The 57,409-nt window shown below is 57.6% G+C and carries 51 protein-coding genes and 1 tRNA gene (1 of these 52 running past the window's edge); 23 read left to right on the forward strand and 29 right to left on the reverse strand.

Going from position 1 to position 57,409, the window contains the following annotated elements; genetic code table 11:
- A protein-coding gene (locus KHQ23_RS22775) for a SulP family inorganic anion transporter (RefSeq protein ID WP_072277563.1) crosses the window boundary here: on the reverse strand, positions 1-245 show its start. It extends 916 nt beyond the left edge of the window; the window shows 245 of its 1,161 coding nt (coding positions 1-245); it begins with the start codon at positions 243-245; the stop codon falls past the left edge of the window.
- A gap of 359 nt (positions 246-604) precedes the next feature.
- Here KHQ23_RS22775 and mqo point away from each other — a divergent pair, with 359 nt between their 5' ends.
- Positions 605-2,239, forward strand: coding sequence for a malate dehydrogenase (quinone) (mqo, locus tag KHQ23_RS22780; RefSeq protein ID WP_002912994.1), 1,635 nt, complete (start codon positions 605-607; stop codon positions 2,237-2,239).
- A 66-nt stretch (positions 2,240-2,305) separates the two neighbouring features.
- Here the strand turns inward: mqo and eco are convergent, their stop codons facing one another.
- From eco to KHQ23_RS22805, 5 genes are all read right to left on the reverse strand, one after another.
- The gene (gene eco / locus KHQ23_RS22785; protein ID WP_004175048.1) at positions 2,306-2,797 is read right to left on the reverse strand and encodes a serine protease inhibitor ecotin; all 492 of its coding nucleotides are present in this window, start codon (positions 2,795-2,797) and stop codon (positions 2,306-2,308) included.
- Positions 2,798-2,971: 174 nt separating this feature from the next.
- Positions 2,972-4,081 (reverse strand): AI-2E family transporter, encoded by a 1,110-nt coding sequence (locus KHQ23_RS22790; RefSeq protein WP_040211492.1) that lies wholly within the window; start codon positions 4,079-4,081, stop codon positions 2,972-2,974.
- Positions 4,082-4,265: 184 nt separating this feature from the next.
- Positions 4,266-4,342: transfer RNA gene (locus KHQ23_RS22795), tRNA-Pro, on the reverse strand.
- Between the two features lie 76 nt (positions 4,343-4,418).
- Positions 4,419-6,179: an LPS biosynthesis-modulating metalloenzyme YejM gene (gene yejM, locus KHQ23_RS22800; RefSeq protein WP_002912990.1), complete on the reverse strand. Its 1,761-nt coding sequence runs from the start codon at positions 6,177-6,179 to the stop codon at positions 4,419-4,421.
- A gap of 18 nt (positions 6,180-6,197) precedes the next feature.
- Positions 6,198-6,425: a YejL family protein gene (locus tag KHQ23_RS22805; RefSeq protein WP_004195346.1), complete on the reverse strand. Its 228-nt coding sequence runs from the start codon at positions 6,423-6,425 to the stop codon at positions 6,198-6,200.
- A gap of 186 nt (positions 6,426-6,611) precedes the next feature.
- Here KHQ23_RS22805 and yejK point away from each other — a divergent pair, with 186 nt between their 5' ends.
- Positions 6,612-7,619 carry a nucleoid-associated protein YejK gene (gene yejK, locus KHQ23_RS22810; protein WP_004144267.1) on the forward strand — a complete coding sequence of 336 codons (1,008 nt, stop codon included), beginning with the start codon at positions 6,612-6,614 and terminating at the stop codon, positions 7,617-7,619.
- Between the two features lie 19 nt (positions 7,620-7,638).
- On the opposite strand, the gene KHQ23_RS22815 is transcribed toward yejK, so the two are convergent.
- Complete coding sequence (locus tag KHQ23_RS22815; RefSeq protein ID WP_032434875.1) at positions 7,639-8,400, reverse strand: DeoR/GlpR family DNA-binding transcription regulator; 762 nt, start codon at positions 8,398-8,400, stop codon at positions 7,639-7,641.
- Between the two features lie 82 nt (positions 8,401-8,482).
- Between KHQ23_RS22815 and KHQ23_RS22820 the strand changes: the two genes are divergently transcribed.
- The gene (locus KHQ23_RS22820; protein ID WP_004144265.1) at positions 8,483-9,079 is read left to right on the forward strand and encodes an NUDIX domain-containing protein; all 597 of its coding nucleotides are present in this window, start codon (positions 8,483-8,485) and stop codon (positions 9,077-9,079) included.
- A gap of 18 nt (positions 9,080-9,097) precedes the next feature.
- Here the strand turns inward: KHQ23_RS22820 and KHQ23_RS22825 are convergent, their stop codons facing one another.
- Entirely contained in the window at positions 9,098-10,384 is a 1,287-nt protein-coding gene (locus KHQ23_RS22825) for a serine hydrolase (RefSeq protein ID WP_032434873.1), read from the reverse strand.
- 104 nt (positions 10,385-10,488) lie between these two features.
- On the opposite strand from KHQ23_RS22825, the gene KHQ23_RS22830 reads away from it, so the two are divergent.
- Entirely contained in the window at positions 10,489-11,376 is an 888-nt protein-coding gene (locus KHQ23_RS22830) for a LysR family transcriptional regulator (RefSeq protein ID WP_002912983.1), read from the forward strand.
- 58 nt (positions 11,377-11,434) lie between these two features.
- Here KHQ23_RS22830 and rplY read toward each other — a convergent pair whose 3' ends face one another.
- Positions 11,435-11,719, reverse strand: a complete 285-nt coding sequence (gene rplY, locus KHQ23_RS22835; protein ID WP_002912979.1) for a 50S ribosomal protein L25 — start codon at positions 11,717-11,719, stop codon at positions 11,435-11,437.
- Positions 11,720-11,855: 136 nt separating this feature from the next.
- A complete protein-coding gene (locus tag KHQ23_RS22840; protein WP_004144263.1) occupies positions 11,856-13,613 on the reverse strand; it encodes a DEAD/DEAH box helicase in 1,758 nt (585 codons plus the stop codon).
- Between the two features lie 147 nt (positions 13,614-13,760).
- On the opposite strand from KHQ23_RS22840, the gene rsuA reads away from it, so the two are divergent.
- The 3 genes from rsuA (at position 13,761) to KHQ23_RS22855 (ending at position 16,349) form a co-directional block, all read left to right on the forward strand.
- Positions 13,761-14,480 (forward strand): 16S rRNA pseudouridine(516) synthase RsuA, encoded by a 720-nt coding sequence (gene rsuA, locus KHQ23_RS22845; protein WP_009486447.1) that lies wholly within the window; start codon positions 13,761-13,763, stop codon positions 14,478-14,480.
- A complete protein-coding gene (locus KHQ23_RS22850) occupies positions 14,477-15,673 on the forward strand; it encodes a Bcr/CflA family multidrug efflux MFS transporter (RefSeq protein WP_032434871.1) in 1,197 nt (398 codons plus the stop codon). The genes rsuA and KHQ23_RS22850 overlap by 4 nt, the downstream gene beginning before the upstream one ends.
- A gap of 331 nt (positions 15,674-16,004) precedes the next feature.
- Positions 16,005-16,349 carry a YejG family protein gene (locus KHQ23_RS22855; RefSeq protein WP_002912974.1) on the forward strand — a complete coding sequence of 115 codons (345 nt, stop codon included), beginning with the start codon at positions 16,005-16,007 and terminating at the stop codon, positions 16,347-16,349.
- 3 nt (positions 16,350-16,352) lie between these two features.
- Here the strand turns inward: KHQ23_RS22855 and yejF are convergent, their stop codons facing one another.
- From yejF to KHQ23_RS22900, 9 genes are all read right to left on the reverse strand, one after another.
- Entirely contained in the window at positions 16,353-17,942 is a 1,590-nt protein-coding gene (gene yejF, locus KHQ23_RS22860) for a microcin C ABC transporter ATP-binding protein YejF (RefSeq protein ID WP_009486449.1), read from the reverse strand.
- Between the two features lies 1 nt (position 17,943).
- On the reverse strand, positions 17,944-18,969 hold the full coding sequence (locus tag KHQ23_RS22865) for a microcin C ABC transporter permease (RefSeq protein ID WP_002912972.1): 1,026 nt from the start codon (positions 18,967-18,969) through the stop codon (positions 17,944-17,946).
- Positions 18,969-20,063: a microcin C ABC transporter permease YejB gene (locus KHQ23_RS22870; RefSeq protein WP_004200501.1), complete on the reverse strand. Its 1,095-nt coding sequence runs from the start codon at positions 20,061-20,063 to the stop codon at positions 18,969-18,971. Before KHQ23_RS22870 ends, KHQ23_RS22865 begins: the two co-directional genes overlap by 1 nt.
- 9 nt (positions 20,064-20,072) lie before the next feature.
- A complete protein-coding gene (locus tag KHQ23_RS22875) occupies positions 20,073-21,878 on the reverse strand; it encodes an extracellular solute-binding protein (RefSeq protein WP_016946897.1) in 1,806 nt (601 codons plus the stop codon).
- 68 nt (positions 21,879-21,946) lie between these two features.
- The gene (locus KHQ23_RS22880) at positions 21,947-23,509 is read right to left on the reverse strand and encodes a cyclic di-GMP phosphodiesterase (RefSeq protein ID WP_032434869.1); all 1,563 of its coding nucleotides are present in this window, start codon (positions 23,507-23,509) and stop codon (positions 21,947-21,949) included.
- Positions 23,510-23,697: 188 nt separating this feature from the next.
- Positions 23,698-24,267 (reverse strand): bifunctional murein DD-endopeptidase/murein LD-carboxypeptidase, encoded by a 570-nt coding sequence (mepS, locus tag KHQ23_RS22885; protein ID WP_002912967.1) that lies wholly within the window; start codon positions 24,265-24,267, stop codon positions 23,698-23,700.
- Positions 24,268-24,693: 426 nt separating this feature from the next.
- Complete coding sequence (locus KHQ23_RS22890) at positions 24,694-25,407, reverse strand: phosphatase PAP2 family protein (protein WP_002912965.1); 714 nt, start codon at positions 25,405-25,407, stop codon at positions 24,694-24,696.
- Positions 25,408-25,444: 37 nt separating this feature from the next.
- Positions 25,445-26,422, reverse strand: a complete 978-nt coding sequence (locus KHQ23_RS22895; protein ID WP_004151119.1) for a GTP-binding protein — start codon at positions 26,420-26,422, stop codon at positions 25,445-25,447.
- Positions 26,423-26,542: 120 nt separating this feature from the next.
- Complete coding sequence (locus KHQ23_RS22900; protein ID WP_004200498.1) at positions 26,543-28,009, reverse strand: mannitol dehydrogenase family protein; 1,467 nt, start codon at positions 28,007-28,009, stop codon at positions 26,543-26,545.
- Between the two features lie 207 nt (positions 28,010-28,216).
- On the opposite strand from KHQ23_RS22900, the gene uxuA reads away from it, so the two are divergent.
- Positions 28,217-29,407, forward strand: coding sequence for a mannonate dehydratase (gene uxuA, locus KHQ23_RS22905; RefSeq protein WP_211776935.1), 1,191 nt, complete (start codon positions 28,217-28,219; stop codon positions 29,405-29,407).
- 70 nt (positions 29,408-29,477) lie between these two features.
- Here the strand turns inward: uxuA and yeiP are convergent, their stop codons facing one another.
- On the reverse strand, positions 29,478-30,050 hold the full coding sequence (gene yeiP, locus KHQ23_RS22910; protein ID WP_002912951.1) for an elongation factor P-like protein YeiP: 573 nt from the start codon (positions 30,048-30,050) through the stop codon (positions 29,478-29,480).
- A gap of 147 nt (positions 30,051-30,197) precedes the next feature.
- On the opposite strand from yeiP, the gene KHQ23_RS22915 reads away from it, so the two are divergent.
- Positions 30,198-30,452 (forward strand): YkgJ family cysteine cluster protein, encoded by a 255-nt coding sequence (locus KHQ23_RS22915; RefSeq protein WP_004151121.1) that lies wholly within the window; start codon positions 30,198-30,200, stop codon positions 30,450-30,452.
- Positions 30,453-30,560: 108 nt separating this feature from the next.
- On the opposite strand, the gene KHQ23_RS26505 is transcribed toward KHQ23_RS22915, so the two are convergent.
- Entirely contained in the window at positions 30,561-30,695 is a 135-nt protein-coding gene (locus tag KHQ23_RS26505) for a hypothetical protein (RefSeq protein WP_002912949.1), read from the reverse strand.
- A gap of 288 nt (positions 30,696-30,983) precedes the next feature.
- On the opposite strand from KHQ23_RS26505, the gene KHQ23_RS22920 reads away from it, so the two are divergent.
- Positions 30,984-31,670, forward strand: a complete 687-nt coding sequence (locus KHQ23_RS22920; protein WP_014343350.1) for a hypothetical protein — start codon at positions 30,984-30,986, stop codon at positions 31,668-31,670.
- A 359-nt stretch (positions 31,671-32,029) separates the two neighbouring features.
- Here the strand turns inward: KHQ23_RS22920 and setB are convergent, their stop codons facing one another.
- Positions 32,030-33,211: a sugar efflux transporter SetB gene (setB, locus tag KHQ23_RS22925; protein WP_004151122.1), complete on the reverse strand. Its 1,182-nt coding sequence runs from the start codon at positions 33,209-33,211 to the stop codon at positions 32,030-32,032.
- Positions 33,212-33,547: 336 nt separating this feature from the next.
- Here setB and fruB point away from each other — a divergent pair, with 336 nt between their 5' ends.
- Genes fruB through fruA form a run of 3 tightly spaced genes read left to right on the forward strand, consistent with a single transcriptional unit; the run spans position 33,548 to position 37,328 of the window.
- Positions 33,548-34,678, forward strand: coding sequence for a fused PTS fructose transporter subunit IIA/HPr protein (gene fruB / locus KHQ23_RS22930; protein ID WP_040175659.1), 1,131 nt, complete (start codon positions 33,548-33,550; stop codon positions 34,676-34,678).
- Positions 34,679-35,617: a 1-phosphofructokinase gene (fruK, locus tag KHQ23_RS22935; protein ID WP_002912941.1), complete on the forward strand. Its 939-nt coding sequence runs from the start codon at positions 34,679-34,681 to the stop codon at positions 35,615-35,617.
- A 16-nt stretch (positions 35,618-35,633) separates the two neighbouring features.
- Positions 35,634-37,328: a PTS fructose transporter subunit IIBC gene (gene fruA, locus KHQ23_RS22940; RefSeq protein ID WP_002912939.1), complete on the forward strand. Its 1,695-nt coding sequence runs from the start codon at positions 35,634-35,636 to the stop codon at positions 37,326-37,328.
- Positions 37,329-37,379: 51 nt separating this feature from the next.
- Here the strand turns inward: fruA and nfo are convergent, their stop codons facing one another.
- Together nfo and KHQ23_RS22950 are read right to left on the reverse strand one after the other, a co-directional pair.
- A complete protein-coding gene (gene nfo / locus KHQ23_RS22945; RefSeq protein ID WP_002912937.1) occupies positions 37,380-38,234 on the reverse strand; it encodes a deoxyribonuclease IV in 855 nt (284 codons plus the stop codon).
- A 71-nt stretch (positions 38,235-38,305) separates the two neighbouring features.
- Positions 38,306-39,355 (reverse strand): YeiH family protein, encoded by a 1,050-nt coding sequence (locus tag KHQ23_RS22950; protein ID WP_002912935.1) that lies wholly within the window; start codon positions 39,353-39,355, stop codon positions 38,306-38,308.
- Positions 39,356-39,620: 265 nt separating this feature from the next.
- Between KHQ23_RS22950 and yieE the strand changes: the two genes are divergently transcribed.
- The 3 genes from yieE to cirA all read left to right on the forward strand — a co-directional run bounded on the left by yieE (position 39,621) and on the right by cirA (position 44,607).
- Positions 39,621-40,487 (forward strand): DNA-binding transcriptional regulator YeiE, encoded by an 867-nt coding sequence (yieE, locus tag KHQ23_RS22955; protein ID WP_032434866.1) that lies wholly within the window; start codon positions 39,621-39,623, stop codon positions 40,485-40,487.
- Between the two features lie 178 nt (positions 40,488-40,665).
- Entirely contained in the window at positions 40,666-42,135 is a 1,470-nt protein-coding gene (locus KHQ23_RS22960) for an amino acid permease (RefSeq protein ID WP_002912929.1), read from the forward strand.
- Positions 42,136-42,633: 498 nt separating this feature from the next.
- Positions 42,634-44,607 (forward strand): catecholate siderophore receptor CirA, encoded by a 1,974-nt coding sequence (gene cirA / locus KHQ23_RS22965; protein WP_211776936.1) that lies wholly within the window; start codon positions 42,634-42,636, stop codon positions 44,605-44,607.
- A 70-nt stretch (positions 44,608-44,677) separates the two neighbouring features.
- On the opposite strand, the gene fghA is transcribed toward cirA, so the two are convergent.
- Positions 44,678-45,511 (reverse strand): S-formylglutathione hydrolase, encoded by an 834-nt coding sequence (gene fghA / locus KHQ23_RS22970; protein WP_004151123.1) that lies wholly within the window; start codon positions 45,509-45,511, stop codon positions 44,678-44,680.
- Positions 45,512-45,871: 360 nt separating this feature from the next.
- On the opposite strand from fghA, the gene folE reads away from it, so the two are divergent.
- The 6 genes from folE to mglC all read left to right on the forward strand — a co-directional run bounded on the left by folE (position 45,872) and on the right by mglC (position 52,851).
- Positions 45,872-46,540, forward strand: coding sequence for a GTP cyclohydrolase I FolE (folE, locus tag KHQ23_RS22975; protein ID WP_004184878.1), 669 nt, complete (start codon positions 45,872-45,874; stop codon positions 46,538-46,540).
- Between the two features lie 15 nt (positions 46,541-46,555).
- The gene (yeiB, locus tag KHQ23_RS22980) at positions 46,556-47,713 is read left to right on the forward strand and encodes a DUF418 domain-containing protein YeiB (protein WP_002912921.1); all 1,158 of its coding nucleotides are present in this window, start codon (positions 46,556-46,558) and stop codon (positions 47,711-47,713) included.
- Positions 47,714-47,868: 155 nt separating this feature from the next.
- On the forward strand, positions 47,869-48,891 hold the full coding sequence (gene galS, locus KHQ23_RS22985) for an HTH-type transcriptional regulator GalS (protein WP_002912919.1): 1,023 nt from the start codon (positions 47,869-47,871) through the stop codon (positions 48,889-48,891).
- A 296-nt stretch (positions 48,892-49,187) separates the two neighbouring features.
- On the forward strand, positions 49,188-50,186 hold the full coding sequence (gene mglB, locus KHQ23_RS22990) for a galactose/glucose ABC transporter substrate-binding protein MglB (RefSeq protein WP_002912878.1): 999 nt from the start codon (positions 49,188-49,190) through the stop codon (positions 50,184-50,186).
- Between the two features lie 118 nt (positions 50,187-50,304).
- Positions 50,305-51,825 (forward strand): galactose/methyl galactoside ABC transporter ATP-binding protein MglA, encoded by a 1,521-nt coding sequence (gene mglA / locus KHQ23_RS22995; protein ID WP_004175074.1) that lies wholly within the window; start codon positions 50,305-50,307, stop codon positions 51,823-51,825.
- Between the two features lie 15 nt (positions 51,826-51,840).
- Complete coding sequence (gene mglC, locus KHQ23_RS23000) at positions 51,841-52,851, forward strand: galactose/methyl galactoside ABC transporter permease MglC (RefSeq protein WP_002912871.1); 1,011 nt, start codon at positions 51,841-51,843, stop codon at positions 52,849-52,851.
- A gap of 70 nt (positions 52,852-52,921) precedes the next feature.
- Here the strand turns inward: mglC and sanA are convergent, their stop codons facing one another.
- The 4 genes from sanA to KHQ23_RS23020 form a co-directional block, all read right to left on the reverse strand.
- Positions 52,922-53,638, reverse strand: a complete 717-nt coding sequence (gene sanA, locus KHQ23_RS23005; protein ID WP_004211527.1) for an outer membrane permeability protein SanA — start codon at positions 53,636-53,638, stop codon at positions 52,922-52,924.
- A 275-nt stretch (positions 53,639-53,913) separates the two neighbouring features.
- The gene (gene cdd / locus KHQ23_RS23010; protein WP_002912869.1) at positions 53,914-54,798 is read right to left on the reverse strand and encodes a cytidine deaminase; all 885 of its coding nucleotides are present in this window, start codon (positions 54,796-54,798) and stop codon (positions 53,914-53,916) included.
- 127 nt (positions 54,799-54,925) lie between these two features.
- Positions 54,926-55,621 (reverse strand): CidB/LrgB family autolysis modulator, encoded by a 696-nt coding sequence (locus KHQ23_RS23015; protein ID WP_002912867.1) that lies wholly within the window; start codon positions 55,619-55,621, stop codon positions 54,926-54,928.
- Positions 55,618-56,016 (reverse strand): CidA/LrgA family protein, encoded by a 399-nt coding sequence (locus KHQ23_RS23020; RefSeq protein WP_002912865.1) that lies wholly within the window; start codon positions 56,014-56,016, stop codon positions 55,618-55,620. Before KHQ23_RS23020 ends, KHQ23_RS23015 begins: the two co-directional genes overlap by 4 nt.
- Positions 56,017-56,373: 357 nt before the next feature.
- Between KHQ23_RS23020 and dusC the strand changes: the two genes are divergently transcribed.
- Positions 56,374-57,306 (forward strand): tRNA dihydrouridine(16) synthase DusC, encoded by a 933-nt coding sequence (gene dusC, locus KHQ23_RS23025; protein ID WP_002912862.1) that lies wholly within the window; start codon positions 56,374-56,376, stop codon positions 57,304-57,306.
- Positions 57,307-57,409 lie beyond the last annotated feature (103 nt).

Raw genomic sequence — 57,409 nt, forward strand, 5'->3', positions numbered from 1 at the left:
ATACCCGCCAGAATGACAGCCGGTAAAATGTACCCCACGCCGTGCTGATGCACCATCGGGCCAATCACCAGCGCCACCGAGCCCGCGGCGGCGGTGACCATCGCCGGGCGTCCGCCGAAGACTGACATCGCCAGGCAGAGCACCACCGAAGCAATCAGGCTTACCTGCGGGTCAACGCCGGCAATGACTGAAAACGAAATCACTTCAGGGATGAGCGCCAGGGCGGTGAGCACGCCGGCCAGCACTTCGCGCGTCAGTAAAGACGGGGAGCGGAGGATGGGACGGAGGTTGCCGGAAGCGGCGGGGTCAGAAACTGGAGGCATAAAAAAAGTTCGCAGCTTATAAAAAAAGAGGGAGCGGTGTCAGGCCCTGCTTCCGTGCGGTCTGTCACAAAACCAGGGATGATAGCGCGGAATCTGTCAGCGCACCAGTACAAAAAGTGATTTGGTGTATACATTTATTAAACATTTTTATAACGGATCTCAAAACAGAACTTAAAATTTAAACAATATTTAAATTTTTGAGCTTCGGTGGTAACGTGAGGGGTGAGAATCGTATCACCTGCGCTAAATAAAAACAGCGAGTAAAGTAAGGCTCAAATCCGATGAATAAAAAGATGGCCGTACCACGCTCACAGGCGGTTGGTCCCAACAGCACTCGGACCAACACCCGCCATGAGCAAGAGACGGATGTATTGTTGATTGGCGGCGGCATTATGAGCGCCACACTGGGAACCTGGCTGCAGGAGCTTGAGCCAGACTGGTCTATTACCATGGTTGAGCAGATGTCCAGCGTGGCGGAAGAGAGCTCAAACGGGTGGAATAATGCGGGTACCGGCCACGCGGCGCTGATGGAGCTGAACTACACGCCGCAGACCGCCAACGGCATCAATATCGACAAAGCGGTCGACATCAACGAAGCCTTCCATATCTCGCGTCAGTTCTGGGCGCATCAGGTGACGCGCGGCGTCCTGAACAAACCAAAATCTTTCATTAACAGCGTGCCGCACATGAGCTTTGTGTGGGGCGAAGATAACGTCAACTTCCTGCGTGCGCGCTACGCGGCGCTGCAGCAAAGTGAACTGTTCCGCGGTATTCGCTATTCTGAAGACCATCAGCAGATCAAAGCCTGGGCGCCGCTGGTGATGGAAGGCCGCGACCCGTTGCAAAAGGTCGCCGCCACTCGCTCAGAAGTGGGAACCGACGTCAACTATGGTGAAATTACCCGCCAGCTGATCGCCGGTCTGCAAAAGCATGATAATTTCTCCCTACAGCTGGGCACCGTGGTGCGTCGCTTCAAGCGCAACGCCGACAAGAGCTGGACGGTCACCCTGGCGGATGCCGACAATCGTCGTCAGAAGCGGGTCATTAAAGCCAAATTTATCTTTATCGGCGCCGGCGGCGCAGCGCTGACCCTGCTGCAGGAGACCGGCATTCCGCAGGCCAAAGAGTATGCGGGCTTCCCGGTCGGCGGCCAGTTCCTGGTCTGCGAAAATCCGGAGGTGGTGAACCACCATCTGGCGAAGGTCTACGGTCAGGCCGAAGTGGGCGCGCCGCCGATGTCGGTGCCGCACATCGATACCCGTATTATCGACGGTAAACGCGTGGTGCTGTTCGGACCATTCGCCACCTTCTCGACCCGTTTCCTGAAGAACGGTTCGCTGTGGGATCTGCTGGCCTCGACGAATACCTCAAATATTTTGCCAATGCTCAACGTCGGCCTGGACAACTTCGATCTGGTAAAATATCTGATTAGCCAGGTGATGCAGAAAGATAAAGATCGTCTGGCCGCGCTGTGCGAATATTATCCGGAAGCGCGGAAAGAGGACTGGCGGTTGTGGCAGGCCGGTCAGCGCGTGCAGATCATTAAGCGCGACGCGAAGAAGGGCGGGGTACTGCGCCTGGGCACCGAAGTGGTCAGCGATGATGAAGGCACCGTCGCGGCGCTTCTCGGCGCGTCGCCAGGGGCCTCCACCGCGGCGCCTATTATGCTGCAGCTAATGGAAAAAGTGTTTAAAGATAAAGTCAATTCGCCGGAATGGCAGGCCAAGCTGAAGGCGATCATCCCAACCTACGGTATTCGTCTTGACGGCAATCCGGCGGAGATCGAGAAAGCGCTGGCGTGGACCAGTGAAGTGCTGGAGCTGAAATATGAGCCAGCTGGGGCGGTGGATGAGGTACCGCAGGCGGAGCTGAAGCCGCTGAGCGGCGGCAAGCCGATGGCGGATATCGCGCTCTGATAAACGCTCTGACAAAAACGGCAGCCTGCGGGCTGCCGTTTTTTATTGCCGTTTGCGCTGTTCGCCTTAGCGGACGACGGCGTTGCCGATAGTCTCGTCGGCGCGCCAGATGCGATATTTCACATCGACATTGCTCGGCGTGTATACCACGATCGGCAGTTTGCTGTTGTAGCGCAGCATGGCGTCATCCCCGAGGCCGGCAGTGACAAATTTCTTCTCTTTTTTGCCGTCCGGGCAGGCCATCATGGTGGATACCGGGCCGCTCAGCTTCTCAAAGACATAGTAATCATAGCCCCAGCCTTCCAGGGTTTTACTTTCCAGTTCCCCGCCGAGACGATGATGGTTGCAGTCGACTTCCAGCGTCTGGCCGATCATCAGCTCAACCTTGAGCGCCGACTCATCCTGCTGCTGCGGCAGCTGAATAACCTGACGCTTCATGCCTTTTTCCGCTTTCGGGAACGGCGCGACTTTTTCCAGCGGCTGGTCTGCGGCCAATGCGCCAGCGGACATGCAGGCGGCGGTCAGCAGAGAAACGGCTAGCGTAGTGATTTTTTTCACGGTTGATCATCCTTTATTTTCGTTCCTGACAGAGATAGCCTATCATCACTCAGCTGAATGTTAAGATTTATTTACCAATTTTTGCAAAATGAATAGTGTTATCTACTGGTAAGGCATCGGCCGCGCAGAGCGCAACAGAGGCGCTGGCGGGCCGCCAGCCCCCTGCCGGGAAAGCTATTCATTACGGCTATTTTTCGCTTCCTCAATAAACTCTTCATCGATTTCATCGGTGTTGCCGGCATGTTCTCGTCCCGACAGCAGGTTCCAGCAGGCGATAAACAGGGCGGCGATCAGCGGCCCGATCACGAAGCCGTTGATACCGTAGATCTCCATGCCGCCCAGAGTGGCGATAAGGATCAGATAGTCCGGCATCCTGGTATCCTTGCCCACCAGCAGTGGACGCAGAATGTTATCCACCAGGCCAATCACAATCACAAAGAAGCCGACGATAAAGGCGCCCTGCCACAGCTGGCCGGTGGCGAAGAGGTAGATGGCCGCTGGCACCCAGATAATGGCCGAGCCCACCGCCGGAATAAGCGACAGAAACGCCATCAGCGCTCCCCAGAGAATGCTGCCGTCCAGACCGGCGATCCAGAAGGCAAAGCCACCCAGCGCCCCCTGCGCCAGCGCCACGGCGACGGTACCTTTTACCGTGGCGCGGGCCACAGCGGCGAATTTAGCGAACAAATGCTGCTTCACATAGCTTGATAACGGTAGAGACTCGAGGATCAACAGCACCAGATAAGGTCCATCCTTCAGCAGGAAAAACAGCAGATACAGCATGATGCCGAAGCTGACGGTGAAGCCAAAAGTCCCTTTGCCAATCAGAAACGCGCTGCCGGCCAGATACTGACCGCCTTTCAGAGCGGCATCAGAGAGCTGCTGCTGGATCTGCTGCGCGCTATCAAGGTTATGATCGGCGAGGAAGCTTCTGGCCCAGCCGGGGAGATGGGCGAACAGGCTGGCGACCACCGTCGGAAACTGGGTGTCGTTATGCTGCAGTTTGCTGTACACCAGATTGAGCTCGTAGGCCAGCGAGGAGAGAATGATAGCCAGCGGCGTAAAAACGATAAGACAGATAATGACGATGGTCATCAGCGCCGCGAGGCCATTGCGCTCGCCGAGGCGGGTACGGATCTTGTTTTTGACCGGATTAAAAATCACCGCGAGGATCGCAGCCCAAAGGATGGCGGAATAATAGGGTGAGAGAACATCAAAAAAGGCCAGGGTTACAATGAGGACGATAAGGATGAAAAATCCTTTGGTAAGTCCATTAACTCTCATGTTATCCGCTCCTGCTTATGAGTCATACGGTCGAATAATAGATGCTACGACGTAATTTACCATCAGGATAGTCGTACATCTTCACGATACATTGAAGAAAGGGCACAAATTAAGCGAGCGGGCGGCAACAGGGGAAACAGGCATAAAAAAACCAGCCTTAAAAGGCTGGTTTCTGTGGAGTTTTTGGTCGGCACGAGAGGATTTGAACCTCCGACCCCCGACACCCCATGACGGTGCGCTACCAGGCTGCGCTACGTGCCGACGCGTGGGGAACAATATTACCCGTTCCCCAGGCGAATGCAAGCGGGTCACGCGCGATTGATTCATAATTAATCAATCAGTTAGCGATAAAGCGTTTTTCGTCAGTCAGGACCTGCAGCAACAGACTGAGCTGCGGTTTCTGATCTTTAATTTTCTCGCCGTCGCGGCTCCAGGTGGTATAGGTGCCGTTATGGTTGAGGACCACGGTGATGGTCGGGGTGGTGATGGCCAGCGTATCGCCGTTGGCCGCGGTGACCCAGTTACGACGCCGCGCGGCGCTGAACAGATCTTCTCCCTGCGAGTACTCATTGGCCGGCGTCGAAACGTGAAGCAGGCGCTGCATCAGCGTAGTCATCACATCTTTGTTATCGGTCAGGGTGGCAATCTCCTGCGCCGGCGTGCCCGGCCAGTGAATAACCAGCGGCACCTGCAGCTGCTCGCGCGACCAGTCGAACGCGTCGTGTTTCGCATTCAGCGGCTTGCCGTGGCCGCCGGTAATAATTACCACCGTATTATCGAGTTTGCCGGCTTCCCGCAGCGCAGTCAGCACCCGATCGATCTGGGCATCAACGTCGCCAGCCGCCTTGCTGTAGCGGCGGACAAAGCCCTGCTGCTGCGTGTCGTCGAGGGTGGTGCCATTGAGCGAGATCCACGAGAACCAGCGATTCTCATCCTGCGCGTAACGGTCCAGCCAGCCGATCCACTGATTGGCCGTCTGCTCGTCGCTCTGGGTCTTCGCGCTCGGCAGCGAGAAATCGGAGAGCAGCGCCTGGCGATACAGCGGGCTGCTAAACCCATCGGAGGAGAAGAGGCCCAGCTGGTAGCCCTGCTGGTTGAGGGCGGTAATCAGCGCGGCGGGAATACGCGCCGAGAGGACACCGTCCATATAGCCAGGCGAAATACCGTAGAACAAGCCAAACAGGCCGCTGTCGGCGGTATTGCCCGAGCTCATATGCTGGGTAAAGTTAACGTTTTCTTTGGCAAATGCCGCCAGCGCCGGCATGGTCTTTTCAAACCGCGAGTAGTTCAGGTTGTCGACGGTGATCAGCAGCACGTTGTAGCCCGCGCCGAGGTCACGGTAGCGCAGGTTGCTAAGCGGATACTGGACCGATACCGCCTCCGGCGCCCCTTGCTCCACCAGACGACGCTGATAATCCTGGGCGTCGAGCAGGCCATGTTTCTCAAGGAAACGACGGGCGGTCATCGGATAGGAGAGCGGCAGATTCGCCCGCTGCATAGTGATCGGGCGATAGAAATTGGCGTCCGCCCAGATATAGACCAGGTGGCTGCTGACGAACGACAAAAAGAAGAACCAGGCGACCGGGCGGGCGTAATGGCGGCGGCGCGTCAGACTGCGCAGCTTTTGCCAGCTCCAGGTGGCGAAGAGCATTTCAATCAAGAAGATGACCGGGACGCTGATAAACATCAGCTGCCAGTCGCGCGCCATCTCATTCTGGTCAGGGTTGATGACCAGCTCCCAGACGACCGGGTTTAAGTGCAGATGGAAGCGGGTAAAAACCTCGCTGTCTATCAGCAGCAGCGTCATCCCGGCGGTGGCAAGGATCACCGACAGGAAGCGCATCAGGCGCTGCGAGACCACGATAAAGGTCAACGGAAAGAGGATCAGCACATAGCTGGTAAACACCAGAAAGCTGAAATGCCCGACGAGACTGACGTACGAAAACAGTCGTCCGGCAAGCGTCGTCGGCCAGTCGGCGACAAAAAGGTAGCGGCTGCCGAGCACCATGGCCAACAACATGTTGAACAGGGCGAACCAGTGCCCCCAGCTAACCATCTGGGAGACTTTTTCTCGGTAGGGCTGACGTAGAGTCACCATATACTGTCGCTGTTATCCTTAATGCGCTGGATCGTCGTTAATCGAAGATTGCAAAGCCTGCGCGAAAGAACGGGCGATGGCCTGACGCTGCGCCGGCGCGACGCTACTGTTGATCAGGTTGGTCACCATATTGCCTAACACCATCAGTGAAAGGTCCACCGGGGCTTTGTGTGATTCCAGGACGTTCGTCAGCTCGCTGAGCAACTGTTCGACCTGTTGATCGCTATAGCGGGAAATTTGCGGCATAAACTCAAAATCTGTTTGTTCGTGAAAGGGCAACATATTACCGTAGCAGCAGCTTTTTTTCCGCATTTTTTCGCCGCGGCGCAAAAGCGCATCAATCGACGGTAACGACGTCGAAATGTGTGGCGCCAGTTGCGTCGGCCACCCGGCGGTGGTTGAATACCGCCCGGTTTAAAAGGAGAGTTTAACATGAGTCTGGATATCGACCAGATTGCCCTGCATCAGTTAATCAAACGTGATGAACAAAATCTGGAGCTGGTGCTGCGCGAGTCACTGCTGGAGCCGAACGCGACGGTCGTCGAGATGATGGCTGAACTGCACCGGGTCTATAGCGCCAAAAGCAAAGCCTATGGCTTGTTCAATGAAGAGAGCGAACTGGCCCAGGCGCTGCGCCTGCAGCGTCAGGGGGAAGAAGAGTTTCTGGCGTTTAGCCGCGCGGCGACCGGTCGCCTGCGCGATGAGCTGGCGAAATACCCGTTCGCCGAAGGAGGCATTGTCCTCTTCTGCCAGTATCGTTACCTTGCGGTCGAGTATCTGCTGGTGGCGGTACTCAATAACCTGAGCAGTATGCGCGTCAACGAAGAGCTGGATATCCGCTCGACCCATTATCTGGATATTAACCATGCCGATATCGTCGCGCGCATCGATCTCACCGAATGGGAAACCAACCCGGAGTCGACCCGCTATCTGACCTTCCTGAAAGGGCGGGTAGGGCGCAAAGTGGCCGATTTCTTTATGGATTTCCTCGGCGCCAGCGAAGGGCTTAACGCCAAAGCGCAGAACCGCGGCCTGCTGCAGGCGGTGGATGACTTCGCCGCCGATGCCCAGCTTGATAAATCCGAGCGACAGAACGTGCGCCAGCAGGTCTACGCCTACTGCAACGAACAGCTGCAGGCTGGGGAAGAGATTGAGCTGGAGTCGCTGTCCAAAGAGCTCGCCGGCGTCAGCGAAAAGAGCTTCCAGGAATTCACCGCTGAGCAGGGCTATGAGCTGGAAGAGAGCTTCCCGGCGGATCGCAGCACCTTACGTCAGCTGACCAAGTTTGCCGGCAGCGGCGGCGGATTGACCATTAACTTCGACGCCATGCTGCTGGGCGAACGCGTATTCTGGGATCCCGCCACTGATACCCTGACCATTAAGGGTACCCCGCCGAACCTGCGCGACCAGCTGCAGCGCCGGACGTCAGGCGGCAATTAAGCCCTGCGCCCCGGCGGCGCTACCGCTGAACGGGGACGATCTCCACGCCGCTCTGCACCAACTGTTGGCGTAGCGCGGCGTCGGGTTCTCCATCGACAATCAGCGTACTGGCGAGGCTCAGCTCGCCGATGGCAAAGGCCGACGCGGCGTTGAGCTTTTCCCGGGAGGCCATTACCACGGTTTCTGCCGCCCTGGCCGTCAGCGCGCGCTTGATGCCTGCCTCTTCGTAATCACCGGTGGTGAAACCCGCCCGCGGGTGGACGCCGGTCACCCCCATAAAGAACAGATCGGCGTTGATCCGCGCCATTCCCGCCAGCGTCTCGGCGCCGACGGCGACAACCGAATGTTTAAATACTCTGCCGCCGAGCAGGATCACCTCGATTCGCGGGTGGTCCGCCAGCGCCACGGCGATGCCCGGGCTGTGGGTGACCACCGTGCAGCTGAGGTCGGCGGGTAAAAAGCCGATCATCGCCGCGGTGGTGGTGCCGCCATCGACAATCACCACCTGTCCCGGCTGGATCAGGGCTGCGGCGGCGCGGGCGACCGCCTGCTTGGAGGCGATCTGCACGCTTTTGCGCGTTTCAATTGGCGCAATGGCGGCGGATACCGGCAATGCCCCGCCATGGACCCGCTGCAGTTTTCCCTCCGCCGCCAGTTCGCGCAGATCGCGGCGAATGGAGTCCTCGGAGACGTTAAACCGCTGGCTTAGCTCCCCGGACATCACCTGTTTTTCCTCGGTGAGGATCTGGAGGATCTGCTGTTTTCTCTGACTGGCGAGCATCGGTTTTCCTTCATCGAATGATCTTGTTTGTGCACGATTATGCATGTTATGGTGCCTGCTGTCACCTCAAAGGGGAAATAACATGCAAACACATGCACCGCACGTCCGCCACGTTCGCGAGACGCTGCTCTCGGATAACTGGTACACGTTGAAAAAATATACCTTCGAACTGCTGCGTCGGGACGGTCGCTGGCAGGAGCAGAGCCGCGAGGCTTATGACCGGGGCAACGGCGCAGTCATTTTACTCTACAACCGGGAAAAGCGGACGGTGGTCCTGACCCGTCAGTTCCGTTTTCCGGTATTTACTCATGGCCACGACGGATATCTCATTGAGGCGGCCGCCGGGCTGTTGGATAACGCCTCGCCGGAGGCGCGGATCGTTGCCGAAGCGGAAGAGGAGACCGGCTTTCGCGTGACCCGTGTCGAACCCGTCTTCACCGTCTTTATGAGCCCCGGCTCCGTCACCGAAAAACTCTACTTTTTTATCGCCGAATATCAGGCCGATGACCGTCGGGGCGACGGCGGCGGACTGGCGGCGGAAGGTGAGGACATTGAAGTACTGGAGTGGCCGCTGACGCGGGCGCTGCAGGCTATTCGCGATGGCGAGATCATGGATGCTAAAACCATTATCCTGCTGCAACACCTGGCGCTGAATGCCGACACGCTCCTCGCCGGCTGAGCGGCAAGGAGCGGGGAGTTAACGCAGCTCGCGGGCAATGGCGCTGTACATCAGCGCCGCTTCCAACGGCTGAGCGTTGAAGGAAGGTTCCGCCTGCGGCCAGGTCGACCACTGGACGATCACCAGGTGTTCCGCGCGGTTCACCATGATCACCTGGCCGTAGATCCCCAGCGCCCACAGCGACCCTTTAAGCCCTTCCTGCGGCGTCGGCTGGACGTTTTGCGCATTCGCCGGAATCGCGTTATTCCACCACTGATAGCCGTAAATACCCTCCGGATGCGCTGCCGAGACCGAGTTTAGCGCCTTGGTCCAGCTGGCGGCTTGATCGAACCAGCCAGTCGGCACCAGCTGTTTGCCATTGCTTAACCGACCGTCACGGGCGACGAATTCACCAAAGCGGCCCCAGTCTTCAAGGGTGGCGTTAAAGCCGTGGGCGCCGACGTCGTGCTTCCCTTGCTGATAAGCATGCCACACGCCGTCGTGGGCCATCCCGGCCGGCTGCCATAGAGCCTGTTCAAGCCAGGCGGCCAGCGACATGCCGGTGGCGCGCTCCAGGATATCCCCAAGCAGCCAGGCGCCGCCGGAAGAGTAGGACCACTGCTCGCCCGCCGGGTGTTGACGCGCCAGGCCGGTGACGATCTTACGCACGCAGGTATAGGCGCCGGGCTGCGCTTCACACTGGGTCAGGCGGGCGAAATGGGACTGCGGGTCGGTGTAGTCTTCATTCCATTCCACCCCGCTGGTGTGTTGAATCAACTGCTTCAGCGTTACGCCGTCCCAGGCGGTGCCTTTCAGTTCGGGTTCATAAACGGTAATCAGGTCATCAAGGGAGTGGATTTTACCCTGTTGAATGGCGATACCGACCAGCGTCGAGACCACCGATTTGCCTACCGAGCGCGAGGTCCACAGGGTGGTGTCGGTATTACCTTCGGCGAGATATTTCCAGGCGACTTTACCATCTTTCAGCACCAGCATACCGCTGACGTTCTCGCGCTTCAGGTAATCCTGCAAATTCCAGGTGTGGCCGTTGAGCGTATAGCGGGCATCGGTCAGTTGTTTTTCAGCGCGCTCCAGCGTCGTCGAGGCGCCGTGGCGGAAGACATCGCCGGCATAGTTGCGATAGTCATTGCGAAAGCCAATCACGCGTGAAGTCTGATCCCAGCTGAGCATGTCTTTGGCCGCGGGTAGCGTTTGATCGTAAGGCGTTGGGCAGACATCCAGCGTCAGGCTGCCGCAGTGTTGCGCCATTGCCGCCGCCGGCAGCGCCGCCAATATTAACGCCAGGGCCAGTGGTTTTCTTATCATTGTCATTTCCTCGTTTGCCATAGATTCGCTGCGCAGTATATAAATCGGCGCGCGCCGGCTAAAATCAGCACATGGGGGATTTTCCCCCTTAAGGGAGAAAAAGGATGAAAACCCTACAGTATTCATTCGCACAGATTGAAGCCTTCGCGACGATTGCTGAGACCGGCAGCCTGTCGCAGGCGGCCATTCGTTTAGCTAAAGACCGGACCACGCTGCGCGATCTGCTGGACTATCTGGAAGATGCGCTGGGCTACCGGCTGTTCAGCCGTGAAGGACGTAGCCTGACGCTAACTGCCGAGGGCGAGCAGCTGTTTCGCCAGGCGCATCTGCTGTTGCGTCAGGCGCAGGCTTTCGAGTCTTTTGCGCAAACGCTGCCGCAAACCGCCGGGCAGGCGCTGCGTCTGGTGTACGATCCCTTCGTGCCGCGTGAATTTCTCTGTGCGCTGGCCGATAACCTGGCCCGACGGCAGATCCGCCTGAGCTGCTGGAGCGCCTCGCGTCGCGAAGCCGAGCAGGCGCTGAGCGATGGCGTGGCGGAGATGGCGATTTGTCAGGCTAACAACCGCACGCTGGGGAGCGAAATGGAGTGGCGGGCGCTCGGCACCGTGGATCTGCGTTTCTACGCGGCGGACAGCCTGTTCCACGACGCTCCGCGGCCGCTGACGTTATTGAATCTTTCGTTGACGCCGCAGTTAGTGATGCACCGGCGCAGTGACGATCAAATCGCCCGCCGGCTGCAGATTTCCGGCCATACGCTGTATATGAATGAAATTACCCTGTTGCGCCATGCGCTGGAGCAGGGGAGGGGCTGGGGGTTTTTACCGGACCATTTGCGGCCAGGCGAGTGGCAGGGAGTCAGTGAAATCGCGACGGAGGTCGGCAGTCAGGGGCTGAACGTCACTATGGTGATGCTCTGGCTGCCCGGAATGAATAAGCATCGGATGCTTAGCGACATCGTGCACGAGGCGCCGGAGCTTTGGCAGCGCAGATAACAAAACGCCCCGGAGCCTGAGACCCCGGGGCGCTTGCCATACAACTTGCTATCGGCGATTACGCGCGAACGAAGTCGATGTGAGTCAGTTTCGGCTTGAACGCGTGGCGCTGAACAGCCTGAACTTTGACTTTTTCTTCTTTGCCATCAACAACGACGGTCAGAACTTCGCTGTAAAACTCAGCTTTGTCCTGCATGTTCCATACTTTGTCGTGGTCCAGTTCGATAGCAACCGGAGCAGCTTCGCCACCGTAGATGATTGCCGGGAACTTGTTAGCTGCGCGCAGGCGGCGGCTCGCACCCTTACCCTGCTCTTTACGTACTTCTGCGTTGATAGTAAACATTGATGTCTCTCTATATATAAAGCCTGCTACAGGCGACCCAGCAACAGGCGGATTATCTGCTTTGCGAATGCAAAAGCGGGCGGCATTATAGCCGCCAAACGACACCCGGGCAATCAAAACCTCAGCTTTCCGGTAATTAACGCAGCTCGTTGGCGCGACGAAAACGCCCCTGATAATCGAACACTTTTTCCCGCACCTGCCAGTACTGCCCCTTCATGCGGGCGACGACAAAGTCCGGATGGCGCAGCAGCGCCTGCTGGGTCACGATATCCGCCGGCGTTATCCAGCGCAGCGGCACCCCGGGGGTGCGGGTATGCGGGCGAATAAACAGTTGTTCGAAGGCGGTGCGCTGGGCGGGGGTCTGCAGACGGAAGCGCTCACTGACATCCGCCCCGTCTTCATCGTAGTAGGTGATTTTCAGCCACGGGCCCTTCTCGTCGCCGCCGTGCTGCAGGGCCATGCCGCTGCAGCGCAGCACCAGCGCGTCCTTCAGTTTCAGCGCCGCCTTCAGCATATCGTCCGGGTCAACCAGTATAGTGTCGCACTCCCGGCAGCGGCGGGCGGCGATGTCGTTTTCCGCATTACACTGCGGGCAGTTTTTAAAGCGAAAGCGGAAGTCGCACTGTTCGCGGTGGCCGTCGTCATCTTCGAACCACCCCTGGCAGCGGCGGCCAAAGTGTTCAATCAAGGTGCCGTCGGCGGTGGTTTTGCCCCAGAAGGTATTGGCGAAGCCGCAGGCCGGGCAGAAGACCTGCACCGGCACGTTGTCGCTTTTGCCCTTCGGCGTCCCCACTTCCGGGGCATACAGGTCATGCGGATTGCCGGCGTAGTCGAGGATCAGACAGTCGGTTTTCCCCGGCGCCAGGCGCAGACCGCGGCCAACGATCTGTTGGTAAAGACTCACCGACTCGGTGGGGCGGAGGATGGCGATCAGGTCGACGTGCGGGGCGTCGAAGCCGGTGGTCAGCACCGCGACGTTCACCAGATAGCGATACGCCTGCGCTTTAAAGGCCTCGATGATGCGATCCCGCTCCGGCCCAGGCGTTTCGCCGGTGATCAGCGCCGCCTGGCCTACCGGCAGCAGGCCGGTCACTTCCCGGGCGTGTTCCACGGTGGCGGCAAAGATCATCACCCCTTTGCGGTTTTCGGCGAACTCCACGATCTGGCTGACAATATGCGGCGTGATACGCTGTTGTTTTTTCAGCTCATGGTTAAGATCGGCTTCGCTGAACAGGCCGTTGCTTTGCGCCTGCAGGCGGCTGAAATCGTACTGCACCACCGGCATATCGAGGCGCTCCGGCGGCGTCAGATAGCCGTGTTTAATCATATAGCGCAGCGGTAGCTCATAGATGCAGTCGCGGAATAGGGCCTTTTCATCGCCGCGCACCATCCCATGATAATGGAACTGATAGATCCAGCCCTTGCCAAGGCGGAACGGCGTGGCCGTCAGGCCGAGCAGCCGGATCTGCGGATTGACCTGCCGCAGGTGACCGATGATCTGCTGATACTGGCTGTCGTCATCATCGCTGATGCGGTGGCATTCATCGACGATGAGTAGCGAAAATTCGCTGCGAAACTGGTCGAGATTGCGCGCCACCGACTGCACGCTGCCGAACACCACTTTGCCGTGGCTCTCTTTTCGCTGCAGACCGGCGGCGAAGATATCCGCCTCGAGGCCAAGGGCGCAGTATTTGGCATGGTTCTGCGCCACCAGCTCTTTGACATGGGCCAGCACCAGCACGCGGCCGCGCGCCAGCCTGGCAAGCTCGGCGATCACCAGACTTTTGCCCGCGCCGGTGGGCAGGACAATCGCCGCCGGCTCGGTATGGCGACGGAACCAGGCGAGGGTGGCATCGACGGCTTCTTGTTGGTAAGGACGTAATGTAAAAGTCATGAATTCACGGGGCTAATTAACTGGCGAATAGTATGCCATGAATCTTTTCCCTTGAGTGGTGTTAAGAGCCCGTTATACTAGCCGGTGAAATTCTTCTTTTTCGGGCGATTTGCCCGCTCCAGCACTATGACAGGCTAAAAAAATCTCATGCGACTTGATAAGTTTATCGCTCAGCAGCTGGGCGTCAGCCGGGCTATTGCCGGGCGTGAAATTCGCGGCAGCCGCGTTACCGTGGACGGCGACATTGTGAAAGATGCCTCTTTTAAGCTCCAGCCGGAGCACGAGGTGGAGTATGACGGAAATACGCTGACCCAGCAGAATGGCCCGCGTTATTTTATGCTCAACAAGCCGCAAGGGTACGTCTGTTCCACCGACGATCCCGATCATCCGACTATCCTTTATTTCCTCGACGAGCCGGTGGCGCATAAGCTGCACGCCGCCGGACGGCTGGATATCGACACCACCGGGCTGGTGCTGATGACCGATGACGGCCAGTGGTCGCATCGCATTACCTCGCCGCGCCACCATTGTGAAAAAACCTATCTGGTGGCGCTGGAAAACCCGCTGGCGGAAGGGACCGCTGAGCTGTTCGCCAAAGGCGTCCAGCTGCATAACGAAAAAGATCTCACCAAACCGGCGTTGCTGGAAGTTATCACTCCGACCGAAGTGCGCCTCACCATCAGCGAAGGCCGCTACCATCAGGTGAAACGCATGTTCGCCGCCGTGGGCAACCACGTGGTTGGCCTGCATCGGGAACGCATCGGCGACATCCTGCTGGATGAATCGCTGGCGCCGGGTGAATATCGTCCGCTGACGGAAGCGGAAATCGCCAGCGTGGGCGCCCCGCAGCCACGGAGTAAAACGTGACGCTGAAGCAGAATTCTTCACTGGGGATTGTGTTTATCCTTGGCCTGCTGGCCATGCTGATGCCGCTGTCTATTGATATGTATCTTCCGGCCCTGCCGGTGATTGCCGCCCAGTATAACGTCCCGGACGGCAGCGCGCAGATGACGCTCAGCACCTATATCCTCGGCTTTGCGCTGGGTCAGCTGCTGTACGGCCCGATGGCGGACAGCCTTGGCCGCAAGCCGGTGATCCTCGGCGGGACGCTGGTCTTCGCGGCGGCGGCGGTAGCCTGCGCCCTGTCGCAAACCGTCGATATGCTGATTGTCATGCGTTTCTTCCACGGTCTGGCAGCCGCGGCGGCCAGCGTGGTGATTAACGCCCTGATGCGCGACATCTATCCGAAAGATGAGTTTTCGCGCATGATGTCGTTTGTCATGCTGGTCACGACCATTGCGCCGCTGGTGGCGCCGATGGTCGGCGGGGCGGTGTTGGTCTGGTTCAGCTGGCATGCCATCTTTTGGATCCTCGCCCTGGTGGCCCTGCTGGCCTCGCTGATGATCGGCCTGTTTGTCCGCGAAACGCTGCCGGCTGAAAGGCGTCAGCCGTTCCATCTGCGCACCACGCTGGGTAACTTTGCCACGCTGTTCCGCCACAAGCGGGTACTGAGCTATATGCTGGCGAGCGGCTTTAGCTTCGCGGGCATGTTCTCTTTCCTTAGCGCCGGTCCCTTTGTCTACATCAATATAAACCACGTCGCGCCTCAGCACTTTGGCTACTATTTTGCGCTGAACATCGTTTTTCTGTTTCTGATGACCATGTTCAACAGCCGGTTTGTGCGGCGGGTAGGGGCGTTGCGTATGTTCCGCGCCGGGCTGCGGATCCAGTTTGCCATGGCGGTGTGGATGGTGGTCTGCGCGCTGCTGGATGTCGGCTTTTGGTCACTGGTGATCGGCGTAGCGGCCTTTGTCGGCTGCGTATCCATGGTGTCGTCTAACGCCATGGCGGTGATCCTCGATGAGTTTCCGCATATGGCGGGCACTGCTTCGTCGCTGGCGGGGACTTTCCGTTTCGGTATCGGGGCGATTATCGGCGCGCTGCTGTCGATGGCGACGTTTACCACCGCCTGGCCGATGCTGATCTCTATTGCCTTCTGCGCAACCTGCTCTATTTTCTTTTCGCTTTACGCATCCCGGCGGCGAAAAATCGCACGCTAGGTCACATTTTCAGGGGCGAAATCGCCCCTTTCTTGATGCATGTCAACCGCAATGGGCTTCAGGGTTCTGCCATTTGTTTCCTTTATGTAAAATCAATTAGTGTAAAAAGTCGCATTGTTGCGATAAAAAAGTTGTTTTGGATCACAGAAACGGGTACATATAGCGCCAATCGGCTCGCCGGGTATAAAAAATAAAGCGCTGGATTATAAGCGCTTAACCCTGGTCCGCCGCCGCTGTAAACGTTTTCTGCCTCAAGGCAGGACTATTTGTCAACAGTGTGTTAATATTGATGTAAATTTATTGTGAAGCCTTTTGCTTCCGGGGAAACCAAGTGAATACACAACAACTCTCTATCGTACACCGTCTGCCGCAGAGCTATCGCTGGCTGGCCGGTTTTGCGGGTTCCAGAGTTGAACCGATTCCGCAAAACGGCGCGCAGAACGAGAACAGTCTCGTTGCCCTGAAATTGCTGAGCCCGGACGGTGAGAAAGCCTGGCCGGTGATGCATAAGCTCAGCCAGGCGTTAAGCGACATCGAAGTCGACTGTTCCGTGCTGGAGTGCGAAGGCGAACCCTGCCTGTTCGTTAACCTGCAGGATGAGTTTGCCGCCACCTGTCGTCTGAAAAACTTTGGCGTGGCCATCGCCGAGCCCTTCTCCGGCAATAACCCTTTCTGACCGTCAGCTTAGCGTCAGCAGCTGGCGGGTATACTCATGCCGGGGTGCGCTGAAGACGGACTTGCACTCGCCCTGTTCGACCACCTCTCCCTGACGCAGCACCATCACCTGGTGACACAGCGCCCGCACCACGCCTAAATCATGGCTGATAAAAATATAGGCCAGCTGATGCTTTCGCTGTAAGGCTTTCAGCAGGTTCAGAATCTGCGCCTGAACGGTTTTGTCCAGCGATGAGGTCGGTTCATCGAGGACGATCAGCTGCGGTTTGACGATCAACGCTCTGGCGATGGCGATACGCTGTCGCTGGCCACCGGAGAACGCCGCCGGATAGCGCTGGCGGCTGGCCGGGTCGAGGCCGACCTCCTGCATGGCAAGGATCACCGCCTGTTCGCGTTCGGCCGCCGTCAGCGTCGGCTGGTGGACGCGCAAGCCTTCCTCAATGATCTGCTGCGCCGTGAGGCGCGGATTGAGCGACGAGTTCGGATCCTGAAAAACCACCTGCATCTGTCGGCGCAGCGGTAGCAGCTGTCGGCGGTTACGCCCCTGAATCGGCTGGCCGGCGAAGGTTATCTTGCCCCCGGACGGGATCAGGCGCAGCAGGGCCAGGCCGGTGGTGCTTTTACCGGAACCCGATTCCCCCACCAGGCCCAGCGTCTCGCCGGCGCGCAGCTGAAAGCTGAGGCTGTTGACCACCCGATGATGATCGACCACCCGACGCAGGATCCCTTTGCGAACGGGAAACGCCACCTTTAAATCGTCCGCCTGCAGCAGCACCGGGGCATCGGCGGCCAGCGGCACCGGCTCCCCGTCCGGCTCGCTATCCAGCAGGCGTTGGGTGTAGGGATGCGCTGGCGCGCTGAACAGCGCCCGACAGTCATTGTGTTCCACGCAGCGGCCGTTCTGCATTACCGCCACCCGGTCAGCCAGCTGGCGGACGATGCTCAGGTTATGAGTGATAAACAGCAGCCCCATGTTCAGCTCCTGCTTCAGCTCGCGCAGCAGTTGCAGAATTTGCGCCTGCACCGATACGTCCAGGGCGGTAGTCGGCTCGTCGGCGATCAGCAGCTCCGGGCGCGTCAGCAGCGCCATGGCGATCATCACCCGCTGGCGCTCGCCGCCGGAGAGCTGATGCGGATAGTCCGCCAGCCGCCGCGGCGCCTGACGGATCCCGACGCGCTCCAGGCAGTCGAGTATCTCCCCGCGCGCCGCCTGTTTGCGCATTCCCCGGTGTAACGACAGCACCTCGTAGAGCTGTTTTTCCAGGGTGTGCAGAGGATTGAGCGATACCATCGGCTCCTGAAAGATCATCGCGATCCGGTTGCCGCGCACGCCGCGCAGGGTCGCCTCATCCGCATGCAGCAGCGACTGGCCATGAAAACGGATGTCACCGCTGGGGTAGCTGGCCGGCGGGGTAGGGAGCAGCCGCAGCACCGACAGGGCGGAGATGCTCTTACCGGAGCCGGATTCGCCCACCAGGGCCAGCGTTTCGCCGACCGCCACCTCGAGCGACAGATTGTGCACCACGGTCTGCGTCTCACCCTGCTGGCGAAAGGCAATAGAGAGATTGTCGATAGCTAATAGCGGGTGGGTCATATTACACCGCCTTACTGGGATCAAAGGCGTCGCGAACCGCTTCACCGATAAAAATCAGTAGCGTCAGCAGCACGGCGACGGAGAGAAATGCGGCAATGCCCAGCCAGGGCGCCTGCAGGTTGTTTTTGCCCTGCAGCAGCAGCTCGCCGAGGGAGGGGGAGCCGAGCGGCAGGCCGAAGCCGAGAAAATCCAGCGACGTCAGGGTGGTAATGGAGCTGCACAGGATAAAGGGCAGAAAGGTGAGGGTCGCCACCATCGCGTTGGGCAACATATGCCGCAGGATGATCTGCCGGTCGCTAACCCCTAACGCCTGCGCCGCCCGAACATAGTCGTAGTTGCGGGTGCGGAGAAATTCCGCGCGCACCACGCCCACCAGCGTCATCCAGCCAAAGAGAACGGTGATTGCCAGCAGCCACCAGAAGCCCGGCTGCACGACGCTGGAGAGCAGGATGATCAGGAACAGCGTTGGCATGCCGGACCAGACTTCGATAAAGCGCTGTCCCCACAGGTCGATTTTACCGCCGTAGTAACCCTGTATCGCCCCGGCCAGCACCCCCAGCACGCTGGAGAACAGCGTCAGCAGCAGACCGAAGAGCACCGAGATGCGTGTCCCATAGAGGATCCGCGCCAGCACATCGCCGCCGTTGGCGTCGGTGCCGAGCCAGTTGCTGGCCGAGGGCGGCGATGGAAAGGGAACCGTGCTGGCAAAATTAATTGTCGTCGCGCCGAAGCGCACTGGCGGCCATAGCGCCCAGCCGTGAGTCGCCAGCTGCTGCTGCAGCCAGGGATCCTGATAGTCGGCGGCGGTGGCGAACGCGCCGCCGAAGGTTTGCTCGGTGTAGTTTTTTAACACCGGGACGTACAGCTGGCCCCGGTACTGCACCAGCAGCGGGCGATCGTTGGCCAGCAGCTCGGCGCCCAGGCTGCAAAGAAAGAGAATTAAAAACAGCCACAGCGACCAGTAGCCGCGACGGTTGTGGCGAAAGCGCGCCCAGCGGGCCTGATTAACGGGACTGAAGAAAGACATTAGCGGCCCTCAAAATCAATGCGCGGGTCGACCAGCGTATAGCTGATATCGCTGACGATATTCAGCAGCAGGCCAATCAGAGTGAAAATATAGAGCGTGCCGAACATCACCGGATAGTCGCGGGAGACCGTCGCTTCATAGCCCAGCAGACCCAGGCCGTTTAGCGAGAACATCACTTCGATCAGCAACGAGCCGGTAAAGAACATACTGATAAAGGTGGCCGGGAAGCCGGCAATCACCAGTAGCATGGCGTTACGGAACACGTGTCCCCAGAGGATCTGTTTCTCACCAACGCCTTTGGCGCGGGCGGTGACCACATACTGTTTGCGGATCTCGTCGAGGAAGCTGTTTTTGGTCAGCATAGTCAGCGCGGCAAAGCCGCCAATTACCGTCGCCAGCACCGGCAGGGTGATGTGCCACAGGTAGTCGAGGATCTTCTGATACCAGGGGAGGGTGTCGAAATTTGGCGAGACCAGACCGCGCAGCGGGAAGAGGTCGAAATAGCTGCCGCCGGCAAAAATCACGATCAGCAGGATGGCGAACAGAAAGGCAGGGATCGCATAGCCAATGATAATCAGCGTACTGCTCCAGATATCAAAGCGGCTGCCGTTGCTGACCGCTTTGCGGATGCCCAGCGGAATGGAGACCAGATAGATAATCAGCGTGCTCCACAGCCCGAGGCTCACCGAGACCGGCAGGCTGTCTTTAATCAGCTGCAGCACGGAGGCGCTGCGAAACAGGCTGTCGCCGAAATCAAAGCGCAGATAATCGCCCAGCATCTTCAGATAGCGCTCGTGGAGAGGTTTATCGAAGCCGTAGCGGTGGGTGATCTCGGCGATGACTTCCGGGTCGAGGCCGCGCCCGCCGCGATAGTGACCCTCGCTGATATTGCCTGCGCCGGTGCGGGCATGGCTGGCGCCCATTCCGCCGTCGCCAGCCCCCGGCATCCCGCCGCGCTGATTAAACTCGATGGCGGCGATGGCCTGATCGACCGGGCCGCCAGGCGCGATCTGGACAATAAAAAAGTTAATGGTGATGATGGCCCACAGGGTGGGGATGACTAACAGCAAACGGCGGATCAGGTAGCTGCCCATGGGATGTCCTTAGCGTCTGTCCGCGGGGAGGGTGGCCGCTTTGTTCACGTCGTACCACCAGGTATCGAGGCCGGACGAATAGATGGGGCGGGTCGCGGGGAAAGAGAACTTATTCCACCACGCGGTGCGGTCCTGCGCCATATACCACATCGGCAACATGTAGTTATTCCAGGTCAGCACACGATCCAGCGCCCGACCGAGAGGGATCAGTTTCTGCTTATTGCCCTGCCACTGCAGGATCTGCGCAATCAGCTTATCCACTACCGGGCTTTGCACCCCCGGCGCGTTGTAGCTGGAGTGAATATAGTCGGACGCCCAGGAGATTTGCAGGTCGGTCCCCGGCCAGGGCATGGCGCGCCACAGGCTTGGCATCATGTCGTAATCCCGGCTGCGGCGGCGGTTGCTGTACTGCGAATTATCAACCTGACGAATATCCATGACGATCCCCAGACGCTGTAGGTTGTGCTGAAACGGCAGCACCCAGCGGTCATTGCCCCCGGCCGGCAGCAGTAGCTCAAAGCGCAGCGGCTTGCCGGTGGCGGCGTTGACCCGGCGCTGGTTCTTCACCGTCCAGCCCGCCGCATTGAGCAGGGCGTCGGCTTTGAGTAAGTTGGCGCGATCGAAGCCATCGCCGCGGGAGACCGGCGGCTGGTAAACCTGGCTGAAGAGCTCCGAGGGCAGTTCGTTTTTCATCGGCGTCAGCAGGGCCAGCTCGGCTGCGTCGGGCAGGCTGCGGGCGGCATATTCGGTGTTCTGGAAATAGCTGTTGGCGCGCTGATAGGCGCTGTAAAACAGCGCCTTGTTCATCCATTCGAAATCGAACGCCAGGGTAATGGCCTGCCGCACCCGGCGATCGGCAAAAATCGGGCGCTGAATATTGAACGCCAGCCACTGGGTATCCTGCGCCGAGGTATTGGTATGCTCATCTTTAATGATGTAGCCGCGGCTGAAGTTGCGACCGACGTAGCGGGTAGCCCAGTTTTTGGCGACGGTCTCTTCCCGGCGATCGACGGCTCCCGCTTTAAAGGCTTCGAAAGCGACATTGTCGTCGAGATAATAGTCATAGCGCAGTGTATCGAAATTCCAGCGACCGCGGTTGACCGGCAGGTCGGCCGCCCAGTAGTCGGCGACCCGGGAATAGGTAATATATTGCCCCATTCGCCAGGCGCTGATGCGGTATGGCCCGCTGGCCAGCGGCGGCTTCGACAGCGGGTCGCTGAGTTTGTGCTGGCGCCAGAACGCCTCGGGCATCACCGGCAGGCTCAGCAGACTCAGCATGTTCTCTTTGCCGGGCTGGCCGAGGTCAATACGCACGGTCAACGGCGCGATGGCCTTCACGGTGGTGCCTTTATAAAACAGGCGAAACTGCGGCACCCCTTCGGTCATAAACTTGTTGAAGGTAAACGCCACATCGCGGGCGGTGATCGGCGTGCCGTCATGGAAGCGGGCGCGGGGGTTGAGCGCGATCTCCATCCAGGAATAGTCCTCGGCATAGCGCGCCCGCTCGGCAATTAGCGGGTAGTAGCTGCCGGGCTCATCATCCGAGGTGGTGAACAGGGTATCGTAGAGCGCCTCCGTGCGTACCGCGGGGTTGCCGCGCAGCGCATAACGGTTGAAGTTATCAAAGGTGCCGATCGCCGCCAGGGTGAGGGTGCCGCCTTTCGGCGCCCTGGGATTGACGTAATCAAAATGACTGAAACCGGCGGCGTATTTCGGTTCGCCGATAATCGCGAAGGCTACGCTTTCCTGAATGGTTTGCGCCTTAGCGTCCAGGCTAAACAGAGCCAGCAGAATCAGAAAGAGGCGCGCATACATAGGCGGCAGAATACCCTGTCATGGCCGGCCCCCATGGCCGACATCCGTTCCCGCATCATAAGTGAGACTTAGCGCGTTGTGAAATAGTTCGCGGGTTCATCGTGCGCAGCCACCAGCCCGGCCAGCGACAGCGGTCGGCTGATCCAGTACCCCTGCAGGAAATGAACGCCCTGGCCGCGAAGCCACTCCGCCTGTTCCTGGGTCTCCACCCCTTCGGCGACGGTCATTAATTTCAGCCGGCGGCTGAGGGTCAGTACCGCATCCAGCACCGGCGAGGTTACTGTTTCAGTACCAATCGCCTGCACAAAACCGCGATCGATCTTCAGATAATCGAAGTTATACCGTTCGAGATAGATCAGCGCGCTATGCCCGGTGCCGAAATCATCAATCGCGATTTCGAATCCCTGGCGGTGGAGCCAGGCGAAGTTAGCCATCGATTTTTCTTTATCAATCATCGCCCGCTCGGTTACCTCCAGCACCACGTGAAAGTGGTCGGCGGGCAGCGCGGCGGCGAAGCGCAGCATATCGTCACGGAAGCTGTCGGCCTGCAGATGGGCAGGGGAAATATTCGACCCCAGCTTCACGCCGCGCGGCAGAATACGCTTCAACACCGCAGCGTCGCTGGCGATCAGCGCGAGCAGGTGATGGGTTAGCGGCACGATCATCTGCTGGGTTTCGGCCAGGTTAATAAAAACGTCGGGCGGAATTTCACCAACCACCGGATGGCGCCAGCGCATTAGGACCTCCACGCCGCTGATACGTAGAGTCTGTGCATTAACCACCGGCTGATAAACGATGTAGAACTGGTTATTTTTGATCCCCAACAGAATAGATTTTCGCGGATCCGATTTGATCGTCAGCACGTAATAGCAGAGCAGCCCCGCCAGCAGGCCGCAGACGACCCCGAGCAGCAGAGCAAACTGCGTATTTTCCGCCAGCCAGCTGTTGGCATACAGGTAGACCTTCAGCGGTAAGCCCTCGATCTGTGCCTGGCGGATCGGCACGTTATGCAGCGTTTGCGGATCCACCAGCCGATTACTGAAGGTGGAGATAGCGGTGTGATCGATGGCCAGCGCAATGCCGCTGAAATCGTTTTGCCGTGCGGAATAGAGGATATACGGTGTGAGATTAGCGTTAATCGACACGAAAATGCCGCTGTTTTGATCGCCGGGTTTACCTACCCACAGCGCCAGCGCCGCGCTCTTCGGCATCATCGGCGTGCCTGGTAAAATCGCCATAGCAACGGGTTTGCTGATATCGATGGCCGGGATCAGCTGGCTGAGGGGCGTATTCATGGCTCCCGTAGCCGATGAGCAAAAGGCGATGCCGTTTTTGACCAGCAGGAAAGCGCGGACGTTGGGGCTGAACGCGGCGTGGGAGGTAAGCCCGGAGTCAATATTCTCGCAGGGCTGGTCCACCAGCGGCTGCAGGCCGTCAATGGTCTGGCGCAGGTCGTGAAAATAGCTTTTCAGATAGGTATTAACATTGTTGATAATGGCGTCGAAACGCTCGGCCCGGTTATGGTAGATCACCATAAACTGAATGCTCCCGGCCAACAGCGCGACGATGATCCCCACGCTCAGGCTGGTTAACCAGGTTTTACGCTGGGGCGAAAAGTAGCGAGTAAGCATAGCCAGATTCTTTCCGTATTATTGAAGCGCATCAACGGAGTGTCGGTCGTCGTTTTTCTCATTCCCACTTAAAAGACATAGCTTATTTTGCGACGTTGAGAACCAGGTGGCAAAAAAAAACACTGCCTGGGGCAGTGTTTTTTATCCCGCAGCCAGCCAAGGGATAACCGGCGGCGGTGGAGGACAGTTTACGAGCGGCTCAGGACTCGACGCGCTTCATTGTAGCGCTTTTTCCAGTATGGCTCATCCATGCTGGAGATAGTCACCCCGCTGCTGGTGGAGGCGTGAACAAACTGGTTGTTGCCGAGGTAGATCCCGACATGGCGGCCGGTAGAGCCGGCGCGAAACAGAACCAGATCGCCTGTACGCAGTTGGGCACGGGAAATCGATTTTCCGGTTTCCTGCTGTTCAGAGGTTGAACGCGGCAGTTCCAGACCAAATTGTTCGCGGAAGGTGCGCTGCACAAACGCTGAGCAGTCGATACCCTTGCGGGTGCTGCCGCCGAGGCGGTAACGCACGCCTTTCCAGCTGGCATACTGATCCATTAAACGGGACTTTACGTCCAGGTTACGGACCATCGTTTCAAATTCATCCTGAGAGGCTTGCAGTGATGATAAATCGCCACTACCCACAGCATGCGTCTCAGAATGCATATTCCTGGCGGTACTTGTTGAACTACACGCGGAAAGCAGAACCGCTACTGCAATCGCGGGGGCTACCCGCAAGATATATCTCAAAATCGGCTGAGATTTGACCATGCTGTTTATTTTCCCTTGTTGTCCTTAACGACAATGTCGTTATAAAAAATGCCAAACGTGTTAGAGCCTAAATACCCATCCGCAATGAGACAATTCCTTAAGCTTAAATTTGTGCAGTCACGCACAATTTTATTCATGCCCTGAATTAATGCTGCGGAAAAGGCAAAACGAGAACGAGATTACCCTATCAAACGCCGCATGGCGAGCGGTTTTGCGCGATTTCTTATAAGTATTTTGGTGACAAAAAGTGAATCATCGGGAAAGGCCAAAATTACGGCAATATCGGGCAAAAAACAGACAATTCCTTCATTTGTCACGGGATTAATGTGACAAGAAGATGAACGTCATGTTGAAAAAAAGGGAAAATGTAAAAAGGGACCCAAAAGGTCCCCTTATAGTTAATGACTCTTGCGGCTGCCGGAGACATTATTTGGCCGATATTCTGCTGGGTAAGTAGCGATCGAAAAAGGCGATCAATTTATCGCTCAGCGGGGTCATCAATACCCAGGGCGCGCCGATCAGCACGGCGGTCAGGGAGCCGACGGCAATATCGCTAAACCAGTGGGCGCCAATCATTACCCGCGGGAAAGCAAAGACCACAAAGATAATCAGCGCGACGCCCAGCGCGCGACGGCCAAAATAGCGCCACATAAAGCTGGCGAAGATCAGCAGCATCATCCCATGATCGCCAGGGAAGCTGTCCTTCGACGCATCCTTAGTGGGGAAGTTAACGACGTCGCTGACGCGGGTAATATCGCTAAAAAACAGAGACGGGCTGGCGCGCTGTACCGGCATCAGGTGTTGTGCGAGCTGGTTGATGATCACCGCCGCCAGCAGCATCACCAGGCCCATGATGGCGATCTGACGACGGCCTGCAGTCGGCGCCTTTAGCCAATAGCTCAGCATCAGGCAGCCCATCGCCAGCAGCGAACAGGCGTCGAAGGCGCGATTGTTGATGATCGCCAGCAGCCAGGCATAAGCATGGCTGACGCTGACGCCATGGTTAAAGAAATGGAAGATCGCGGAGTCGACCGGCAACCACGCGCCATGGTTGGCTGGCAGATACCAGGAGCAAAATAGCGCTACACCCGCGATGTTAAGCAGCAGGATTAAAGGAATTCGGTTTTTCATCATAGCCATTGCGATTTTGTGACAGTCGGCGGCAACCTTAGCCGCCTTAACTTAAACGAAGCCTCAACAACGAGGTCTGGAGTGCGTTCCAGTCGGCTTCATTCGCGGAAATAAGCTCGATCCGACTATCGGGCGGAGCGACGCTGAGGGTCTCGATATGGAGATCCTCCCCCTGACGGTTGATTCGCACCGCCCCCTCGGCAATGCGCATCACGCCTTTAACGCGCCCCACTGGCGCCAGCCTGGCCCATTCGAGCAGGCCGATGGTGTCAAAAACCGTCTCCGCGTCGAAGATCCAGCCGCAGCCCTGATAGCCCTGGCCATTGTTGAGATGGCGGCGCCAGCGCTGGTGTTCCGCCAGGCTGAGCGCGGCGAGGCCGGAAGAGGGGGGATGGCGGTGGGCGTGCTCCGCGCTCGCCGGCAGCGGGGCGGTGTTCCGTCGTGGCTCATCGAGCAGGGTCAGATCGATATTGCCCTGGATTGCCGACACCTTGCGACGCTCGCCGCCCCAGCGCTGCCACCAGTCGGCCAGCGCCCGGGCGCTTTCGGCGGTTTCCCGATCACTTTTATTAGCCACAATGATGTCCGCCGCGGCCAGCTGATCGCGGAAGTTGTCGTTGCTGACGGCTCTTTCATCCAGCAGCTGGCGGGGATCGAGGATGCACAGCGTGGCGCGCAGATCGATCCAGGGCTCATACACCGCCGCGGTGAGGATATCGAGGATCTGCTTTGGGTGGCCCAAACCGGTGGGTTCGATCAGCAGGCGATCGGGTTTGCCCTGGCGCAGCAGGGTGTTCAGCCCAACCTGCATCGGCAGGCCATTGACGCAGCACATGCAGCCGCCGGGGATCTCTTTGAGCAGGGCGCCGCTGTCGGCCAGCAGCGCGCCGTCTATCCCGACTTCGCCAAACTCGTTAACCAGTACGGCCCATTTTTCATCCGCAGGCTTCTGCGCCAGCAGATGAAGAATCGAGGTCGTCTTACCGCTGCCGAGAAAGCCGGTGATCAAATTGGTTCTGGTCACTCTTTTCTCCAGGATAAATGTAATGTTGTAACAGTTACGCCTATCCTGACGAAAAAAGGGGGAAAAGAGAAGTCCTGAGGCGGACAGAAGAGAATTCTGTCCGCATAAGCGCAAATATTGTTAAGAATTCAGCGCGCGGGCGACGGCCTCGCGGGCGCCGTGCGTCGCCAGCTGTTGCCAGGCGGCGCGGATCCCGGCGACAAACTGGGCGTTGTGCGGCAGGTCGCGGCCAAATATTTCCTCCAGCCCCAGCAGGGCGTCGACGCGCTGCTGCTCATCGCTCTGGGCCACCCGCTGCCGGATCTTGTCGACCAGCGGATCGCGCACGTCGATCGTCTGACCGGCGTCGTCCGTGCCGCTGACGTAGCGCATCCAGCCGGCCACGCCGAGAGCCAGCAGCGGCCAACGGCTGTCGCGCGCCAGATGTACGCGGATGCCATCGAGCATGCGCTGGGGCAGCTTCTGGCTACCGTCCATGGCGATTTGCCAGGTGCGGTGTTTGAGCGCCGGATTGCTGAAGCGGGCGATGAGACTGTCGGCATAGGCCAGCAGATCAACGCCGGTAATGGTCAGCGTCGGAGCCTGTTCGTCAAGCATCAGCTGGCGGGCGGCGCGGCGGAAGACGTCATCCCGCATGCAGTCGCTAATGTGCGCATGCCCTGCCAGATAGCCAAGCCAGGCGAGGAAAGAGTGGCTGCCGTTGAGCATCCGCAGCTTCATTTGCTCCCAGGGCAACACGTCATCGGTCATCTGCACGCCCGCCGTCTCCCAGGCGGGTCGCCCGGCGACAAAGTGATCTTCGACCACCCACTGAATGAAGGGTTCGCAACTGATGGCGCAGGGATCGTCGACCCCCAGCACGGCGGCGATTTCCGCCAGCGACTCCGGTGTGGCCGCAGGAACAATACGATCCACCATGGTGCCCGGGAAGCTGACGTTGTCGGCGATCCAGTCCGCCAGCGCCGGGCTGCGTTTTTCCGCCATGCCGAGGACGGCATTTTTTACCACGTGACCGTTGTCGGGGATATTATCGCAGGAGAGCACGGTAAAGGGCGGAAGGCCTCGTTCCCGGCGGCGGGCCAGCGCTTCAACTAAAATACCGGGAGCCGACTGCGGCAGCGTCGGATTCTCCAGATCGTGAATAATGCGCGGATGCGTCGGATCCAGTTTCCCGGTCGCCGGATCGATGCAGTAGCCTTTTTCCGTAATGGTCAGCGAGACAATCGCTACCTGCGGCTCGCAAAATTTTTCGATAATCGCCGCCAGCGAATCGAGCCTGGCGTTCAGACATTCGTGCACCGCGCCGATCACAATGGGCTGGTTGCCGTCGGCGCCTTTTTCCAGCACGGTAAACAGATGGTCCTGTTCGCGAAGCTGGCTCATCAGCGTGTCGCCGCTGAACAGACTGATTTCACAGATCCCCCAGTCGCCGCCGACGTTATTCAGCACGCGATCGGTGAGCAGCGCCTGGTGCGCACGGTGAAACGCGCCAAAGCCGAAATGGACAATACGCGAGCGGAGCTGGCTGCGATCGTATTGAGGGTATTGCACGTTCTTCGGTAGCGTAGCGGTTGCAATTGTTGTCATTCTTCCCACACCTGTTTAACTGCTTATTAACAATGCCAGTCTAAAGTTATATGACAGGAAGTTAAATTGGTAAGCCGAAATTATCCGCTGACTGTGAGCTGGATCAATCAATAGGCCAGCACTGTTTGCAGCCAGGTGAGAAACATGTATGGTAGTCGTCATGAGTGTCGCCATTATTGGTATAACAACTTTTGTGAGGGCATAGCGATGGAGCAAACCTGGCGGTGGTATGGGCCGAACGATCCGGTATCGCTTGATGATGTACGGCAGGCGGGGGCGACCGGCGTCGTCACTGCGCTGCACCATATTGCAAACGGTCAGGTATGGCCGGTCGACGAGATTAAAGCGCGTCAGGCGCTGTTAGCGGCAAAAGGGTTGACCTGGTCGGTCGTCGAAAGCATTCCCGTCCACGAGGATATTAAAACCCACAGCGGGCAGTATGCGACCTGGATTGCCAACTATCAGCAGAGCATCCGCAACCTCGCGGCCTGCGGCATCGATACCGTGTGCTACAACTTTATGCCGATCCTCGACTGGACGCGCACCGATCTGGAATATGAGCTGCCGGACGGCTCCCGGGCGCTGCGTTTCGATCAGATCGCTTTCGCCGCCTTTGAGCTGCATATCCTTAAACGCCCGGGTGCGGAAGCGGATTACAGTGAAGAAGAGCAGCGTCAGGCTGAGGTCTATTTCAAGGCGATGAGCGAAGCAGATATCGATAAACTGACCCGCAATATCATCGCCGGCCTGCCGGGAGCGGAAGAGGGCTACACCCTTGACCAGTTCCGCGCGCGTCTGGCTGAGTACGACCACATTGATAAAGCGCAGCTGCGTGAAAATATGGCCTATTTCCTGCGCGCCATCGTGCCGGTGTGCGAAGAGGTAGGGATCCGCCTGGCTGTGCATCCGGACGATCCGCCGCGGCCGATCCTTGGCCTGCCGCGTATCGTGTCGACCATCGAAGATATGCAGTGGCTGAAGGAGACGGTGGACAGCATTAATAATGGCTTCACCATGTGTACCGGATCGTATGGCGTTCGCGCCGATAACGATCTGGTGAAGATGGTGGAGACCTTTGGCGATCGCATCCATTTTACCCATCTGCGCTCTACCTGCCGTGAAGCAAACCCAAAAACCTTCCACGAGGCGGCGCACTTTAGCGGCGACGTCAATATGGTGGCGGTGGTGGATGCTATCCTGCGCGAAGAGCAGCGGCGTAAACAGGCCGGCGATCTGCGCCCGATCCCATTTCGGCCGGATCATGGTCATCAGATGCTCGACGATCTGCGCAAGAAAACCAACCCAGGCTATTCGGCGATTGGCCGTCTCAAGGGGATGGCGGAAGTGCGCGGCGTCGAGCTGGCGCTGAAAATGACCAAATACCCTGAACTGCTGTAATCGCGGCAATGGGGATAATAAAAAGGACAGCCAGCGCTGTCCTTTTTTACTGTCGGGGCGTTACCGATGATTAATCCGCGCGGCCCATATAGCGGCACTCTTCGATATGAATGCGGATTTTCTCACCGGTGGTCAGGTATTCCGGCACCTGAATCACCAGGCCGGTGCTCATGGTGGCTGGCTTGGTGCGGGAGCTGGCGGACGCACCTTTAATACCCGGCGCGGTTTCGATAATTTCCAGGTCAACGGTCTGCGGCAGCTCCAGCGCCAGCAGCTGGCCGTCCCAGGTCAGCACCTGCATGTCCGGCATCCCACCTTCCGGAATAAACTGCAGCTCTTCTTCAATCTGCTCTTTGGTAAAGGTGTAAGGGGTATAGTCTTCTTTATCCATGAACACGTATTCGTTGCCATCGACGTAGGAGAAGTCGACGAAACGGCGGGTCAGGGTGACGGTATCGACGATATCGTCGCCTTTGAAGCGCTCTTCTACTTTCAGGCCGGTGCGCACATCGGAGAAGCGCATTTTATACAGTGTCGCAGCACCGCGGGCGCTGGGTGACTGAATATCAATATTTTTCACAATCAGCAGCTTGCCGTTGTAATTCAGCACCATACCTTTTTTAATTTCATTCGCTCTTGGCATTGCAGTAATCCTGTCACTTAACGAGTCAAAAATATCGCGTAAAACTACTCGCGCCCGGGCGTTCAGGCAAGCGGATTTCGCGAGTTTTGCTATCTTCTGGCAAAACGTTTAGGCTGTGGCGCAAAATGAGCGTTTGGGAGTCGGGTTGTGGAATGTCGTACTGATTGTGGCGCATGTTGCATCGCCCCCTCTATATCATCACCGATCCCCGGCATGCCGCAGGGCAAGCCGGCTAATGTCAGGTGTGTTCAATTATCTAATGACAACCTATGTAACATTTTCGGTTCGGAACTGCGACCAAAAGTGTGCGGCAATCTTCAACCTTCGCCAGATATGTGTTCGACGGATCGTGACGCCGCTATAACTTACCTGCTTCACCTGGAGTCCAGCACGGCACCATAGGTATTTGTAGAACATTGCTTGTAAGTATATAACCTATGGTGGTGTTTATTTTGTTTTATATCAACAGGATAGGTGGCTCCTCTGAGAGGATAGCTATCACGCAGCCATTTAATCTACCAACACGTCTTCCAGGTTTTGTTGTTGAAATCTATCAGTGGCATCGACATTGAGGTCTGGCTTCAACTGCTCAATATCAAATTGAACACGAAAGCCTGTTTTCTCTGCAATATAGTCACTAAACATATTTGTACCATCAATATCCCGTCCTCTGCAGACTCGCGCTCGGGAGGAAGGGGGATAAATATCGACTTGATGAGGATAATGTTATCTGAGCGTGACAGCAGTAGGCAGTGTGAATTTTTGTATTGCTTACAAATTGTCAATCTACAGCTGAAAGTATAACGTATACACCAGTAATCAAGTGATAGGTGTTGTGATATGGATATTAATGAGTTCCCTCCGGGAGTTATCGAACATCTCGGTTGGTATGTATATCGACTGATTGATCCACGAGATGGAAGCACTTTTTACGTGGGTAAGGGAAAAGGCAATCGCGTTTTTGCTCACATGCGCGGCGAAGTGGCAGCCGCTGATGATGATGAACTGCTCAGTAATAAACTCAAGCAACTTCGTGAGATTAGATTAGCTGGTCTGGAGGTCATCCATGTAATCCATCGGCATGGTATTGCCGATGAAAAGACTGCTTATGAGGTGGAGGCTGCTCTAATCGATGCCTACCCAGGTTTGACCAATATCATGAACGGTGCTGGCAGTAACGAGTATGGCGCTGCACATATTAAAGAATTAATTGCAACGTACCAGCCTGAGACAGTGGAGTTTAAGCACAAAGCGCTGATGATATCTGTTAACAGAAGTTCAAAGGATGTTGATCTCTATGACGCAGTACGCTTCAGTTGGCGTGTAAGCCTCGAACGTGCAAGCAAAGCTGAAGTTATCCTGGCTACAGTAAAAGGAATTGTCAGAGGGGTATATGTTGCTGATGAGTGGTTAAAATCTACCCGTGACAACTTTCCTGAAATGCGCCAATGGGATGAAGATGATGAGTTTGAAGCTACTCAAAGTTCACGCTTTGGTTTTCGAGGTCGCGCGGCATCTCCTGAAATTACACAGCTCTATCTTGGTAAGAAGATCCCTGATGACCTCAGAAAGAAAGGGTCAATGTCTCCTGTGAAGTATTCACCAAATTTTGATTCCTGAACGCTAATATTTCAGTATAACTGCTTAAAGGGCGATCCGGCGTTGAATATGGGTCGCCTCCAAAACATCGAATAACTTATTGTATTTTAAATACATTTGTTTTATCTCCCGGCATTTTTTTGAGCCCCGGACCAAATAATGGTGCTGTCGATATTACTCTGGTGTCATATTGTTCAGTTATTAATGCGGAAATCCAAAATTATATTAAGATCAATAAGTTAATCATAAAGGGCAACTGCACTATAGCACTGACGACACGGATGCCTGCGCATGGCTGAAACATCTGCAGGCCGAGCTGGCTGCATTGACTCTATCATGATCATTAATCTGCATTGCCCGGCTCTGGCCGGGCAATGTGCTTACACGTCTCTTATCCGCCACAGGCAGGCCTGAGTGACAACGCCCATCGCCAGCGCAATCCAGAACACCGCGTGATAGCTCCAGATCTCCGCCACTACCCCCGCCAGTGAACCGGCGATGATCCAGCCGACGCGGGTAGTATTGGTATAGAGGGTGGTGGCCGCGCCCGCCTGCCCCGGCATCAGGTCCTGGAAATAGAGCATGCCGATCCCGGCGAGGATCCCGATATAGATGGCGTTCAGCACCTGCATCGCCAGCAGCAGCGCTGGCGTATGCACCGTCAGCATGCCGACGTAAAACAGCACCCCGGCCACTGCAGAAAGACGCATCAGAAAGCGTTTGCCGAAACGCCGGGCGTAGTAACCGGCAATCAGCATGGTCGGAATTTCCAGTCCGGCGGCGGTGCCCATCATCAGCCCCGCAAGCTTCTCCGGCAGATGCAGCTCGTTAATGATAAACAGCGGCATGTTAATGATGTACAGGCTGTTAGTACCCCACATCAGGGTGCAGATGCTGAACAGCAGCAGCGCATCGCGGCGGTGCGTGCGCGGAGCTTCCAGCCGGCCGGTCGCTACCGGCTTTGCTTTGCGCATGCTGGGCAAGAATAGCCAGACCATGATCCCGCAGACGATAAACGCCGCCGCGGCGCTGAGATACATCGCGGTAAAACCAAATCCCATCGCCAGGGCGTAGGCCAGCGGGGGACCAATCACCCATGCCAGGGAGACCTGGGCACGTAAAATGGAGCTGAACATCACCGCTTCGCGGCCGGTCCTGTCGGCATGCTCCCGCGCGAGGGCAAACATCTGCGGGTTGGCGGTCGATCCAAAGCTGCTGAGAAAAACGCCGATGAACAGCAAAATGAAATAGTTGCGGTTCCAGGCAAAGAGTACGCATGCCAGCACCCCCAGCAGACAGCAGACGACAATCAGCTGCTTGCGATCGCCCTGACGGTCGGAGCGGCCGGCGAGGAACTGACTGACCAGAATGCCAATAACCGCGCTGCCGGTAAAAAAGAAACCGACCATCGCCGGGCGGACGTGCACTTCGTTGGTCAGAAACAGGCTCAGGGTCGGGGTTTGCAGCGCCCCGGCAATGCCCGTCAGAAAGGCGACGATTAAGAAGGCGGAAGAGGTGACATCGAACCCGCGTCGGGGGAGAGCGGCGCTACGGTTTTCCATGGGTTTGGTTTTCTGTAGTTTCAGGAGACGGCGCGGAGTTTACGCCTGCTGGCTAAAAATAAACAGTAGTATGGCACGAATAATTAAAAAGGCGTTTCAAAATATAGGGTTCAGCAAAAAGCTGACGTTCGAGGCGGTCGATAGCTAAGGCTTCAGCAAAAGTGTGCAGTACCTCTAAGTTCTGCGATCAAGTCGCTGACGTACCTTGCGCGTTGAGCAAGAAAGGTACAAAATTCTTGAAACGTTTCAGCGTCATTCGGCAATCCGTTCCCCGTCAGATGGCGCCTTTTTTCTCAAGTTAGCTGAAACGATTCAATTCAGCAGGAGAGGAGAACCATGTTCCAGTTATCTGTGCAGGATATTCATCCCGGCCAGCAGGCCGGTAATAAAGAAGAGGCCATCCGGCAGGTCGCCGCCGCGCTGGTCAGCGCCGGCAACGTGGCCGATGGCTACGTGAACGGCATGCTGGCGCGCGAGCAGCAGACCTCGACCTTCCTCGGCAACGGGATTGCGATCCCGCACGGCACGACGGATACGCGTGACCAGGTGCTGAAGACCGGCGTTCAGGTGTTTCAGTTCCCGCAGGGCGTCACCTGGGGCGAAGGGCAGACCGCCTATGTGGCGATCGGGATTGCCGCCAGCTCAGATGAACACCTCGGCCTGCTGCGTCAGCTGACCCACGTGCTGAGCGATGACGCGGTCGCCGCGCAGCTGCAGTCCGCCACTACCGCGGAAGAGCTGCGCGCGCTGCTGATGGGAGAGAAGCAGAGCGAAGCGCTGAAGCTGGATAACGAGACCCTCAGTCTCGACGTCGCGGCCAGCGATCTGCTGACCCTGCAGGCGCTGAACGCGGCGCGTCTGAAAGAAGTTGGCGCTGTCGATGCCGCCTTCGTTAGCCACGTCATTAACGATACGCCGCTGAACTTCGGTCAGGGCGTCTGGCTGAACGACAGTGCGGAAGGCAATTTGCGCAGCGCCGTGGCGGTCAGCCGCGCGGCTAACGCCTTTACCCGCGACGAGCAGCCGGTTTCCCTGCTGGTCACGGTGGCGATGGCCGACGAGCAGCCGACCGCAGTGCTGAACCGTCTGAGCAAGCTGCTGCTGGACAAGAAAGCTGAACATTTGCTGAAAGCCGACGCCGCCACCGTGCTGGCGCTGCTGACCAGCGACGACGCCATTGCCGAAGATGTGCTGAGCGCCGAATTCGTGGTGCGCAATGAACACGGCCTGCATGCCCGTCCGGGCACCATGCTGGTCAACACCATTAAACAATTTTCCAGCGACATCACCGTCACCAATCTCGACGGTTCCGGCAAGCCGGCTAACGGTCGCAGCCTGATGAAGGTTGTGGCGCTGGGTGTGAAAAAAGGTCACCGTCTGCGTTTTACCGCGCAGGGTGAGGATGCGCAACAAGCGCTGGATGCGATTGGCGAAGCGATCGCCGCAGGCCTTGGGGAGGGCGCATAAATGAGCAGACGTGTAGCAACGATTACGTTAAACCCGGCATACGACCTGGTGGGATTCACCCCGGAGATTGAACGCGGCGAAGTGAACCTGGTGCGCACCACCGGCCTGCACGCCGCCGGGAAAGGCATTAATGTGGCGAAAGTGCTGAAAGATCTCGGCATTGACGTCACCGTCGGCGGTTTCCTGGGTAAAGACAACCAGGACGGCTTTCAGCAGCTGTTCAGCGAGCTGGGGATCGCCAACCGTTTCCAGGTGGTGCAGGGCCGGACCCGTATCAACGTTAAGCTGACGGAAAAAGATGGCGAAGTGACCGATTTCAACTTCTCCGGCTTTGAAGTCACCCCGGGCGACTGGGAACGCTTCGTCAACGACTCCCTGAGCTGGCTCGGGCAGTTCGATATGGTCTGCGTCAGCGGCAGCCTGCCGTCCGGCGTTAGCCCGGAAGCCTTCACCGACTGGATGACCCGTCTGCGCAGTCAGTGCCCATGCATTATTTTCGACAGCAGCCGCGAAGCGCTGGTTGCCGGACTAAAAGCGGCGCCGTGGCTGGTGAAACCGAACCGTCGCGAACTGGAAATCTGGGCTGGCCGCAAGCTGCCGGAGATGAAAGATGTTATCGACGCCGCCCATGCGCTGCGCGAGCAGGGTATTGCCCACGTGGTAATCTCCCTGGGCGAAGAGGGCGCGCTGTGGGTCAACGCCTCTGGGGAGTGGATTGCTAAACCACCTTCAGTGGAAGTAGTCAGCACCGTTGGCGCCGGCGATTCGATGGTCGGCGGCCTGATTTACGGCCTGCTGATGCGTGAATCCAGCGAGCATACCCTGCGCCTGGCGACCGCCGTCGCTGCCCTGGCCGTCAGCCAGAGCAATGTAGGAATTACCGACCGTACCCAGTTGGCCGCGATGATGGCGCGCGTCGACTTACAACCCTTTAATTGACAGCAGGAGAGGCATAATGAAAACGCTGCTGATTATTGATGCCGGACTCGGACAGGCGCGCGCCTACATGGCGAAAACCCTGCTGGGTGCCGCGGCGCCGAAAGCGCACCTTGAGCTGATTGATAACCCGAATGACGCCGAACTGGCCATCGTGCTGGGAACCGCGTTGCCGGCCGATAGCGCGCTGAATGGTAAAAACGTTTACCTGGGCGATATTAACCGTGCTGTCGCCCATCCGGAGCTGTTCCTGGGAGAAGCGAAAGACCACGCTAAGCCCTACGTTGCGCCTGCGGCGGTAGCCGTTCCGGCCGCCGCTCAGGGGCAGAAACGCATTGTCGCGGTCACCGCCTGTCCGACCGGCGTCGCCCACACCTTTATGGCGGCAGAAGCCATCGAAACCGAAGCCAAAAAACGCGGCTGGTGGGTGAAGGTGGAGACCCGCGGCTCCGTTGGGGCGGGCAATGCCATCACCCCGGAAGAGGTGGCCGAGGCGGATCTGGTGATCGTCGCTGCCGATATCGAGGTGGACCTGGCGAAATTCGCCGGCAAGCCGATGTACCGCACCACCACCGGTCTGGCGCTGAAGAAAACCGCCCAGGAGCTGGATAAAGCGGTGGCGGAAGCCAAACCGTACCAGCCATCCGGCAAACCTCAGGCGGCTGCTGAAGGGAAAAAAGAGTCGGCGGGCGCCTATCGCCACCTGCTGACCGGCGTCTCCTATATGCTGCCGATGGTAGTGGCCGGGGGCCTGTGTATCGCGCTCTCCTTTGCCTTCGGGATCAAAGCGTTTGAAGTGAAAGACACCCTGGCGGCGGCGCTGATGCAGATCGGCGGCGGCTCGGCCTTCGCGCTAATGGTGCCGGTACTGGCAGGCTTTATCGCCTTCTCCATTGCCGACCGTCCGGGTCTGACCCCGGGCCTTATCGGCGGTATGCTGGCGGTTAGCGGCGGCTCCGGCTTTATCGGCGGGATCATCGCTGGTTTCCTTGCCGGTTATGTGGCGAAAGCCATCAGCACGAAGCTGAAACTGCCGCAGAGTATGGAAGCCCTGAAGCCAATCCTGATCATTCCGCTGGTCTCCAGCCTGATCGTGGGTTTGGCAATGATCTATCTGATCGGTAAACCGGTAGCCGGTATCCTCGCCTGGCTGACCCATTGGCTGCAAACCATGGGCACCGCCAACGCGGTTCTGCTGGGCGCGATCCTCGGCGCGATGATGTGTACCGACATGGGCGGGCCGGTAAACAAAGCGGCCTATGCCTTTGGCGTTGGCCTGCTGAGTACCCAGACCTATGCGCCGATGGCGGCGATCATGGCGGCCGGTATGGTGCCACCGCTGGCGATGGGTATCGCGACGCTGGTAGCGCGCAATAAGTTCGACAAAGGGCAGCGGGAAGGGGGCAAAGCCGCGCTGGTTCTTGGCCTGTGCTTTATCTCGGAAGGGGCGATTCCTTTTGCCGCCCGTGACCCGATGCGCGTTCTGCCGTGCTGTATCGTCGGCGGCGCGGTAACCGGCGCTATCTCCATGGCGGTCGGCGCGAAACTGATGGCGCCGCACGGCGGGCTGTTTGTTCTGCTGATCCCGGGGGCGATTACGCCGGTGCTGGGCTACCTGCTGGCGATTGTTGCCGGAACGCTGGTGGCGGGCCTTGCCTACGCCGTGCTGAAACGCCCTGAGGCGCAAACAGCGGAAGTTGAAAAAGCGGCATAATCCTACCGCAATAAAAAAGGGCCGACTGTTCGGCCCTTTTTTCGTCTCTATTTACGCCACTTCGGCAATCTGCTGCGCCCGCAGCCAGGCAATCTCTTCCGCCCAGATATCCGGGTTGATGGTTTCCAGAATCAGCGGAATGCCGTCGAAGCGGCTGTCCTGCATGATCCAGCTGAAGCAATCGTGGCCGATGTTGCCTTCCCCCAGGCTGTGGTGACGGTCGACCCGGCTGCCGAAGGCGCTCTTGGCATCGTTGAGATGCATGCCGCGCAGATACTGAAAACCGACGATGCGTTCGAAGGCGGCGAAGGTTTTTTCGCAGGCTTCGGCGCTGCGCAGGTCGTAGCCGGCGGCGAAAGCATGGCAGGTATCGATGCAGACGCCGACGCGGGATTTATCTTCCACACCGTCGATGATGGCCGCGAGGTGCTCGAACTTAAAGCCGAGGTTGCTGCCCTGGCCAGCGGTGTTTTCGATCACCGCAGTAACGCCTTCGGTCTTCGCCAGCGCGATATTGATCGATTCGGCGATGCGCGCCAGGCACTCCTCCTCCGGGATCTGCTGCAGATGGCTGCCGGGGTGGAAGTTGAGCAGCGTCAGTCCCAGCTGCTGGCAGCGGGTCATTTCATCAATGAAAGCATCACGGGATTTTTCCAGCGCTTCTTCCACCGGGTGGCCAAGGTTAATCAGGTAGCTGTCGTGCGGCAGGATCTGCCCCGGGCCAAAGTGATACTTTTCACAGGCGGCTTTGAATTCGGCGATGGTCTCGTCGCTGAGCGGCGCGGCGCGCCACTGGCGCTGGTTCTTGGTGAAGAGGGCGAAGGCGGTTGCTTCGATTTCGGCGGCGCGAATGGCGGCATTGGCCAGTCCACCTGAGGCGCTCACGTGCGCTCCTACGTATTTCATAAAAAAACTCCAGTTAAAGCCGCTGGGGGGGGGGTAATGATAGCGGCTTAACTGGAGAAAGATGTAGTGCTTTATGCCATCAGGCTGTGGATAGCGACGTTAATGACCCCGCCGCCGACAATCAACCAGACGAACAGCATCAGCGCCATCAGCAGCGGTTTCGCCCCGGCTTTTTTCAGCGCGCTGACGTGGGTGGTGACCCCGAGGGCGGCCATTGCCATCGCCAGCAGGACGGTATCCAGCGTCACCAACATATCCACCACGGCTTTCGGCAGCAGATGGAAGGAGTTAAACACCGCCACCAGGATGAACATAATGGCGAACCACGGAATGGTGATTTTGCTTTTCTCGCCGTTGCCTGCCGGGGTCAGCTGTTTAACACGCGCCGCCAGGAACAGCAGGAACGGAGCCAGCATCATGACGCGCAGCATTTTGGCGATAACCGCCGCGTTCTCCGCGTCCGGGCTGACCGCATGGCCGGCGGCAACAACCTGCGCCACTTCATGCATGGTGGAGCCCATATAGATCCCGTAGGTCTCCGGGGTAAACCAGTGCGCCAGCAGCGGGTACATCGCCGGGTAGAGGAAGATGGCGATGGTACCGAAGATAACCACTGTAGCGACGGCAACCGTCACTTTACTGGCTTCGGCTTTGACCACCGGCTCGGTGGCGAGCACGGCCGCCGCGCCGCAGATGCTGCTGCCGGCGCCGATCAGCCAGCTAGTGTGTTTATCGAGACCAAACACTTTCTGGCCAAGGAAGCAGGCGATGAAAAAGGTACTGGAGAGCGTCAGAACATCAATCAAAATACCGCTCACGCCGACGTCGGCAATCTGGGCGAACGTCAGGCGAAAGCCGTAGAGGATGATCCCCAGGCGCAGCAGATGCTGCTTGGCGAAGATCACCCCGCCGTCGCAGGGCTGCCAGATTTTCGGGTAGACCGTGTTGCCGACGACCATCCCGAACAGGATAGCGAGGGTCAGGGCGCTAAAGCCCGCGCCGGCGATGGCCGGGAAACTACCGGCCCACAGGGCGGCGCCGGTCAGAGCGGCGGTCAGCGCCAGGCCTGGGACAAAATGCCACAGGGAACGATGTTTGGTGGGTAAAGTGAGTGCTGTCATAACCTTCTCCTTTGTCTGCCTAAAGGTTACGCCGCGCGGGATTAAATATAAAATTGATTATATGTTTATAATCAATCGTAATAAGTGGTTAATGGCCGCTTCGCCGGTTACAACGGGGCGAGAGCGGGTTAGGCAGAAGCGGGGCGGTCTCGCCGGCAAGACGATGATTTTGTGATATAAGCGGATTTTCCTTCCGTCAGCCGCCTCGATTTGTGTCACCATAGTAAGGAAGGTTATTCAGGTTGGATTACTAAACGGGTGGGTTATGCATATTACGCTGCGGCAGCTGGAAGTGTTCGCCGAAGTCCACAAGAGTGGGTCGACCACTCAGGCGTCACAGATGCTGGCGCTTTCGCAATCCGCGGTCAGCGCCGCGCTGACCGATCTGGAAGGGCAGCTCGGCGTGCAGCTGTTTGACCGCGTCGGTAAACGACTGGTGGTGAATGAGCATGGACGGCTGCTGTACCCGCGTGCGCTGGCGCTGCTGGAGCGGGCCCTGGAGATCGAGCAGCTGTTTCGCGGCGATAACGGGGCGATCCGAGTCTACGCCAGCAGCACCATCGGCAACTATATTATGCCGGAGATTATTGCCCGCTATCGTCATGACTTCCCGGATCTGCCGGTCGAGCTGAGCGTCGGCAACAGCCTGGACGTCATCAACGCCGTCGCCGACCTGCGGGTGGATTTCGGCCTGATTGAGGGGCCGTGCCATGCCGCCGATATTATTGCCGAGCCGTGGCTGGAGGATGAACTGGTGGTGTTTGCCGCACCCAACTCACCGCTGCTGGCGGGGGAGGTGACCCTGCAGCAACTGGCTGAGGCGCCGTGGATCCTGCGCGAGCATGGCTCCGGCACCCGGGAGATTGTCGATTACGTTCTGCTGTCGCATCTGCCGGCGTTTCATCTGGGCATGGAGCTGGGTAATTCAGAGGCGATCAAGCACGCGGTCAGGCATGGCCTGGGCATCAGCTGTCTATCGCGGCGGGTGATTGCCGAACAGCTTGTCTCGGGCACGCTGGCGGAGCTGAAAGTGCCATTGCCCCGGCTGACGCGCACGCTGTGGCGGATCCATCACCGGCAGAAGCATATTTCTAAAGCATTACAACGTTTTCTGCACTATTGCCAGGTGTAGCAGCCCGGTTTTATCGCCTGATTACGGGGGGAATTCGCTGGCAATTCCGCAGGTTAGTGCTTTACTAATAATTTGCGGGCGATCATGAAGCTCTCTTATAACTTTGCATTTGTACCGGATGGAACCCCGATCGTCTGCTACAATCGCGCCTCATTTTTTGGATGGATAGCATTATCACATGGTTTCGGAAACTAAAACCACAGAAGCGCCCACGCTACGTCGTGAACTGAAGGCGCGCCACTTGACCATGATCGCCATCGGCGGTTCCATCGGTACGGGTCTTTTTGTTGCCTCTGGCGCAACCATTTCGCAAGCAGGTCCCGGCGGGGCGCTGCTGTCTTATATTCTGATCGGTTTGATGGTCTATTTCCTGATGACCAGCCTCGGCGAGCTGGCGGCGTTTATGCCGGTATCCGGTTCCTTCGCCACCTACGGGCAGAATTATGTTGAAGAAGGCTTCGGCTTCGCGCTGGGCTGGAACTACTGGTACAACTGGGCGGTGACGATCGCCGTTGACCTCGTGGCCTCACAGCTGGTGATGAGCTACTGGTTCCCTGACACTCCGGGCTGGATCTGGAGCGCCTTGTTCCTCGGCATCATGTTCCTGCTGAACTGGATCTCGGTGCGCGGCTTTGGCGAGGCGGAATACTGGTTCTCGCTGATAAAAGTGGCCACCGTCATTATCTTTATCATCGTCGGCGTGATGATGATTGTCGGCATCTTCAAAGGGGCGCAGCCAGCCGGCTGGAGCAACTGGGGGATCGCGGATGCGCCGTTCGCCGGCGGTTTCTCGGCGATGATTGGCGTGGCGATGATTGTCGGCTTCTCGTTCCAGGGCACCGAGCTTATCGGCATCGCTGCCGGTGAATCTGAAAATCCGGAGAAGAACATTCCGCGCGCGGTGCGCCAGGTCTTCTGGCGTATCCTGCTGTTTTACGTCTTCGCGATCCTGATTATCAGCCTGATCATTCCGTATACCGATCCGAGTCTGCTGCGCAATGATGTGAAGGATATCTCCGTCAGCCCGTTCACCCTGGTGTTCCAGCATGCTGGTTTGCTGTCGGCGGCGGCAATCATGAACGCCGTTATCCTGACTGCCGTGCTGTCGGCGGGGAACTCCGGGATGTACGCCTCCACGCGTATGCTGTACACCCTGGCCTGCGACGGTAAAGCGCCGCGCATTTTCTCGAAGCTGTCGCGTGGCGGCGTGCCGCGTAACGCGCTGTACGCGACCACCGTGATCGCGGCGCTGTGCTTCCTGACTTCCATGTTTGGCAACCAGACGGTGTACCTGTGGCTGCTGAACACCTCCGGGATGACGGGCTTTATCGCCTGGCTGGGTATTGCGATCAGCCACTATCGTTTCCGTCGCGGCTACGTCCTGCAGGGTAACGATATTAATAATCTGCCGTATCGTTCCGGGTTCTTCCCGCTGGGGCCGATCTTCGCCTTCGTGCTGTGCCTGATCATCACCCTCGGACAGAACTACGAAGCGTTCCTCAAGGACACCATTGACTGGGGCGGCGTGGCGGCGACCTACATCGGTATTCCGCTGTTCCTCGTCATCTGGTTTGGTTACAAGCTGGCGAAAGGCACCCGCTTTGTTCGCTACAGCGAAATGACCTTCCCGGACCGCTTTAAGCGTTAATCTTCGCGATTGTGCGATAAAAGCCCTCTGTGAAGAGGGCTTTATATTGCTGGCAAAGTGCAATCTTCAGGGATTGCCCGGCGGCGCTGCGCTTGCGTAGGCCTACAGATAACCGCGTAACTGATTGATATTGCGATGTTTCGTAGGCCTGGTAAGGCGGAAGCCGCCACCCGGCAGACATGTGAGCACAATAACGAAGACAGATTTGTCATCACCCGGAAGCCCTCTGAACAGAGGGCTTTTTTTATGTTTGTGCGGTTACAGCTTGTCACAATTCTTCATAATTATATTGATAATCGTAATCATTATCTTTATCATTTTCGCCCATTACGGATGAAGCCACTCCCCGTCTCTGCCGCTTGTACAGACTGACACCGGGCGACCAGCCACATCGACGAGAAAACAGCGCGAGCATGCCGCCGACAGAGCGGCAAGTCGCCAGCGCGTGTGAGCAGCACCTTGTTGTTTGTTTGGTTGTACACCTCATGGAGATTTGGAATGTTCAGGTTAAACCCTTTTATCCGGGCGGGATTGTCTGCGTCCGTCGTATCGTTGGCGTTTCCGGCTCTGGCCGATGTGAATGAAGAAACGCTGGTGGTGACCGCCTCGGCCACTGAACAGAATGTCAAAGACGCGCCGGCGAGCATCAGCGTCATCACCCAACAGGATTTACAACGCAAGCCTGTTCAGAACCTGAAAGACGTGCTGCGCGATGTGCCTGGGGTCCAGCTCACCAACGAAGGGGATAACCGCAAGGGCGTTAGCATCCGCGGTCTGAGCAGCAGCTATACCCTGATCCTGGTCGACGGCAAGCGCGTTAACTCGCGGAACGCCGTCTTCCGCCACAATGACTTCGACCTTAACTGGATCCCGGTGGATGCTATTGAGCGTATCGAAGTGGTGCGCGGCCCGATGTCCTCCCTTTACGGCTCCGATGCGCTCGGTGGGGTGGTCAACATTATTACCAAAAAAATTGGCCAGAAATGGACCGGGACGCTGAGTGCTGATACCACTATTCAGGAGCACCGCGATCGCGGGGATACCTATAACGGCCAGTTCTTCACCAGCGGCCCGCTGATCGACGGCGTACTTGGAATGAAGGCCTACGGCAGCCTGGCAAAACGCGCCAAGGACGATCCGCAGTCATCCAGTAATGCCACCGGCGAGACGCCGCGCATCGAGGGCTTCACCAGCCGCGATGGCAATGTTGAATTCGCCTGGACGCCGAACGAAAACCACGATTTTACCGCAGGCTACGGCTTTGACCGTCAGGATCGCGATTCCGATTCCCTTGACCGCAACCGCCTTGAGCGGGAGAACTACTCTCTGAGCCATAACGGCCGCTGGGATATCGGCAATAGCGAGCTCAAGTTCTACGGCGAAAAGGTGGATAACAAAAATCCAGGGCAGAGCGGGACTATTACCTCGGAAAGCAATGCCATCGACGGCAAGTATGTCCTGCCGCTGGGCATGATTAACCAGCTGGTGACCTTCGGCGGCGAATGGCGCCACGACAAACTGAAAGATCCGGTCAACCTGAGCAGCGGCGGCCAGTCAACGTCGGCCAGCCAGTACGCCCTGTTTATCGAAGACGAATGGCGCATCATCGAGCCGCTGGCGCTGACCACCGGCATTCGTATGGACGACCATCAGACCTATGGCGATCACTGGAGCCCGCGCGCCTATCTGGTGTATAACGCCACCGATACCGTCACCGTCAAAGGCGGCTGGGCGACGGCGTTTAAAGCCCCGTCGCTGCTGCAGCTTAACCCCGACTGGACCACCAACTCCTGTCGCGGCTCGTGCAGCATCGTCGGTAACCCGGATCTGAAACCGGAAACCAGCGAAAGCTTCGAGCTCGGTCTCTACTACCGCGGGGAAGAGGGCTGGCTTGAAAATGTCGAAGGCAGCATCACCACCTTCCAGAATAATGTCGACGACATGATCGACGTTCTGCGCACCTTCAGCGCCAGCGAAGCGCCGGGCTACCCGAACTTTGTCGGCTGGAAAACTGTCAACGGCAAGCGCGTGCCGATCTTCCGCTATTTCAACGTCAACAAAGCCCGCATCAAAGGGGTGGAGACGGAGGTGAAGATCCCGTTTGGCGATGAGTGGAAGCTGACGGTGAACTACACCTACAACGATGGTCGCGATCTGAGCAATGGCGGCGACAAACCGCTGCAGACGCTGCCGTTCCATACCGCCAACGGCACGCTCGACTGGAAACCGCTGGACGACTGGTCCTTCTACGTGACGGCCAACTATACCGGCCAGCAGCGCGCGGTGAGCGCCACCGGCAAAACGCCGGGCGGCTACACCCTGTTTGACGTTGGCGCGGCATGGCAGGTGACCAAAAACGTGAAACTGCGCTCCGGGGTGCAGAACGTGGGTGATAAAGATCTGAGTCGGGACGACTACAGCTATACCGAAGAAGGCCGTCGCTACTTTATGGCGGTGGATTATCGCTTCTGATTGCCGGCGCTAAAACGCATCCTGTAGGCCTGAACATGCGCCGCGTAGCAGCTTCGCGGCGCATTGGCGTTTAGCCAAAGAGATGCTGCGCATGGAAGCGCAGATGGTCTTCAATAAACGAGGCAATGAAGTAATAGCTGTGGTCGTAACCGGGCTGGATGCGCAGCGTTAACGGCCAGGCCTTCTGCCGCGCGACCTCCGCCAGTACCGCCGGCTGCAGCTGTCCGGCAAGGAATGGATCGTTGTCGCCCTGATCGATAAGCGTCGGCACGGCGTCCTCCGGCCGGCTGGCCTGCATCAGCGCACAGCTGTCCCAGGAGTGCCATGCCGATTCATCCGCGCCGAGATAGGCGGTAAACGCTTTCTTGCCCCACGGGACCTGGGAGGGATTGACGATCGGCGCGAAGGCGGAGACGCTGGCGTAGCGGCCGGGATTTTTGAGCGCCATAATGAGCGCGCCGTGGCCGCCCATCGAGTGGCCGCTGACGGCGCAGCGTTCGCCGACGCTAAACTCGCTACGAATAAGCGCGGGCAGTTCGTCACGCAGGTAATCGTACATTCGGTAGTGCGCCGCCCAGGGCGCCTCGGTGGCGTTCAGGTAGAAGCCGGCGCCTTGTCCGAGATCGTAACCGTCGTCGTTGGCCGCCTCGTCACCGCGCGGGCTGGTATCCGGCATCACCAGCGCGATGCCCAGCTCGGCGGCAATGCGCTGGGCGCCCGCCTTGGTGGTAAAGTTCTCATCGTTACAGGTCAGCCCCGACAGCCAGTACAGCACCGGCGGCGGCGTTTCGCGCTCAGGCGGTAAAAAAATGCTGAACGTCATGGCGCAGTTCAGGACAGGGGAGTGATGACGCCAGCGTTGTTGCTGGCCGTCAAAACAGCGATGCTCTTCAAGCAGTTCCATGCAAGGCTCCTCGGAAGGGATGTGCGCGTAAACGTTCATAATACAGATATTTCATTAGCCGGTGAGCAACTTTCACTTTCTCCTTTTGAGAACTTACTGCATCATTAATGCAACTTATAGCCAACATGCCGGTGTAGCGACGGCGCTTATGAATGCGTACAGCGGTTGGAACATTCCGGATACGGCGATAAGGATTTGGCGTCGCGCCTGAGGCATGGCTTCGCTCCCTAATAAAAGGCAGCGCCAATTTCAATAATTATCGTTACGGCTACTGGATTCTGTGCGCCACCTCACGCACAATGAATACAAACTTTGCCCCCAGAAAAAGCAAAGAGCGCCACACCTGCAGGAGAAACATAAATGTCATCACTGAGTAAAGAAGCCGTCCTCGTTCATGAAGCGCTGGTCGCTCGTGGGCTGGAGACGCCGATGCGTGCGCCAGTACAAGAAATTGATAACGAAACACGCAAGCGTTTGATTACCGGTCATATGACCGAGATTATGCAACTGCTGAATCTGGATCTGAGTGATGACAGTCTGATGGAGACCCCGCATCGCATCGCCAAAATGTATGTCGATGAGATCTTCTCCGGGCTGGATTATTCTCGCTTCCCGAAAATCACCGTCATTGAAAACAAAATGAAGGTCGATGAAATGGTCACCGTGCGCGATATCACCCTGACCAGCACCTGCGAACACCATTTCGTTACCATCGATGGTAAAGCGACGGTAGCCTATATCCCGAAAGATTCGGTGATCGGCCTGTCGAAAATCAACCGCATCGTGCAGTTCTTCGCCCAACGTCCGCAGGTCCAGGAGCGTCTGACGCAGCAGATCCTGATCGCGCTGCAGACGCTGCTCGGCACCAACAACGTGGCGGTATCCATTGACGCGGTGCATTATTGCGTGAAGGCGCGCGGCATTCGCGACGCGACCAGCGCCACCACCACCACCTCTCTCGGCGGCCTGTTTAAATCCAGCCAGAATACCCGCCAGGAATTCCTGCGCGCAGTACGTCACCACGACTAAAACGGAGCAGGGTGCATGGAGAGAAATGTCACGCTGGACTTTGTCCGCGGCGTCGCCATCCTCGGTATCCTGCTTCTCAATATCAGCGCCTTCGGCTTGCCGAAGGCCGCTTATCTCAATCCCGCCTGGTCAGGAAGCGCGTCCCTTAGCGATGCCTGGACCTGGGCGCTCCTCGACCTGCTGGCGCAGGTGAAGTTTCTCACCCTGTTCGCGCTGCTGTTTGGCGCCGGTCTTCAGCTATTGCTTCCGCGAGGGAAGCGCTGGATCCAGTCGCGGCTGACGCTGCTGGCGCTGCTCGGTTTCATTCACGGTCTTTTTTTCTGGGATGGCGATATTCTGCTGGCCTATGCCCTGGTGGGGCTGGTGAGCTGGCGCATGGTGCGTGAGGCGCACCATGTCAAATCGCTGTTCAACACCGGGGTGGTGCTCTACCTCACCGGCATTGCGGTGCTGGTCCTGTTGGGGCTGATCTCCGGGACCGCGGCGAATCGCTCGTGGGCGCCGGACGCGGCGAACCTGCAGTATGAGCAGTACTGGAAGCTGCACGGTGGCATGGAGGCGGTCAGCAACCGGGCGGATATGCTATCTGACAATCTACTGGCGCTGGGCGCGCAGTATGGCTGGCAGCTGGCTGGGATGATGCTGATGGGCGCGGCGCTGATGCGCAGCGGCTGGCTGAAGGGGCAGTTTAGCCTGCGTCACTACCGGCGTACCGGCGCGCTGCTGGTGGCGGCCGGCATGGCGGTCAATCTGCCGGCAATATTCGCCCAGTGGTATCTGGCCTGGGACTATCGCTGGTGCGCGTTTTTACTGCAGGCGCCGCGCGAACTTAGCGCCCCGCTGCAGGCTATCGGCTATGCCGCGCTGGCCTGGGGCTACTGGCCGCAGCTCTGCCGTTTCCGCCTGGTGGGCGCTATCGCCTGCGTCGGACGCATGGCGCTGACCAACTACCTGCTGCAGACCCTGATCTGCACCACCCTGTTTTATCATCTTGGGCTGTTTATGCGCTTCGATCGTCTGCAGCTGCTGGCCTTTGTCCCCCCCATCTGGGCCGTTAACCTCCTTGTCTCATCGCTCTGGCTGCGCCGCTTCCGCCAGGGGCCGGTGGAATGGCTGTGGCGTCAGTTAACCCTGCGTGCGTCAGGCACATCATTGAAAGATACATCCAGATAACGATCTCGATCACAATCATTAACAAAACGGATGTAAACGTTTCCAGCCGTGTGACCTCACTCACGCAGCGGACCGCGGGTCGCTGCCAGAATATCCTCCTTGCTAAGCACAGGAGGTGAATGTGACGTGCTGTAATTCTCTTAAGGTCGCTGAGTATGATCACCATTCGTGATGTCGCCCGCCAGGCGGGCGTTTCCGTGGCCACCGTGTCGCGGGTGCTGAATAACAGCGCGCTGGTGAGTCCGGATACGCGCGACGTGGTGATGAAAGCGGTGACCCAACTGGGCTACCGGCCCAACGCCAACGCCCAGGCGCTGGCCACCCAGGTCAGCGATACCATCGGCGTGGTGGTGATGGACGTCTCCGACGCCTTCTTCGGCGCGCTGGTGAAAGCAGTGGATACCGTTGCTCAGCAGCATCAGAAATATGTGCTGATCGGCAACAGCTATCACGAGGCGGAAAAAGAGCGTCACGCCATCGAGGTGCTGATCCGTCAGCGCTGCTCGGCGCTGATCGTCCATTCGAAAGCGCTGAGCGATGATGAACTGAGCGACTTTATGCAACATATCCCGGGGATGGTGCTGATCAACCGCATCGTGCCGGGGTATGCCCATCGCTGCGTCGGACTCGACAACGTCAGCGGCGCGCTGATGGCCACCCGTATGCTGCTCAATCATGGTCACCAGCGCATCGGCTATCTCTCCTCAAACCACGGCATTGAAGATGACGATATGCGCCGGGAAGGGTGGAGCAAAGCGCTGCAGGAGCAAGGCATCATCGCCCCGGACAGCTGGATCGGTTCCGGCTCCCCGGATATGCAGGGCGGTGAAGCGGCGATGGTCGAACTGCTGGGGCGCAATCTCGGCCTCACCGCGGTGTTTGCCTATAACGACAGCATGGCGGCCGGCGCGCTGACGACGCTGAAGGACAACGGCATTGTCGTGCCGCAGCATCTGTCGCTGATTGGCTTTGATGATATTCCTATTTCCCGTTACACCGATCCTCAGCTCACCACCGTGCGCTATCCGGTAATGTCGATGGCAAAGCTGGCCACCGAGCTGGCGCTGCTGGGGGCGGCCGGCAAGCTGGATCGCGAGGCGACGCACTGCTTTATGCCGACGCTGGTGCGCCGTCATTCCGTTGCCCAGCGGCAAACTGTGGGGCCGATCACTAACTGACGCGATCGCGGGATGTAACCGCTTTCAATTTGTGAGTAAATTCACAGTATATTAACATTCGCCTTATTATGATGGCAGCGTTTACCAGTCTGAACCACGAGGTGATGGATATTCCTCACTTTATTTAGTAGGAACAAGGCGTTAAACGAGTTTTACAGTCGTATTTTTCTGGAGCGTTACCCGACACGGAAGACCGAATTTTCGTCGTGAAATGCGTTGTGCGGTAACACTAATGCAACAAATCCCGCCTGCATTTTCTCACAATAATGACCCTGCATAATAAAACCGGAGATTCCATGAATAAGAAGGTGTTTACCCTGTCTGCTGTAATGGCTGGTCTGTTATTTGGCGCCGCCGCACACGCAGCAGATACCCGTATCGGCGTGACGATTTATAAATATGACGACAACTTTATGTCGGTAGTGCGTAAGGCGATTGAAAAAGATGGCAAATCCGCGCCAGACGTCCAGCTATTGATGAATGATTCGCAGAACGACCAGTCGAAACAAAACGATCAGATTGACGTGCTGCTGGCGAAAGGAGTGAAGGCGCTGGCGATTAACCTGGTTGACCCGGCCGCCGCAGGTACGGTGATTGAAAAGGCGCGCGGGCAGAATATTCCGGTGGTGTTCTTCAACAAAGAGCCTTCCCGCAAAGCGCTGGATAGTTATGACAAGGCTTATTACGTCGGTACCGACTCGAAAGAGTCCGGGATTATTCAGGGCGATCTGATCGCCAAGCACTGGAAAGCCAACCCGAACTGGGATCTGAATAAAGACGGTCAGATCCAGTACGTTCTGCTGAAAGGCGAGCCGGGCCATCCGGATGCGGAAGCGCGTACCACTTACGTTATTAAAGAGCTGAATGATAAAGGTCTGAAGACCCAGCAGCTGCAGCTGGATACCGCGATGTGGGATACCGCCCAGGCGAAAGACAAAATGGACGCCTGGCTCTCCGGCCCGAATGCCAACAAGATTGAAGTGGTGATCGCTAACAACGACGCCATGGCGATGGGCGCGGTTGAAGCGCTGAAAGCGCACAACAAGAGCAGCATTCCGGTGTTCGGCGTTGATGCCCTGCCGGAAGCCCTGGCGCTGGTGAAATCCGGCGCGATGGCCGGTACTGTGCTGAACGATGCCAACAACCAGGCGAAAGCGACCTTCGAGCTGGCGAAAAACCTTGCCGACGGGAAAGACGCCGCGGCAGGCACCAACTGGAAAATTGACAACAAGATTGTTCGCGTCCCCTACGTGGGCGTCGATAAAGACAACCTGAGCCAGTTTACCGGCAAATAATCGTGATGTGAGTTGCGGGCGTGGGTTATCCACGCCCGATTATTCCTGATACAGAACCAGACTCCTGCTGGCGCTAGTGCGCCGGACGGGGCTTGCATGAACGCAGCCAGGTATAACTATGGTCAGCAATAATAGCGAACGGTCAGGCGAATATTTGTTGGAGATGAGCAACATCAACAAATCGTTTCCTGGCGTCAAGGCTCTTGATAATGTCAACCTGAAGGTTCGTCCGCACTCCATTCATGCGTTAATGGGTGAGAACGGCGCCGGTAAATCGACATTATTAAAATGCCTTTTTGGGATCTATCAAAAAGATTCCGGTAGCATTCTTTTTCAGGGAAAAGAGATCGATTTCCATTCGGCGAAAGAAGCCCTGGAAAACGGTATTTCGATGGTGCATCAGGAATTAAACCTGGTATTACAGCGTTCGGTCATGGATAACATGTGGCTCGGGCGCTATCCAACTAAAGGCATGTTTGTCGATCAGGACAAAATGTACCGGGATACCAAGGCCATTTTTGATGAGCTGGATATTGATATCGATCCGCGCGCCCGCGTCGGTACCTTATCGGTATCTCAGATGCAGATGATTGAGATCGCGAAGGCGTTTTCCTATGACGCCAAAATCGTCATCATGGATGAGCCGACGTCATCGCTGACGGAAAAAGAGGTCAACCATCTGTTTAAGATCATCCGTAAGCTGAAAGATCGCGGCTGCGGTATCGTCTATATCTCGCATAAAATGGAAGAAATTTTCCAGTTGTGCGATGAAATAACCATCCTGCGCGACGGCCAGTGGATCGCCACCCAGCCGCTGGAAGGGCTGGATATGGATAAGATCATCGCCATGATGGTCGGGCGTTCGCTTAACCAGCGTTTTCCGGATCGCGAAAACACTCCGGGCGAAGTGATCCTCCAGGTGCGCAATCTCACCTCGCTGCGCCAGCCCTCCATTCGCGATGTCTCCTTTGACCTGCATAAGGGCGAAATTCTCGGTATCGCCGGCCTGGTGGGCGCTAAACGCACCGACATCGTGGAGACCCTGTTCGGCATCCGTGAGAAGGCCAGCGGCACCATCACGCTGCACGGCAAGAAGATCAACAACCACAGCGCCAACGAGGCGATTAACCACGGTTTTGCGCTGGTGACCGAGGAGCGGCGCTCTACCGGGATTTACGCCTATCTGGATATCGGATTTAACTCGCTGATCTCCAATATTAAGAAATATAAAAACAGCATCGGCTTGCTGGATAACTCGCGAATGAAGAGCGATACCCAATGGGTTATTGACTCGATGCGCGTCAAAACCCCCGGTCAGCATACGCAGATTGGCTCGCTTTCCGGTGGTAACCAGCAAAAGGTCATTATAGGCCGCTGGCTGCTGACCCAGCCGGAGATCCTGATGCTGGATGAGCCAACGCGCGGTATCGACGTCGGCGCCAAGTTTGAAATCTATCAGCTGATTGCCGAACTGGCTAAAAAAGACAAAGGGATCATTATTATTTCTTCCGAAATGCCGGAACTGCTGGGGATTACCGACCGCATTCTGGTGATGAGCAACGGCCTGGTCGCGGGCATTGTTGAGACTAAAACCACTACGCAAAACGAAATACTGCGTCTTGCGTCATTGCACCTTTAAGATCAGGGGCTTCACATGAGTGCGTTAAATAAAAAGAGTTTTCTCACTTACCTGAAAGAGGGTGGGATATATGTTGTCCTTCTGGTCCTGCTGGCCATTATTATTTTCCAGGATCCGACATTTTTAAGTCTGCTCAACCTGAGTAATATTCTGACTCAGTCCTCGGTGCGTATTATTATTGCCCTCGGCGTGGCCGGACTTATCGTCACGCAGGGGACCGACCTCTCCGCCGGCCGTCAGGTGGGTCTGGCGGCGGTGATTGCCGCCACCATGCTGCAGGCGGTGGATAATGCCAATAAAGTATTCCCGGATATGGCGACCATGCCGATCCCGCTGGTGATCCTGCTGGTGTGCGCCATCGGGGCGGTCATCGGCCTGATTAACGGGATCGTCATTGCCTACCTGAACGTGACGCCGTTTATTACCACTCTCGGCACCATGATTATCGTCTACGGCATTAACTCGCTGTACTACGACTTCGTGGGCGCGTCGCCGATCTCCGGCTTCGACAGCCACTTCTCCCATTTCGCGCAGGGGTTTGTGGCGCTGGGCTCCTTCCGCCTGTCCTACATTACCTTCTACGCGCTGATTGCCGTCTTCTTTGTCTGGATCCTGTGGAACAAGACGCGCTTTGGCAAAAACATTTTCGCTATCGGCGGTAACCCGGAAGCGGCGAAGGTCTCCGGGGTTAACGTAGCGTTAAACCTGCTGATGATCTATGCCCTCTCCGGCGTGTTCTACGCCTTCGGCGGCCTGCTGGAAGCCGGACGTATCGGTTCGGCGACCAATAACCTCGGCTTTATGTATGAACTGGACGCCATCGCCGCCTGTGTGGTGGGCGGCGTATCGTTCAGCGGCGGGGTAGGGACGGTGTTTGGCGTGGTGACCGGGGTGATTATCTTCACCGTCATCAACTACGGCCTGACCTATATCGGCGTCAACCCTTACTGGCAGTACATTATTAAGGGGGCGATTATTATCTTCGCCGTGGCGCTGGACTCCCTGAAATACGCCCGTAAGAAATAAGATTGAACGCATCAAAAACCCGCGCCTGGCGCGGGTTTTTTTATATCTGAAACGAATGCGTTGATGGAGGCTACTTTCCTTTCTGCAACTCCAGCAGCTGCTCCGGGGTGACGGCCGGGTAGGACTGGGCGTCATCCGGCACGTCATGCTGCTGCGCCGGAATCGGGATGAGAGGGCCGAGAAAGCGCGGTTCCCGTTTGAAGATATAGAGGTCCGCCAGCGCGCCAAAGCGGGCGCCGAACTCGCGCAGCCGCACGCTCCACATATCCTTCGGCGACGGCACCGCGTAGCATTGGGCCTGGATCCCCATATGCAGGGCGATAAACAGCGCCCGTTCGCAGTGGAAGCGCTGGGTGATGATAATGAAGTCGTTGGTGTCGAACACTTTCCGGGTACGGACGATCGAGTCGAGGGTACGGAAACCGGCATAGTCCAGTACGATATCCGCGGGATCGACGCCGCCTTTAATCAGGTCCCGACGCATGGTCATCGGTTCATTGTAGCTTTGCAGAGCATTATCGCCGCTCAGCAGGAGATAGTTGACCTTGCCGCTGTTGTAGGCGTTCAGCGCACCCTGGATGCGGTAACGGTAATACTGATTGATGACGCCGGTGCGGTAATATTTGGCGGTGCCCAGCACCACACCGACCTGACGGTAGGGCAGGTCCTGCAGTTCATCATAGATATAGGGCGCGGTTTTCCAGCTCATCCAGCGGTCAAGGCCCAGCACGGTCAACAGCAGCAGGCCGAGCAGGACTAACAGGCTGTAGAACGCACGCTTTAACATGAACTTGGCTCAATAATAGACAACGGAGTCTTCAGGCTACTTTACCCGCCGGGTAAGCGCAAGAAACCCGCGTTTGATTGCGGGGATTTTCAGCAATATAGACAGATCGCCGAATGCAGGCCGGGTAAGGCGTGAGCCGACACCCGGCATAGGGATCTTCAGGTCGCCATGGCGCGAACCGTAGGTCGGGTAAGCGTAGCGCCACCCGACACCTAACGGTATAAAAAGTCGGCCGGATAAGCCGAAGACGCCGTCCGGCAATCTGCTCAGGCTGATCAACCTAACAGGACGCGCTCAATATTGTGGCAGCCCAGCGCCTTCAGGGTGGCGACGGTGGCATCCCACTGGATCAGCGCCGCGTCGGCTTTCTCCGCCAGGATTGCCCGCTGGATAGCGGGATAATCATAGCCGTTGAGGCTCAGGAGATTCAGCGCCCCCTGCAGCGGCGGCAGCGTCGGGTTGAACGCTGCGTTTTCCGCATAGCTACCGCTGAAAATGGTACCGTCTTTCAGCTCCAGCGCCACGCCGGAAGGCGAGTGGCTGTAGGGCGCATGGCAGCGGTTGGCGGCCTGAATAGCTGCCTGGGTTAGGGCATCGCCGCTGACCGGGAAGCCATGGTCCTGTTCATCCATCAGCAGGGTTTTGATCTCCAGGTCTTTCGGGCCAAAGGCGTCCGGCAGATAGTGCTCCAGGGCATGCGCTTCGCGACCCGGCAGATGAATGCGCAGCGCCAGCCCGCTGTTCAGTTCGTTCATAAACTGACGGCAATGACCGCACGGCGTGTAGTTCACCGTGATAGCGCGCAGGGAGGTCTCGCCGCGCAGCCAGGCGTGGCTGATGGCGCTCTGTTCCGCGTGAACGGTCTGCTGCATGGTAGCGCCGAGAAACTCCATATTGCCGCCAAAGTACCAGCGGCCGCTGACGCCGCGGGCGATAGCCCCGACGTTAAAATGAGAAAGGTCGGGGCGCGCGCAGGCAGCGGCAAGCGGCAGTAGCGCAAAAGCCAGCGCGTCTTCGTCCAGACCTGTCGCATGCTGCAGCGTCGCCACCTGATCGGCTTCGAGCAGCGCCGGGAAATGCGGGTCGGCGAGCATCGGGGCGATGGCCGCCTGCAGATCTGCTGCCAGAGTCGTCAAAGCAGCTTGAAAACGTGAGTGCATAGCGTTGCCTCATAACAGTGTAATGGGAAGCCAGTGTACGGGCGGCCAGCGGTTCCATATGTGATGAATATCTCATTCTTTATGCAACTCTGATTTGTTGCATTAAAAAATGTGATTTAAATCACTATTAACCTACCACTGCGAGGATCAGCGGAAATAAGAACGGCGCCATCAACGAGGTGATGATCCCGCATAGCACCAGCGCCAGTGAGCTAAACGCGCCTTCCTGATAGTCCAGCTCGGCGCAGCGGGCGGTGCCGAGGGCGTGCGAGGCGGTGCCCATTGACAGGCCACGCGACGCTTTGGTGCGAATGCGCATCAGGTTAAGCAACGTATGCCCAAATACCGCGCCGAGGATGCCGACAAAAATTACGCACACGGCGCTGATGGCCGGAATGCCGCCGATGCTGCCGCTAACCGCCATAGCAATCGGCGTAGTGACTGACTTAGGCAGAATAGAGGCGGCGATTTGCGGCGTGGCGCCCATCAGCAGAGCGACGGTGGTGCCGGTGATCATCGCCACGCAGCTGCCGATAAAGCAGATGGTAATGATAGATTTCCAGCGGGCGCGGATCTGGTGCAGCTGTTCATACAGCGGGAACGCAAGGGCCACTACCGCCGGCTGCAGCAGATCGTTCAGGACTTTGCTGCCGGCAAAATAACGCTCATAGGAGATCCCGGTCAGCAGAAGAAATGGAATAATCACCACCATCGCCACCAGCAGCGGGTTGAGCAGCGGGAACTTAAAGCGGGCCGCCAGTTTGCGGGCGAGAAAAAAGACGATCAGGGTTAGCGGTAGCGACCACCAGATTTCATGCATCATTCTTCTTTTCCTTTTTGGCCAATCACTTTACGTTCGCCATGCACCAAATGGGAGCTCCAGCTCACCACTACAAACACCACCAGCGTACTGATGGCGCAGGAGATAACGACAGGCCCCAGCTGGGCGCGCAGCAGATCCCAGTACTGCATCACCCCAACGCCGATCGGCACGAACAGCAGCGCCATATAGCGGATCAGGATATTGCAGCCGGGGTTGACCCATTGCGGCGGCATAATTTGCAGCGCCAGCAGCACGAAGAGGATCAGCATGCCGATGATGCTGCCGGGGATAGTGATAGGCAGCAGCCCGGCGATAAAAATTCCGGCGTACAGGCAGGCGTAAATCAGGACGAAAGCCCGCAGGTACTGCCAGATAATAGTCAGCGATTTACTCATGGTAATAACCCTTGATGAAGTGCATTCATCATACAATTAATCCCTAAAATGTGCTACCGATCACATCATGAATTCTATGCATAGCGCTGATAGCTTACGGGAACCATAGTCTCACCCGTCAGGGCCCGACACCTTGCGGCTCAGGCGGGATCGCTCCCCACGCTACCTTGCTGGATGAGGCGCGGCAAATAAAGGCGAATGGGACGCCACAGACCCCTGTAAAGCATAGAGATTATCTCGCCGCTTTGCCGCATCGAGCGTGCGGGGAACGGCGTGCGTCTGGTCCGACGCATTGAGCGCTTTCAACCAGCGCCCGGAGGCGCTACCATAGCGCCTCTTTTTTTTTCGGGTAACGATATGCGTGTTCTACTGGCGCCGATGGAAGGCGTGCTCGATTCGCTGGTGCGCGAGCTGCTGACCGAGGTTAACGATTACGATCTCTGCATCACCGAATTTCTGCGCGTGGTGGATCAACTGCTGCCGGTAAAATCGTTCTACAGGCTATGCCCGGAACTGCATCACCAGAGCCGCACGCCGTCCGGAACCCGCGTACGCGTCCAGCTGCTGGGACAATATCCCGAGTGGCTGGCGGAAAATGCCGCCCGCGCGGTGGCGCTGGGTTCATGGGGGGTGGATTTAAACTGCGGCTGTCCGTCGAAGCTGGTAAACGGCAGCGGCGGCGGGGCAACGCTGCTGAAAGATCCAGAGTTGATCTATCGCGGCGCGAAAGCCATGCGAGAGGCGGTTCCCGAGCATCTGCCGGTGACGGTGAAAGTTCGTCTTGGCTGGGACAGCGGTGAACGGCGCTTTGAAATCGCCGACGCGGTGCAGCAGGCGGGGGCCAGCGAACTGGTGGTTCACGGCCGTACCAAAGAAGATGGCTACAAAGCCGAACGCATCAACTGGCAGGCGATCGGCGAGATCCGCCAGCGCCTGACTATCCCGGTGGTCGCCAACGGTGAAATCTGGGACTGGCAAAGCGCCCAGGATTGTATGGCTGTCACCGGCTGCGATTCGGTGATGATTGGCCGCGGGGCGCTCAATGTGCCGAACCTCAGCCGGGTGATCAAATACAACGAACCGCGCATGCCGTGGCCGCAGGTGGTCCAGCTGTTGCAAAAATATACCCGCCTGGAAAAGCAGGGTGATACCGGCCTGTATCATGTGGCAAGAATTAAGCAGTGGTTAGGCTATTTACGCAAGGAATATACCGAGGCGCTGACCCTGTTTAATGAAATTCGCGCCCTGCAAACGTCTGCTGAAATAGCGGCGGCGATCGGCCGCTATTAACCGCCATACTGTTATTCGCTTCACATATTATTACTTGCATGCCTGTTGATGATAGGCATGGGTTGAATAAAGTGATAATGTGCGGTCAATCAATTCAGGATTG

Source organism: Klebsiella sp. 64 (assembly GCF_018223915.1).
GTDB classification, from domain to species: Bacteria; Pseudomonadota; Gammaproteobacteria; order Enterobacterales; family Enterobacteriaceae; genus Klebsiella; species Klebsiella pneumoniae.

Coding starts and splice junctions, on each gene's coding strand:
- rsuA (WP_009486447.1), top strand. CDS start 13,761: ATGCGACTTGATAAGTTTATCGCTCAGCAGCTGGGCGTCAGCCGGGCT.
- KHQ23_RS22870 (WP_004200501.1), bottom strand. CDS start 20,063: ATGGGCAGCTACCTGATCCGCCGTTTGCTGTTAGTCATCCCCACCCTG.
- galS (WP_002912919.1), top strand. CDS start 47,869: ATGATCACCATTCGTGATGTCGCCCGCCAGGCGGGCGTTTCCGTGGCC.
- setB (WP_004151122.1), bottom strand. CDS start 33,211: ATGGAAAACCGTAGCGCCGCTCTCCCCCGACGCGGGTTCGATGTCACC.
- mglB (WP_002912878.1), top strand. CDS start 49,188: ATGAATAAGAAGGTGTTTACCCTGTCTGCTGTAATGGCTGGTCTGTTA.
- fruB (WP_040175659.1), top strand. CDS start 33,548: ATGTTCCAGTTATCTGTGCAGGATATTCATCCCGGCCAGCAGGCCGGT.
- cdd (WP_002912869.1), bottom strand. CDS start 54,798: ATGCACTCACGTTTTCAAGCTGCTTTGACGACTCTGGCAGCAGATCTG.
- KHQ23_RS23020 (WP_002912865.1), bottom strand. CDS start 56,016: ATGAGTAAATCGCTGACTATTATCTGGCAGTACCTGCGGGCTTTCGTC.
- KHQ23_RS22830 (WP_002912983.1), top strand. CDS start 10,489: ATGAAAACCCTACAGTATTCATTCGCACAGATTGAAGCCTTCGCGACG.
- yejM (WP_002912990.1), bottom strand. CDS start 6,179: ATGGTGACTCTACGTCAGCCCTACCGAGAAAAAGTCTCCCAGATGGTT.
- KHQ23_RS22815 (WP_032434875.1), bottom strand. CDS start 8,400: ATGCTCGCCAGTCAGAGAAAACAGCAGATCCTCCAGATCCTCACCGAG.
- KHQ23_RS22825 (WP_032434873.1), bottom strand. CDS start 10,384: ATGATAAGAAAACCACTGGCCCTGGCGTTAATATTGGCGGCGCTGCCG.
- KHQ23_RS22840 (WP_004144263.1), bottom strand. CDS start 13,613: ATGACTTTTACATTACGTCCTTACCAACAAGAAGCCGTCGATGCCACC.
- mglA (WP_004175074.1), top strand. CDS start 50,305: ATGGTCAGCAATAATAGCGAACGGTCAGGCGAATATTTGTTGGAGATG.
- KHQ23_RS23015 (WP_002912867.1), bottom strand. CDS start 55,621: ATGATGCATGAAATCTGGTGGTCGCTACCGCTAACCCTGATCGTCTTT.
- uxuA (WP_211776935.1), top strand. CDS start 28,217: ATGGAGCAAACCTGGCGGTGGTATGGGCCGAACGATCCGGTATCGCTT.
- folE (WP_004184878.1), top strand. CDS start 45,872: ATGTCATCACTGAGTAAAGAAGCCGTCCTCGTTCATGAAGCGCTGGTC.
- KHQ23_RS22960 (WP_002912929.1), top strand. CDS start 40,666: ATGGTTTCGGAAACTAAAACCACAGAAGCGCCCACGCTACGTCGTGAA.
- mqo (WP_002912994.1), top strand. CDS start 605: ATGAATAAAAAGATGGCCGTACCACGCTCACAGGCGGTTGGTCCCAAC.
- KHQ23_RS26505 (WP_002912949.1), bottom strand. CDS start 30,695: ATGTTTAGTGACTATATTGCAGAGAAAACAGGCTTTCGTGTTCAATTT.
- fruA (WP_002912939.1), top strand. CDS start 35,634: ATGAAAACGCTGCTGATTATTGATGCCGGACTCGGACAGGCGCGCGCC.
- KHQ23_RS22950 (WP_002912935.1), bottom strand. CDS start 39,355: ATGACAGCACTCACTTTACCCACCAAACATCGTTCCCTGTGGCATTTT.
- KHQ23_RS22900 (WP_004200498.1), bottom strand. CDS start 28,009: ATGACAACAATTGCAACCGCTACGCTACCGAAGAACGTGCAATACCCT.
- KHQ23_RS22880 (WP_032434869.1), bottom strand. CDS start 23,509: ATGCTTACTCGCTACTTTTCGCCCCAGCGTAAAACCTGGTTAACCAGC.
- KHQ23_RS22820 (WP_004144265.1), top strand. CDS start 8,483: ATGCAAACACATGCACCGCACGTCCGCCACGTTCGCGAGACGCTGCTC.
- sanA (WP_004211527.1), bottom strand. CDS start 53,638: ATGTTAAAGCGTGCGTTCTACAGCCTGTTAGTCCTGCTCGGCCTGCTG.
- yejF (WP_009486449.1), bottom strand. CDS start 17,942: ATGACCCACCCGCTATTAGCTATCGACAATCTCTCTATTGCCTTTCGC.
- mepS (WP_002912967.1), bottom strand. CDS start 24,267: ATGGTCAAATCTCAGCCGATTTTGAGATATATCTTGCGGGTAGCCCCC.
- rplY (WP_002912979.1), bottom strand. CDS start 11,719: ATGTTTACTATCAACGCAGAAGTACGTAAAGAGCAGGGTAAGGGTGCG.
- yeiP (WP_002912951.1), bottom strand. CDS start 30,050: ATGCCAAGAGCGAATGAAATTAAAAAAGGTATGGTGCTGAATTACAAC.
- nfo (WP_002912937.1), bottom strand. CDS start 38,234: ATGAAATACGTAGGAGCGCACGTGAGCGCCTCAGGTGGACTGGCCAAT.
- KHQ23_RS22805 (WP_004195346.1), bottom strand. CDS start 6,425: ATGCCGCAAATTTCCCGCTATAGCGATCAACAGGTCGAACAGTTGCTC.
- KHQ23_RS22865 (WP_002912972.1), bottom strand. CDS start 18,969: ATGTCTTTCTTCAGTCCCGTTAATCAGGCCCGCTGGGCGCGCTTTCGC.
- fruK (WP_002912941.1), top strand. CDS start 34,679: ATGAGCAGACGTGTAGCAACGATTACGTTAAACCCGGCATACGACCTG.
- KHQ23_RS22890 (WP_002912965.1), bottom strand. CDS start 25,407: ATGGCTATGATGAAAAACCGAATTCCTTTAATCCTGCTGCTTAACATC.
- yeiB (WP_002912921.1), top strand. CDS start 46,556: ATGGAGAGAAATGTCACGCTGGACTTTGTCCGCGGCGTCGCCATCCTC.
- dusC (WP_002912862.1), top strand. CDS start 56,374: ATGCGTGTTCTACTGGCGCCGATGGAAGGCGTGCTCGATTCGCTGGTG.
- KHQ23_RS22875 (WP_016946897.1), bottom strand. CDS start 21,878: ATGTATGCGCGCCTCTTTCTGATTCTGCTGGCTCTGTTTAGCCTGGAC.
- mglC (WP_002912871.1), top strand. CDS start 51,841: ATGAGTGCGTTAAATAAAAAGAGTTTTCTCACTTACCTGAAAGAGGGT.
- KHQ23_RS22790 (WP_040211492.1), bottom strand. CDS start 4,081: ATGAGAGTTAATGGACTTACCAAAGGATTTTTCATCCTTATCGTCCTC.
- yejK (WP_004144267.1), top strand. CDS start 6,612: ATGAGTCTGGATATCGACCAGATTGCCCTGCATCAGTTAATCAAACGT.
- fghA (WP_004151123.1), bottom strand. CDS start 45,511: ATGGAACTGCTTGAAGAGCATCGCTGTTTTGACGGCCAGCAACAACGC.
- cirA (WP_211776936.1), top strand. CDS start 42,634: ATGTTCAGGTTAAACCCTTTTATCCGGGCGGGATTGTCTGCGTCCGTC.
- yieE (WP_032434866.1), top strand. CDS start 39,621: ATGCATATTACGCTGCGGCAGCTGGAAGTGTTCGCCGAAGTCCACAAG.